The sequence below is a fragment of the Variovorax sp. FG153 genome, from assembly GCF_057809595.1.
On sequence record NZ_JBMDKG010000064.1, the window covers coordinates 1 to 49845 of the forward strand.

A 49845-nucleotide genomic window follows, 5' to 3' on the forward strand; every position below is an offset into this window, starting at 1 on the left:
CTGCGAGGCCGACCCGGCGCAGATCGAGCTGCACATCCTCAAGCGCCGCGGCCCGCCGCTGGCCGCGCCGGTGATGCTGCCGGCGCGCGGCGAGCGCATGGCGGCACTGCTCGCGGCCGCGCGGCTGCGGCGCAAGCTGCGCGCGCAGCAGCAGGGCGCCGTGGCGGTGGAGGCGGTGGAAGCACCGCCGGCCGCCAACGTGGTGCGCATCGACGCATGGAAGGCAGGAGGCGCCAATGCACTGGATCGCCTTGCAGTGGTCGCTTGAGGCGCAGGCCGAGGCCGGTGCCGCCACGGCCGCCGCCGATGCCATGCCCACGCCCGAGGCGCTGGGCTGGTGGGCGCTGCGCTACACGCCGCACGTGTGCTGGCTCGACGAGGCGCTGATGCTCGAGGTCTCGGCCTGCGAGCGCCTGTGGGGCGGGCGTTCCTCGCTGATGCGTCAGTTGCTCAACGAGAACCCCGTGCCTGCCGCCGCCGTGCTGCGCGGCGCGCAGGGCGCCACCAGCCTCGAGGCGCTGGCGCGGCTGCGGCTGTTCGTGCGCGAGGAGAAGCGGCCGCCCGAGATTCCCGCCGGCCTGCCGCTCGACACCCTGAGCGCCGCGCGCGAGCACCTCGATGCGCTCGCGCGGCTGGGCTGCCGCAGCTGGGGCGAGGTGGCGGCGCTGCCGCGCGGCGGGCTCTCGCGGCGCTTCGGTGCCGAGCTGCGCGCCGCGCTCGACATCGCCTGGGGCCTGCGGCCCGAAAGCCATGCCTGGCTCACGCTGCCCGACGTGTTCGAGCAGAAGCTCGAGCTGCCCGCGCTGGCCGAGACCGCGCCCGAGCTGATGTGGTCGGCCAACCGGCTGCTGTCGGCGCTGCAGATCTGGCTGCGTGCGCGCCAGCGCGGCGCGCGCGCGCTCGAACTCGAATGGACGCTCGACCTCAAGCGCTTCAACGGCGTGAACCTGCCGCCGACCCAGCAGGTCGCGGTGCGCACCGCCGAGCCCACGCAGGACCTCGCGCACCTGCGCCGCCTGCTGTCCGAAAAGCTCGCCCTCGCCACGCTCGCCGCGCCCGCGAGCTGGCTCAAGCTGCGCTCGCTCGAGACCGATCCGTGGGCCGGGGCGAGCACCAGTTTTCTGCCGGAGGACAACCGCAAGGGGGACAAGTTGCACGAGATGGTCGAGCGGCTGAGCGTGCGGCTGGGGGCGATGCAGGTGCTGGTGCCGCGGGCGCGGGCGGATCACCAGCCCGAACACACGCAGGTCTGGCGGCCGGCGCTGGGCCGCAGCGGCATCAAGTCCGCGGCACCCAAGGCACGGGCACGCGATGCCGCCGCGGCACCGGCCCAGCAGCCCGATGCCCTCTATCCCGCCTGGCTGCTGCCCGAGCCGCTGCGCCTCGAGATGGACGGCGAGCGGCCTTGCTACAAGGGTCCGTTGAGCAAGCTGATCGGGCCGCAGCGGGTCGAGACCGGATGGTGGGGTGGCGTGGACGAGGGCGGCCAGCCGGCGGTGCGCGACTATTACATCGCGGAGAGTCCCGAGGCCGGCCTGGTGTGGATCTTCAGGGAGCGCTCCGCGGCCTGCTTCGCCTCGGGCGAGGTGCGCTGGTTCCTGCAGGGGCTGTATGCCTGATTCGAGCGCCAAGCAGCGCAAGCCGGCCCCGGTGCAGCCCCTGCCGCGGCGCGAAGCGGTCGGCGTGCCGAGCCTGCCGGGCTATGCCGAGCTGCATTGCCTCACGCACTTCAGCTTCCAGCGCGGCGCTTCCACGCCCGAGGAGCTGGTGCAGCGCGCCTACCACCTCGGCTATGCGGCGCTCGCCATCACCGACGAATGCTCGGTGGCCGGCATCGTGCGCGCGCACGTGGCGTTGCGCGACCTGCCGGGGCAGCTCGACGAGTACGAGCGCGAGCATCCCGAGGAGCCGCCGATCCCGCGCCATCCCGAGTTCCGGCTGCTGTTCGGCAGCGAGTTCCGCTTCGAGCGCTTCAAGCTGGTGGTGATCGCGAACGACACCGAGGGCTGGGGCAACCTCTGCGAGTTCATCACCGCCGCGCGCACCACCGAACTGCCCAAGGGCGATTACCGCGTGACCTGGGACGGCAGCGACGTGGCCTCGCTGCAGCACTGCCAGGTGCTGTTCGTGCCGCGGCGCGTGCCCGGCGCCATGCTCGACGCCGAGGCGCTGCACGGCGACCTGAAGGCGGCGCAGGCCCTCTATGGCGACAACCTCTGGCTGGCCGTCGAGATGCTCAACGAGATCGACGACGACCTCTGGTTCGTGGCGCTGACCGAGGCCGGCGAGCGCGCAGGCGTGCGTCGGGTGGCGGCCGGCGACGTGCACATGCATGCGCGCGCGCGAAAGCCGCTGCAGGACGTGCTCACCGCCGTGCGCGAGGGCAAGACGGTGGCCGAATGCGGCTTCGCGCTGCAGTCGAATGCCGAGCGCCATCTGCGCCAGCGCGTGCGGCTGGCCGAGCTCTACACGCGCGAGATGCTCGCGAACACGCTGGAGGTGGCCGCATGCTGCAGCTTCGATCCGAAGGTGATCCGCGAGAACTACAAGTACCCGCTCGAGACCCTCGGCCACGACGAATCGCCCGCGCAGACGCTGGTGCGCAAGACCTGGGAGGGCGCGAGGAAGCGCTATCCCGACGGCGTGCCCGACAAGGTGTGCGAACAGGTCGAGAAGGAGCTGTCGCTGATTCTCGAGCTCGAATACGAGATGTTCTTTCTCACGGTGGAGGACATCGTGCGCTTCGCGCGCTCGCAGAACATCCTTTGCCAGGGCCGAGGTTCCTCCGCCAACTCGGCCGTCTGCTATTGCCTCGGCATCACCGCGATCGATCCCCACAAGGGCCATCTGCTGTTCGAGCGCTTTCTGAGCCGGCATCGTCATGAGCCGCCCGACATCGACGTCGACTTCGAGCACCAGCGGCGCGAAGACGTCATCCAGTACATCTACGAGAAATACGGCCGCGACCGCGCCGCCATTGCCGCGGTCGTCATCTGCTACCGCGCGCGCAGCGCATTGCGCGACGTGGGCAAGGCCCTGGACATCGACGAGCGCCTGGTCGACGAATTCGCGAAGGACCACTACTGGTTCGACGACACCGTGCTCGGCGAGCAGTTGCGTGCCGCCGCCGCGCGCGTGGGCGTGGAGGAGGATGAACTCAAGCTGGTGCAGTGGATCGAGATGACGCAGCGCCTGCGGGGCTTTCCGCGCCACCTGAGCCAGCATGTCGGCGGCTTCGTGTTGACGCACACCAAGCTCACGCGGCTGGTGCCGGTCGAGAAGGCCTCGATGAAGGACCGGTCGGTGATCCAGTGGGAGAAGGACGATCTCGAGGCCATCGGCATGCTCAAGGTCGATGTGCTGGCGCTCGGCATGCTGAGCGCGATCAAGCGGGGGCTCGACCACATGAACCGCTGGCGGGGCTGGAGCCGGGAAATGCACCAGATCCCGAGCGACGATCCCAAGGTGTTCGACATGATCTGCGACGCCGACACCGTGGGAGTCTTCCAGATCGAGAGCCGTGCCCAGATGTCGATGCTGCCGCGTCTGAAGCCGCGCACTTACGAAGACCTGGTGATCGAGGTCGCGATCGTGCGGCCCGGGCCGATCCAGGGCGGCATGGTGCACCCTTACCTCAAACAGCGTGAACGTGTCGCCAAGGGCCTGCCCATCTTCTACGAGAAGGACGAACTGCGGCCCGCGCTGGAACGTACCTTGGGCATCCCGATCTTCCAGGAACAGGTGATGCAGATCGCGATGATCGCGGCCCGGTTCACGGCCGACGAGGCCGATCAGTTGCGCCGCGCAATGGCGGCATGGAAGCGCAAGGGCGGGCTCGGCAAATTCCACCGTAAGCTGGTCGACGGCATGGTCCACCATGGCTACAAGGAGGAATTCGCCGAAGCCATCTTCAGACAGGTCATGGGCTTCGGCGACTACGGCTTCCCCGAAAGCCACGCCGCCAGCTTCGCGCTGCTGGTCACGGTCAGCAGCTGGCTCAAGTGCCACGAGCCCGCCTGCTTCCTCGCCGCCTTGCTCGATTCGCAGCCGATGGGCTTCTACAGCCCTTCGCAGCTGGTGCAGGACGCGCGCCGGCATGGCGTGGAGGTGCGACCGGTCGACGTGACCTGCAGCGAGATCGACACCACGCTCGAGCCGCGCGCGGCCGATGCGCCGCGCGTGCCGCCGGGCACCGATGCACGCTATGCCGAGCGCCTGGGTCACGACGATCAGCCCGCGGTGCGCCTGGGCCTGAACCGCATCGCGAGCCTCAGCAAGGGCGGCGCGAAGCGCCTGCTCGAGGCCCGCGCGCAGTCGCCCTTCACCAGCACCGAAGACCTCGCGCTGCGCGCCGAGCTCGACGGCAAGGACATGGCGGCGCTGGCCGCGGCCGATGCGCTGATCTCGCTGTCGGGCCATCGGCGCCAGCAGATGTGGGATGCGACGGCGCAGCGGCGCGCGCCGGGGTTGCTCAAGGGCGTGCCGATCCACGAGGAGGCGCTGGCGCTGCCCGCGGCGCCCGAGGGCGAGGAGATCGTCGGCGACTATGCGTCGATGCGCCTCACGCTGCGGCGCCATCCGCTCGCGCTGCTGCGCCCGCGGCTGGCGCGCATGAACCTGCTGAGCGCCGAGCAGCTGCGCGCCATGCCCAGCGGCCGCGTGGTGCGCGCCTGCGGCATCGTCAAGGGTCGGCAGCGGCCGCAGACCGCCAACGGCACCATCTTCGTCACGCTCGAGGACGAGACCGGCAACGTCAACGTGATCGTCTGGAACCACGTGATCGAGGCCTGGCGCGAGCCGCTGCTGAAATCGCACCTGCTCGCGGTGCAGGGCACCTGGCAGCGCGACGACGACAGCGGCGGCAAGGTGCAGCACCTGGTCGCCACCGGCTTCAAGGACCTGACGCCGCTGATGGGCCGGCTCGCGCAGAGCAACAGCAGCCGGGATTTCCACTGACGCGACGGCGGCATCCGCGCGCTCTGTCCGTCTGTGCAACCGATCGCAACCGTTCGTTCGAGTCCTCGCCTCATCCACCGGATTTCGCTAACCTGTTCCTCACCATGTCCGCACTCGCCCTCGATCCCATCGTCGACACGCCCATCGGCCCGCCGCCACCCGCGCCCGACGTGCCCGTGGTGCCGCCACCGCCCGTCATGCCGCCGGGGCCATTGCCCGAGGGCGACCCGCCGCCCGCGATGCCGCCGGTGACCGACCCCGGCTTTCCGCCGCCGGTGGAGGAACCACCGATGCAGACCGCGGTGTCGCTGGCGGCCTCGCTGGCCATCGCATCGGCGTCGGGCGGCGTGCCCTTCGGCAAGCTGCATGCGCGGCGCCTGCGCGAGATGTACCGCTCGGCCGGCTGGCCCTGCTGCGACGCGATCGAGGTCGAGCTGCTCGCGGGCGGATTCCTCGAGCGCGTGCGGTCGGCGCACGGCCACGAGACCCTGCGCGTGACCGATGCCGGCCTCGCGCGCATCGCCACCACGCTCACGATCAACCGAGCGGCGCTGTCGCCGCACGAGGCGCTGGGCGAACGCGTGGCGCGCGAGATGACGCGCGGCGGCCGCATCGCCTGGCGCGGCCTGAGCCTGCGCGCGAAGCTGCCGCCGGCGGAAGAGGGCGGCAAGGCGCGCTGGTGCATGGCCAGGCCCGATGTCTTCTCGATCCGCAACACCAGCGTCGAGGCCTATGCGCATCCGATCGTGCACGAGGTGAAGGTGAGCCGCGCCGACCTGCTGGGCGACCTGCGCAAGCCCGACAAGCGCGCGGCCTACCTCGACCTCGGCGGCGAGTGCTGGTACGTGCTGGGCAACGACGCGCGCGGCCGCTGCATCGCCACGCCCGAGGAGGTGCCGGCCGAATGCGGCGTGATGGTGCTCGAGGGCGAACGCCTCGTGGTCGCGCGTGCCGCGGTGCATCGCAGCTTCGAGCGGATTCCGTTCGCGGTGTGGCTGGCGCTCGCGAAGGCGCAGCCGATGGCGGGGTTCGATGAGGACGTGCAGGACCTGCTGGTGTGAGGCCTGCCGAGCCGGCGCGATGGTTGCCGGTTCAGTGGAGTGAAGCGCTCAGGCGGCGCAGCCCGTGGCGCGCGGAGATCGATGCCAGGTGCTCGTGATGGAACGGTGTCGTGAAGTGCGAGCGGACGACGCGGATTTCGCTCACGGCCCATGGAATGGGTGACATCGCCGGGCAGGCGGCGCGCTCGGAGGCGCGGGCGATCGTGATGTGGGGTTTCCATCCCGAGATATTGGCGAGGTCCATCAGGTCCGCATGTTGGAGAGCCGACCAGATTCTTTCTCGCAGTTCGAACAACTGTCCGTGCGGAGCGGGCTGAATCACGGAGACACCGTTGGACCATGTGCCGGACTGATCGAGCATCAGACCGAATGCCTTCATCCGCACTTGCGACAGTGCCTCGAGCAGTCGTTCCTCGCAGCGCTCTTCGTGCTCGTCGAGATAGCCCAACGTGAGATGCAATCGGCTCAGCGGCGGAAAGTGGCAGCCCTTCGGCCACCACCACTGCTTGCGGTGCAACTCGATGGCCGTTGACACCGCTCCGTTCGGAAACAGTCCGACCAGCAGTCGGGTGTCGCTCGTTGCGTGATCCTGGGTCATGTCGAATGTCATCTGGCACTTTCGAACGATGAGTGATTCAGTCCACCTTCGGCCACCACTGCTGCGCCGTCGTCCGCAACACCCGCGCCGCCTGCGCCTTGATGTCGTGCGGATCGCCCTGCTCGTTGTGCCGCAGCACGCGGAACGGCCAGGTCGAGAGGCGCCCCGTGGCACGCAGACGCGGGGTGGGTCGCGGGGCGGGCTGCGTCTGCGTGGGGCGTGAGAAGAAGAGGATGCGCGCAGCGGCTGCGGGCGGATTGGCGGTGGTCATGCGGTCGCCTCGAAGTTGTTCTTGGAGACGAGGCATTCTAGAGAAATGCTGTATGGACGTACAGTTAAAACTCCTTGCCCGAAGCCGGCGCGGATGGGGAATTCCTATCGCGCGAACGCCCCGCGCCGCGCCACGAAAAAGGGGCTCCGAAGAGCCCCGAAATCCCCACCATGAAACCCTCAGCCCAGCGGCAGGCGCAGGTAGCTTCCCTTCAGCGGCTGCTGCCCCGCGCCCGGCTTGCTCCAGTCGCACACGCCGGCCGGGAAGATGGTCTTGAGCCGCGTCTCCTCGGCACCGCTGAAGGTCACCGTGTAGTCGGCCATCGCGACCTGCTTGAGCTGGCACTTGAGCACGTCGTTCACGAGCGGCGAGCCGGCCACGATGCGCGGCGTGCTGAAGCGCGGATAGACCACGTTGCACTTCGCGGCCGGGTCCTGCGACGCGGCTTCGTCGATGCGCGTGCCGGCCTTGTCCCAGCAGGCGTCGTTGGCGCCCGCGGGCTTGTTGCGCACCACCTTGTCGGTCGAGGCCGCGGCGCTGTCGGCCGCCATGTTGTCGAGCCACTTGTTCATCAGGTCGATCGATGCGGCGATGTAGTTCACGGCCGAGGTCGAGCCCAGCGTCCAGATGATCTGGTTGTCGCTGCGGCCGTTGGCGCGCTGCAGCCGCGCGCGGATGATCAGGTCCTGCAGCGTGTCGTGGATGTCGCCGGTTGCATCGGCATTGGCGCGCTGCGTGATGATCGGGATGTTCGCGAGGCCCGGGCCCGAGAAGCTGTTCTTGAAGCCGCCCGAGTAGGTGGCCTCGAGCGCGCCGGCATCGGCCTGCGCGCGCGCCGCCTGCACGTTGCCGTCGCGATCGTAGCCGCCGACCTTCTCGTTGAGGTCGAGGAACTCCTTCACCGTGATCGTGCCCTTGTTGAGCGCGGCCAGGCCGTACTGCACGCCGACGTTGTCGATCGGGCGCCGCGCCTCCTGCGTGCCGGGGCGCTTGCCCAGCAGGTTGACGTTGGTCTGGAACAGGTCGCAGCGCACGCCGTTCGGATTGGTCGCGCGGTTGAACACGTTGGCCGCGTTGGTCGGCTCGAGGAAGCCGCAGCCCGCAGCGTTGTCGGACTTGATGATGCTCGCGAACGACAGGTCCCAGGCCACGCAGGTATTCGTGTTGAAGCCGTTGACCGCGTCCTGCTTGGCGGTGGTCCAGGTCGCCATGTCGAGCTTGTAGACGTTGTTGAGCAGCCGGCACTCCATCACCTCGGGCATCAGCGTCTCGGGGAACGAGACGATCGGCTGGATGCCGTCGAGCAGCCCCGGGTAGAGCTGCGCGATCAGGTACTGCTGGATCGCGCCGCCCGAGCCGCCGATGCCCGCGGTCCACTTCGGCACCTCGCCGAATTCCTCGATCACGTGCTCCTTGATCATCATCAGCGTCTCGCCCTGCAGGTGCGGGTTCGCGTGCTGGTTGTTCCACAGCTCGGTCGAGTTGACGAAGGCGAAGCCGCGCGACAGGTAGATGTCGCCGACCGCGTCGAGGATCGATTCGATCGGATGCACGCCCTGGTTGTATTGGGCCGAGCCGCAGCAGTCGAAGTAGGGCACCAGCTTCCTGTTCCAGCCCTTGCCGGGCTTCCAGGTGGCGGGCGCGTCCTTCGCCGGGTTGTCGAGCACCGCGAGGCGGTACACGCCGCGGTTGATGGTGCCCGACTCCACGCGCACGATGTAGGGCACGGTGACGCCGTCGTTGGTGGTGGTGTCGGCCAGGTCTGCCGGGCGCGTGCCGGTCGGGTCGGCCAGCGGCTTGAAGCTGCCGGCCTTGCTGCGGTAGTACCAGACCACCTGCGTGGTGGCCGAGCAGTTGGTGTCGAGCGCCACGCCCAGGCCGTTCTGCACCGTGCGGCATTCGTAGGGCGTGATGTGCGGGCCCGAGAGGATCGGGCCAGTGATCGGGTAGTTGACCAGCTTGAGCTCGGTGCGCTGCTCGGGCTTGTCGGCGTTGGTCACGACGATCAGGTTCTCCTTGCCGGTGGCCGAGGCCGGGTCTTCGGCGAGGCCCGTGACCAGGCCGCGCAGCGTGCGCGTGGCGGCATCGCGCGTGCTCAGCTGGGCGCTCACGTCCTTGCCGTTGAGGCTCACGCGCACCTTGTCGGTCGCCACGCCCTCGGGCGCGCGCACCTCGAGCAGCGTGTCGCCGCCGCTCACCATCTCGGGCTTGGACGACAGCGTGCGCACGTCGAAGGCGGCCGGGGCGGGCGGCGGCGCGGGCGGGGGCGGCGCGACCGGCAGGAACACCGCGCCGCTGTCCGAGCTGCCGCCGCAACTGGCGAGCAGCGCGGCCGCGGCAATGGCCAGTGCCGCGACGGAGCCGGCGCGAAGGGCCGGCCACGGAGAAACCCGCTTGCGCGGTGCGTGGGGGATGGCGAACATGAGGTCTCCTGTGTTGGTGTCGATCTCCACAAAGATTAAGGAGCGGCACGCGGCACCACGGTCGTTGCGACGACAGATGAGGCGTGAATTGCTACAGGTAATCCCTGATACCCCGCAGCCCGCGGCCTGCCTCGAGGGCATGGTGCGGCGCTCCCGGTGGGCGGCCGGTCTTTCTTCTTCCGATCTCGAGCGCGTGCTGGGCGGCATGCAGGAGCGCCAGTACGCGCGCGGTGCCTGCATCGCGGGCGCGGGCCAGCTGGTCGAGCACTGGATGGCGCTGATCGACGGCTTCGCCAAGATGTCGGTGGCCTCCGAGGACGGCCGCGTGTCGACGCTCACGGGCGTGTCGGCGGGCGTGTGGTTCGGCGAGGGGTCGCTCTTCAAGCACGAGGCGCGCCGCTACGACGTGTTCGCGCTGCGGCCCACGCGCGTGGCGCTGATGCCGCGCCGCACCTTCGACTGGCTGCGCGAGACCAGCGTGCCCTTCAACCACTACCTGCAGGAACTGCTCAACGCGCGGCTGAGCCTGTTCATCGGCGCGCTCGCGCACGAGCGCCTGCTCGACACCGACGCGCGCGTGGCCAACTGCCTCGCGAGCCTGTTCAATCCCGAGCTCTATCCCGATGCGCCGCGCCACCTGCAGGTGGGGCAGACCGAGATCGGCCTGCTGGCCAACGTCTCGCGCCAGCGCGTGAACGTCGCGCTGCAGCGGTTGCAGGCGCTGGGGCTGATCCGGCTCGAGAAGCGCGGGCTCACCGTGCTCGATCTCACGGGCCTGGGCAACTACCGCGTGTCCTACGACGGCCCCGCGCTGGCCGAGGACGCGGCCTCGGCACGCCGCGCCTGAAGCGCTTCGGGCCGCGCCCGGCGCCTTGGCGGGTGCTGGAAATGAATTCTTTTTGCTACAGTTCGGCGATGAATTTCACGCCAGACGCCGCGGCAGCCTTTTCCGAGAACCTGGGCGAGGTGCTGCGGAAACACGGCGTGCAGGAGGCGCTGCGCCACCTCAACGCGGGCGTGCCGCACCGCTACACCGCGGTCTTCGTGCTCGACGGCGACCTGCTGCGCAACCTCTACATGGTCGACAAGCTCGGCGAGGCGCGCCCCGAGCAGCTCGCCGTGGTGCCGCTGGGCAGCAGCTTCTGCCAGTTCGTGCTGCGCGACGGTCGCCTGTGCACCGAGGATTCGCGCGAGGAGCGGCTGCTCGACGGCAGCCCCTACCAGGGCATGGTGATCGCCTACCACGGCGTGCCGCTGACCCATGGCGACGGCCGGCTGGCCGGCACGCTGTGCCACTTCGACCTGGTGCGCCAGAGCCTCAGCGAGGCGCAGTTCGAGCGGCTGCAGCAGGCCGCGCGCCTGCTGTCGGAGCACGTGCTGCGCGCCGCCTCGCCGCGGCTGCCCGATCAGCCCGGCGCGACCGCGTAGCTCTGGTAGGTGCCCTTCAGCGGCACCTGCCCGACACCCGGCCTGGTCCAGTCGCACACGCCGCTGGAGAACACGGTCCGCAGCCGGGCGAGCTGCGTGGGCGTGAGGGTCTGGGCGTAGTCCGACGCCAGCACCGGTTTCAGCTGGCACTTGTTGATGTCGTTCGTCAGCGGCGCGCCGGCCTGCTGGCGCGGCTCGCCATGCAGCGGGTACATCGTGGCGCAGGTGCCGGTGGCGCCATAGGCAGGCGATTCCTCGTACTTGGTGCCGCTGCCGTCGAAGCAGGCGTCCACCGCGGCCCGGGGCTTGTGCGCCACCACCTTGTCGGTGGTCAGCGGTGCCGGGTCGGCGGCGAGGCCGTCGAGCCACTGCGTCATCACGTCGAGCGACAGCGCGGCCAGCGGATAGCCGGTGCGCGGGCCGACCCAGATGACCTGGTTGTCGACGCGGCCGTTGGCGCGCTGCAGCCGTGCGCGCACCACCAGGTCGCGCTCGTGCGAATGGATGTCGCCCGAGGCGTCGTTGTAGGTGCGCGAATGCAGGATCGGCACGAAGGCCAGGCCGCCGCCGCCCGAGTTGACCAGGCCGCTCGCATAGGCGCGCTCGAGCGCGAGCGCGTCGCCCACGGTGCGCTGCGGCACCGGCTTGCCGTCCTTGTCGTAGCCGCCGACCTTCTCGTTGAGCGTCACGAACTCCTCGGCACTGATCGCGCCCTTGTTGAAGGCCTCGAGCCCGTACTGCACGCCGACGTTGTCGAGCGGGCTGCGCGCGAAGCCGGTGATCGGGTCGCGGCCCATGATGTTGGTGCGCATGTCGGAGGTGGTGCAGCGCGCGCCGGTCGGGTTGTTGATCGGGTCGTAGACCTTCGAGACGTCCTTGAGCGCGCAGCCGGCCGCGTTGGTCGCGACGATGGTGTTGACGAAGCTCAGGTCCCAGGCGCGGCAGGTGCCGTTGGTGAAGCCGTCGACCGCCGTGCGCTTGGCATTGGTCCAGGTCGCGGTGTCGGCCTTGTAGACGTTCTCCAGCAGGCGGCAGTCGGCCACGTGCAGGCTGCCGTCGGGGAAGGTCAGCGAGGGCTGCAGGCCGTCGAGCAGGCCCGGGTAGATCTGCGTGATCACCAGCTGCTGGATCGCGCCGCCCGAACCGCCCGAGCCGGCGGTCCAGCGCGGCACGCCGTAGGTCTCGATGAAGCGCTCCTTCAGCATCATCAGCGTCTCGCCCTGCAGCACCGCGTTGCCGCGCTGGCCGTTCACCAGCTCGGTCGAGATCATGTAGGCGAAGCCGCGCGACAGGTGCAGGTCGCTCAGCGCATCGGTGGCCTGGTTCACGCCCTGGTTGTATTGCGTGCCCGCGCCGCCGCCGAAGCTCACCACCAGCCGGCCGTTCCAGCCCGCGGCGGGCTTGTAGCCAGTGGGCACCACGGTCTCGGCCGTGGGGTCGTCGAGCAGCGCGATGCGGTAGATCGTGCGGCCCACCGTGCCCGAGTCCACGCGCACGATGTAGGGCACCGTCTTGCCCTCGATGGTTGTGGTCTGCGCCAGGTCGGACGGGCGCGCGAGCGGATCGGCCAGCGGTTTGAAGCTGCCGGCAGGCGTGCGATAGAAGTAGTCGTTGCGCCGCGTTGCCGAGCAGTTCGCATCGAGCGGCGTGCCCATGTTCGATTCGACCGTGCGGCATTCGTAGGGCGTGAGCAGCGCACCCGCGAGGATCGGGCCGGTGTCGGGATGGTTGGTGAGCACCAGTTCGGCATTCGAGGACGCGCGGCCCTCGGCGCTGGCCTTCACCGCCAGCGTGTTCGCGCCCATGGCCAGGCCCTTGACCATGCCGCGCAGGTTGCCGTTCGCATCGCGCGCGAACTGGGCCGTCACCGGCTTGCCGTTCAGCGTGAGTTCCAGCCCCGAGGCCGTCGCGCCCGCGGGCGCCTTCACCTCGACCAGCGCATCGCCGCCGCTCACGAACTGCGGCTTGGACGACAGCACCGTGATCGAGGCCTGGTCGAGCGCCGCCGGCGCCGCGGGCGGCGGCGAGGCCGGCACGACGGGGATGAAGCCCCCGCCGCCGCCGCCATCGCCGCCGCAGGCGGCCAGCAGCGCCGCGCAGGCGATACCGAGGGAAAGGATGCGTGCCGGCCGCGCAAGCGGCGGCGCGGTTCGGGTCGAACCGAGCGTTTGTCTCATGGTGTTCTTCTTTCGTGGGACGGATGATGTCGACGCGCACGGCCTGATCGAGCCCTCGCCGCACGGCGTCGGCTTCACTCTATGCAGCGCATGCGATCCCGTGTTCTCCGATCGCGCCAACTTCATTTGCCAATCGCGCCATGCACATGCCTCCTGCAGCGAGATCCGTTTCATTGAACTTCGCGGGCCGGCCCACCTTGCCGATCTCGTACGTCAGGGATTTTCTGGAGGGACTGCCGATCGATGCGCCCACCTTGCACGGCATGCTGCACCTGGCCACGATCTCGCCCACCTTGCTCGCGCAGCGGCACGGCCGCGTCACCGAGGAGCAGTTCGCCGAGCTGTTCCGCAGCGTGGCGCTGCACATGGACGACGAGATGCCCGGCCTCTATGCGCGGCCGCTGCGCTGCGGCACGCTCAAGGTGCTGAGCATCCTGATGCTCGACGCGCCCACCTTGCAGGTCGCCATCAAGCGATGGATGCAGTTCAACCGCGTGCTCGACGACGGCTCGGTGTTCACCCTGCACCGCGACGAACGCGAGGCCGTGATCCGCATCGATGCCTATCCGCGCCAGGCCCGCAGCGCGCGCCTGGTGCAGGAGCTGCACATGAAGCTGGTGCACGGCCTGTGCTCGTGGATCATCGGCGCGCGCATCGAGCTCGAGCGCATCGACTTCGGCTTCGCGCGGCCCGACGATGCCGCCGACTACCTCTTCATGTTCCCCGGCCCCGCGCGCTTCGGGCAGCCCGTCACGGCCATGGTCTTCGACCCGAAGTACCTCGACCGGCCGGTGCGCCGCCGCTCCGGCCTCGAGCTGCGCGACCTGCTGCATCGCGCGCCGCTCGACTGGCTGTTCGTGCCGCCGAGCGCCGACAGCGCCGCGCATCGCGTGCGCGGCTGGCTGCAGGCACGGCTCGGCGAGGACTGCGACATCGCCCATGTGGCGGGTGCCTTCGGCCTGTCGGCGCGCACGCTCGTACGGCACCTGCAGGCCGAGGGCGCGACCTTCCAGGACATCAAGGACGCGCTGCGCCGCGACGTCGCCATCGAGCGGCTCACGCGCGGCTCCGAGCCGCTGATCGCCATCGCCTCGGACCTCGGCTTCTCGAGCGTGGCCGCCTTCCACCGCGCGTTCCGGCGCTGGACCGGCGGTACGCCGGGCGACTACCGCGAAGGCGGCGAAGCGATGGAGCGCAGCTTCGCGCGCGAGGCGAGGCCCGCGAAGCCCGCGGGCGCGTACCGCGAGGGCGCGGCGGCCTGAGCGCGCCGCGTCCCCTTCACGACTTCAGGGCGCGTAGGCCGCCGAGCGGCAGGGCGCGCCGCCGCAGACGTCGACCACCTTGCCGGTGCTGCGCAGGAACTCCGACTTCTGCTGCCGCGCGGCCGGCGTGGCGCGCGGATCCTCGTGCGGATCGCTGCCGGCCGTGGGCGCGAGGTTGTCCTGCGGCGGGGGCGGCAGGCGGCCCGGGCCGCTGTCCCACACCACCATCGCGGAACCGTCGTAGCCGCCGGCGCCCAGGTCCATGCACGAGAGCTGGAAGTAGGGCACCGCGTCGGGATGGCGGCCGCTGGCCGTGGCCGGGCAGTAGAGCCTGGCGCCGATGGTGCGCGCCTCGACCTCGGCCGACCACATCGTGACCTGGTGGTCGCCGAAGGCCACGTGCATCAGCACCTTGTGCGCCGGCGTGCCGGGCAGGGGCTTGTCGGTCATCGCCTGCGCATAGCCGCTGGCCTCGGCGCGGTCCCACAGCGTCTGCCACAGCGAGAAGATGAACTGCTGGTCGAGGCTGTCGGGGTAGGCCGCGTAGACCATGGTCGCGAACTCGGGGAAGTCCGCGCTGCGCTCGAGCAGCAGCGAGTAGTTCATGCCGGGCACGCCGAGCACGCCGCGGTGGATGTCCTGCGCCACGCTCATCAGCATGCCGCCGAGGATGCCGCCCTGGCTGTTGCCGTCGTAGAACAGCTCGCTGGTGTCGAGCACGCTGCGCGGCGTGGTGCCCATCTGGAAGGCCGCGTTGCTGCCGAAACCCTTGGCGCTTTGCATCGCGCGGCCCAGCATCAGCATGTTGAGCACGCCCTGCTGCGTGGTGTCGAAGGGCACGCGCGCGTTCGACAGGTCGAAGAAGCCGAACACCGACGGCACGATCTCGGTCTGCGAGAAGCCGTACCAGTTGGTCGCGCAGAACACGAAGTTGTGCTCGTTGCTCATGTCCTTCACGTTGCTGGCATTGACCTCGGTCGGCTTGCCGAACAGGCCGTGGCCGTACAGCGAGATGCGCGCGGGGTTGATGCTGCCGTCGGGGTTGAGCGCCGCGCGCGGGATGTTGCAGATGAAGGGCACGGTGAGCGTCGAGCGGCCGTCCCACACGGGGGTGTCGTAGACGCCGGGCGAGGCCGAGGCGTAGCGGAAGCTCTCCAGCGGCAGCGGCCGGTCACCCAGCGTGTCGAAGGCCGCCTTGACGGCCGGCACCGACAGCGCGCCGCCGCCGAGGTAGGGCGCCACGGCGGCGATCACCGGCGTGATGTCGGCCGTGCCGGCCGTGGGAGCCGCCACGAAGCTCGGCACCGTGAGCGTGCCCTCGATGTGGCGCGCGATGCGCGCGTCCTGCGCGGGCGTCAGGTCCTGCACCGTCGTCACCTTGAAGCCGGGCGTGCCGTCGGTGAGCGCCGCGAAGCCGGCATCGCGGATCGCGAGCATGCGGCCCGTGATGCTGCGCTGCGAGCCCACGGTGAAGTCCCAGGCCAGGTAGAGCGGCTCGCGCGCCACGCCCGCGCGCTGCAGCGTCGAGAGAATGCTCTCCATGTGCGCTCGGCGATCGTTCACGAAGCCCAGCGCGCTCTCGTGGCGGTCGCGGTAGATGCGGAACGCGGGCCCGGCCTCGATGGTCTTGCCGGCGGCATCCTTCATGTTGCGCATCGCCACGATGTAGCGATGGCCCCACTCGAGGTTCTTCGCCACGCGGATATTGAGGCTCTGGCGGTCGGGCGCGCTGACGTTGTTCTTGTCGAGCTCGACCCAGATCAGCTTGCGCTCGAGCGTGTCGGCATCGATCAGCACCACGGGCGCGTCGACCTTGAGCGAAGCCGAGAGATCGCCGATGCTCGGCGCGCCGGTGCGCGCGAGGTCCACGCCCGGCACGCGCGTCACGATCATCGCGCCCGGCGAGAAGCCGTCGTTGCGGTTCCATTCGGTGGTGTCGATCGGCTTGTTGCGCACCACCTCGCTGCGCGGCATCGAGGCCGTCTGCAGATTCAGCCGGCGGCCGGTGTCGGTGCTGGCGTCGGCCACCGTGTAGTAGTCGTTGGGAAACGGCAGCATGCAGTGCGCGGGATCGAGGAAGTCGCAGCGCTGTGCCGTGTCCGCCGTGCCGGCGGGCAACTGGGCATCGATGCTCGCGAGCATTGGCGGATCGGACGGCGGATTGCCGGTGCCCGGTCCCGAGGCGGGCGGCAGGCCGGCGAAGCCGAGGCCCGATCCGCCGCTGCCGCCGCCGCAGCCGGCGAGCACCGCCGCGGCGGCCAGCAGCGCGGTGCCGGCCAGTGTGCGCCAGCGGGTCGGGTGGGGGAAGGGTGGGCGCGCAGGGGCCTGCGCGCGGTCGGGCATCGGCATGGGTGTTCGTCTCCGTCGTGTTGTTGGGATGCGGCTCGCGCACTCTACGGAGGCGTTGCCGCGCGCGCCATTGGCAAGGTGCCCTGCCGGGCTGTGCATCTGCACAAGGCGGCCGCGGTCAGTGCAGCGACGGATTGGCGCCGCGGCCCAGGCGGCGCTGGCGCAGCGCGAGGTACATCCGCGAGAGCCAGGCCATGTCGTCCAGCCGCGCGCCGAGCAGCGACTCGATGTGCGCGAGCCGGTGCAGCAGCGTGTTGCGGTGGATGCCAAGCGCGGCCGCGGTCGCCTTGTGGTTCTGCCGGTGGTCGAAGTAGCTTTCGAGCGTCTCGAGCAGCGGCGGCTCGGCCGCGAGGGCCGCGATCATCTCGTTGCACAGCGCCGAGACCTCGGAGGACTGGCGCATCAGCGTGTCGAGCGCGAATTCGGAATAGCAGAAGCTGGCGTCGTTGCGGCGCAGGCGCTGCCCCATCTCGATCGCGGCCAGCGCCTGCTCGGCACTGCCGCGCCAGCCCGCGGCGCCCTGCGACGGCAGCCCCAGGCCCGCCGCCTCGATGCTCGGGCGCAGCCGCATCGCCTGCTCGATGCTCGCGAGCAGCCGGCGCTCGCGCGCATCGGCCGCTTCGCCGGCCGGCGCCGGCAGCCAGGCCACCCAGTGGCCGCGATGCAGCGCCAGCGCGACCGGTCCCAGGTCTTCGCGCACCGCCGCGGCCACCGCCTCCAGCACCCGCTCGCCGGCCTCGGGCGTGGTCGGCTCCAGCGGCATCGGCCGCAGCGCCAGCGCCACGTGCGGCTGGTCGGCCTGGATGCCCAGCGCCTGCGCCGCGTCGTCGAAGGCGCCGACCCAGGTCGGATCGAACACCGCCGCCGCCAGCCGGGCCTGCATCTGCGCCTTCCAGCGCATCTCGCGCGTGTGCTCGGCCAGGTAGGCATCGCTCACCGTGCGGCTCAGCAGGTCGCTGTAGTACAGCAGGAAGGGCGAGACGCGGAACAGCACCTCGTCGCACAGCGCGGGATGCGGCCGCACGTGCGCGAGCAGCGCGTCCATGTAGACGCGCGTGCCCGTGCGGTAGGCCTGCAGCAGCGCCGACAGCGAGAGCGCCTGTGCGTGGCGGCGCTGGCTGAAGCGGCCGATCCATTGCAGGTCGTCGTCGTGCGGCTTGTCGCGGATCAGCAGCGCGTCGTACCAGAGTTCCGCGTTGCGCAGGCCGACGCGGTAGACGTCATGCGCGAGCGCCTGGCCGAGCGCGCCGTATTCGGGAATGCTGCCGCGCAGCGTGTCGAGCATGCGCGTCGAGAGGTTCGGGCTGTCGCGGCGCAGTTCGCGGACCAGTCCGCGCAGCCCGAGCGACAGCGGTTCCATCGCGGGCAGGCTCATGCGCTCGGGCGTGGGCGAGTTTTCCATGCGGGATTCGTCTCCATCCATCTCTTCGTGCCGTGCCGCTCGGATGGCGGCTGGCCGCCAGTGTCGGGCGGGGAGGAGAGCGGGCGCAAGAGTGCTTGCCAGAAGCACGACGGGCCGCGTTGCGCGGCCCGGGGTCAGGGGTGTGGAGCGGGTGAAGGGAATCGAACCCTCGTATGAAGCTTGGGAAGCTGCCGTTCTACCATTGAACTACACCCGCATTTCGCAACCCGTTGATTCGCAACGAGTTTTTCGTCTAAGTGCCTGATCTATCGAGGGAATTCCGCCTTTCGACGGGCGCCGGGTTTCCCAAATCAACCCAGCCTCACCCCTATACTCTTAGCTCCTCAGCGTAGGTTTTGGCGTAAGTTTTGGGGAAGAACTACGCCGGGCCTACCCGTCGAGAGCATGCCTGCTCGCCGACGACAGCACGGAGTATAGGTCCATGTTCTTTGACGCTCGCGCCGCCAAGCTGCTCAAGCCTGGCGAGCACCTCGTTGTCGACGGCTGCGACGGCCTGCGGCTCGTGGCCACGGCCTCGAAGCAGACGTGGACCTACCGCTACAAGTCGCCGGCCACCGGGCTGATGAAGCAGACAGCGATCGGCCAGTACCCCAGCATGAAGGCGCCAGAGGCGGCGGCAGCCTGGGATGCGTTGCGCAAGCTGCGGGCTGAGGGGATTGACCCAAAGGATCACCAGCGGCAGAAGCGCAAGCCGGCACCCGAACCTGCGGCAGCCAACGTCTTCACGGTGCGCGACCTGGTTGGGGACTACATCACCGGCCACCTTGAGCAGGAGCGCAAGGAGGAGGGCGCCAAGTCGGCTCGGAGGGCGCTCGAGCGGCTGCTTGAGGAGGAGCCGGCTTTCGCCGAGTCAGCTGCAGCCGCGGTCACCCGCGCGACGTGCTTCGACCTGCTCGAGGCGCGGAAAGCTACGCCGACCGCCGCTCAAAAGCTACGCTCGATGCTCGGCGCCGCCTGGGCTCGCGCGCTGGACTCTGGCCGCCTGGATCAGAACGTGCCGAATTGGTGGCCGGCCGTCCAGAAGGGCAAGCTGAAGAGCAAGGGCAAGATCGTCGGCGGCGAGCACCAGGGGCAGCAGCGCCGGGTGCTGCGGGACGCGGAGCTGGGCACCTTGCTCGTCTGGCTGCCGAACATGCACGAGCTCGGCCGCGACACCATGCAGATGTACCTCTGGACCTGCACCCGCGGCTCAGAGATCCTGTCCATGCGGCCTGAGCACCTGGTGGAGGAAAAGGACGGCTGGTGGTGGACAGTGCCGAAGAAGGCCACGAAGAACGTCCGGATAGCTCAGGCCGTCGACCTTCGCGTGCCGCTGGCCGGCCGTGCGCTGAAGATCGTCATGCGCCGCCTCGATGCAGTCGGGCAGTCGGGCCTCTTGTTCGAAGACGTCCGCGGCGAGCAGTACACGCAGCATGACTTCTCGACCTACATCTATGGGCTGCAGCCGTACTCAAAGAAGGTGGAGCGGCGCGCCGGCGAAGGGTTGGTAGTGCCGGTCGAGGGCTGGACGCCGCACAACCTGCGGCGCACCAGCCGCACGATGCTGGCCGCCCTGGGGTGCCCGACAGACGTCGCCGAAGCGATCCTCGGCCACTTGCCGCCCGTGATCGAGAGCACCTACAACTCTCACACCTACGATGCCGAGCGCCGCCTTTGGCTGACCAAACTGGCGAAGCGCCTCGAGGTGATCGCGCGTCAGGCCGGAGCGCCGGCCCTGCCGTAGCCGCTGTTTTTCGGCGGCAGAAGGTCGGACTCGGGGCGCTCGCGGCCCCAGTTCTCGAGGTCTTCCACCAGCCACGCTGTACGGCCCGCGCTCAGCTTGCGCGGCTTCGGCAGATCCCCGCGGGCTACCAGGTTGTCGAGCGTGCTTTCCGAGATGGCCAGGAACGCAGCAGCGTCGGGGCGGGCGAGGTACAGCGGCCGGATGTGCACGATCGGCGCCGTCGCTGGCTTCTTCGGCCGTTCGAGGTTGTGGACTGCTGCTGTCATCCCTTTTCTCCCTTCTCTTTCCCCTCCCTGATCTGCCGAGCGATGCGCTGCCCTTCGGTGGAGGGGTAGCGGGGTGGCTTGGGTTGGGGCGATGCTGCATAGCCTTTGGCCAAGGTCCAAAGGGCGCACAGCGCGCACGGCGTCCCGGACTTCTCGCCGTTGTGCTCGTCCCAGATTCCGGGCTTCGCGTGGCAGTGCCCGGGCGCCTGGTCGTCGCCATCGTCCAACTGTTCCACGAGGCCGAACAGTAGGCCTCGGATAGGGCCGAATTCCGCATCGAGGCGCAGAGCAACGCGGCGAGCCGTTTCCTCCTTATGCGCGGCCCACGCTGCCTCTTGAGCGCCAGGAGCGTCTCCCTGCCATCCGTAGGTGGAACTCAGGCCATCCTGCGCGATCTGGACGACCTCTCGAGCCAAAGCGATATGTGAATCAGTCATGACTATTCCTTCCGGACTTGGTCGATGTTGTGGATCGTGCGGGCGAGATCGAATGGCTTGCGTTGGAGCTGCCGCATCCAGGGCAGCCAATATCTCCACCGCTCCGCATCCTCCCTGAGCGCCGCAATCTCTGCGTCCCGTGCCTCAAGGGCTGCGAGGATGGTGGTGATGGCCTCGGGGTTTGTGGCGGCGAGGTACATCAAGATGCCGACGCTTGCCTTGATCTCCCCGAAGGCCGGCTTCCAGTCTTCCGGCAGGGCCTTCATTGCGAAGTGGATCGCCTGAATTTCCGGACCGACCGCTTGGGCTCGAGCCGCGTCCCGTGCCTCCCATCCATCGGTGAATCGCCGCAGCTCCTCAGCTACGGCCGGGTCTTGAGCGCTTGCCTTGTACTTCGCTTCGAAGGCGGCGTGGATGTCGTGGGTCATGGCCGCATCTCCTCTGCGAAGCGGCGGGCGAGGGTGACGAGGGCCCGATGTTGAAAGCCGCGCTCCCATACGCGAGTCACTGCGTAGCCGTCATGAATGAGCGACATGCTGGTCACGCGCTCCTCGGAGTGGATCTTCACGAATCCGTGCGGGGTGCGCACTGAACCATAAAACCAGCGTTCGCCGTCCTTGCTCGTGTGCGCCAGAAGGCCATAGCCGTCGGCACGCGATACCTTATTGGTTGTCTCGGTGAAGTCAGTTGCCGGCATCGCCGTTCTCCTTCGTGATCCCCCCGCCGCAGTAGCAGCAGAAGCGGTGGCTGTTCTCTGCGGGGCCGCCGTCGGTGAAGGCGTGGCTCTTGCCGCATGCGGTCTTCCAGTAGCCGTCGGCGTCTGGAGTCCAGGGGCATTCGCGCGCGGTGGGCGAATCGCTCTTGAGCTTCCGAATGGCGGTCTGTGCATCGAATCGAGTCACCTTGTCGCCCTTGAGGCTGAACATGGCGTCGTAGGCTTGCTCCAGCGCCGCATTGGCACGCTGGTCGCCGTAGGCCCGGAGCTGGTCGGCTGTGTAGAGGTCTTCGTACTCGCATTCGGGGCGGTCGTACTTGCGACGACGGCGCTCTGAGTCCGCGTAGGTCCACGGGTAGTGGCCGATCATGCCGGGCTCGCTGCGGAAGCGAGTGCGGAATCCAGCCGGCTCCGGCATCGGCACTTCCTCGAAGGGGGTCATGCGGGGTCCTTTGAGGCAGCGTGCGCGGCATTCGCCTGCGCCAGCTCGCGCGCACAGGACGGGCAGCGCCAGCGCTTCGAGATCTCGAGGAAGGCCCAGGCCTTGGCCTCGGCTTCGGACTGATCGGCAACGGAGCGCTTGCAGCCGTCGCAGCAGCGGATCGGGTCAGCCATCACACCTCCCCCGTCTTCGCTGCCGATGCCTGGAGGGCGGCGGTGTGGGAGAGAGCTCGGCAAGTCCAACCATTGCGTTCGAGCGCCGCGCACTCTTCGGGCGTATCCACGTAGCTGAAGCCGAACCCCGCCACAGGAGCGCGGCACTGCCACGCCACGACCGTGACCGGTTCTCGGCTCGTCTCCCCCGCTTGCGCAGGTGCTGCCGATGCCTGAAGTGCGGCGAGTGCCTCGGCTTCTGTGCGAAATACCTTGCCTTCTTTGAGCCACTGCTCTTGAAACGAACCCGGAATGCCTTCCCAGCGAAACCAGTTATTGAACTCGTAGAACGGGAGCCAGCAAATTGTCCCTACCGGCGGAGCCTCCTGCATGGGCTGCTCCGTGGCGGCCGCAGCAGGTGCTGCCACGGCCGGGGGCGTGAGTGCTGCGCGCTTGCGACCAGCTGCATGACCGGCCTTGAAACCAGCGACGTAGTTCGGGTGCGTCTCGATGAGCCCCAGGACACCGCCGGGCTCCGCCGCCTCCTGCTGCACGGGCGCGGCCTTTGCTGCCATGGGGCCGCCGAGCATCACCATCGAAACGAACGAACCGTCCGGATTCTGGAAGGCCAGTTGACGGCCGCGCTTCAGTTCGATGTGGACCGTCTGGTAGAGGCGTAAGGCCTGCCGCATCAGCGCGGTCTTGCTCAGCTCCTGTTCGGCCGCGAGCGAGGTCAGCACCTCGTCGTGGCGGTCATCGAGGTTCAGGGTCAGCGTGCTCATGCTTGCTCCTTCGGAGGCTGCACGGGCGCGGCCTTTGCGCGATGCTGTTCAAGTGCCTTGCCATCCCAAAAGCCCAACGCCACGAGCTCGTCACCGGCATCGCGGACCGGGTCCTTAGAGTCGCCAACAGCGATGACCTCCAATGCGCGACGCAGGTTGTCGCGCTCCTCGGTCAGCGCCATCCGTTCCTCGTGGGGCTGCACGGGCGCGGGCTGCGCGAGGGCGGCGCCGGCCCGGAAGTAGTGCAGCCCGATTTCATTGTGGTCTGGCGCACGCCCCTTGCACGCGGCCATGTAGGCGGCGGTAAATGCATCCGTCACTCCCCCAGCCGCAGCGGGTGCCGGGGCGGCGTCGCGCGAGGCGGGCGATAGCGGTTGCGCTGCCACTGCGAAGGGAGTGGCTCCGCAATTGCAGGCTCGACCGCCCGAAAGAATGTCGCAGTTTGGCGAGTGGTCGTCCTCTGTTGCGGACGACATGGGCCGAAGTGTGCGCCGCTCATCCTCGCGGCCTGCCGAGTAGGCTTCCCAGTTGAAACCCCGCTGCGCGCAAGCATTGATCTCCTGCTCGCGCGCATCGATAGCGGCCTGCGGCTTCACGGTCTGGAGGGCGGGATCGGTGGTGTCAGCCATTGGCCACCTCGCCTTCGTCGTCGTCCATCTCGACCTCGCCGATGCCTTGGCATTCCGGGCAGTCGCACACGCCGCCGTCCGGGTCGCCAGCCGGATCGAGGCCCGTTCCTTCGCAGAAGGGGCAGGGGATCATTTCGTACTTAGCCATGGTTCTCTCCTTGTGCGGTCAAAATGGGATGTCGTCCGTGAAGCGCGAGAGGCGCCAGCGAAGCGGCTCGGTCAGCGGGTCGATGCCCTGCGGGTGGCGCTCCCAGAGCTCGAAGTAGCGCTCGAGCAGAGCGGGCTTCTCGTCCGACAGGTTGTAGAGAAACCGAGCGAAGAACCGCGCCAGATGGTCGGCCTTGCGGTACTTGGCGCGGGTCCAGCGGAAGCGCTTCACCTCCGCTCTCCCTCGGGTGCGGGTGTCAGGGATGCTGCGGCGCGGCTGGTCATGCAGCCTCCAGCTGAAAATCGGTGATCCGCCGAACGCGATCAACTCCGGTCTGGAAGTAGCTCGCATCCTTCTCCATGCCGAGGAAGCGACGGTCAGTGTTGATGCAGGCCACGGCCGTGGTCGCGCTGCCGAAGCAGTTGTCGAGCACGACGTCGCCCGGGTTGCTGTAAGTGCGCATCAGGTACTCCATCAGCGCGACCGGCTTCTGCGTGGGGTGCAGATTGGACTTCTGCTTGTCGCTGGCGAACTTGAGCACGCTGCGCGGGTAGCGCTCGGTCGAGTCGTAGCCGATGGCGTCGAACTGCTGGCGGCCGTAGGTGGGCGTCGCATCTCGCCGTTTCACTGCGCTTTTGCGCTGGTGGCCACCGGTCTTGATGAAGTTGTATGTTGGCTGCTTGCGGTAAAAGACGAGCACGTTCTCGTGTGCTTTCATGGGTGCCTTCTTCGCATTCAGGTGGCCTGTGGGATGTGTCTTTTCCCAGATCCACTCGTAGCGCAGCATTGGCAGATTCGATGCGCCGAGCACCTTGTCGAAGGGCGTTTGCGCCGTCAGAACAATGGCGCCCTTGCACACGCGCAGGTACTCGGCCCAAAGCGGCTTCAGCGGAATCACGCTGTCCCATTTGTTGCGCGTGGTCCCATAGGGAAGATCGGCCAGCACAAGGTCGATGCTCTGGTCCGGCACGCTTGGCAGGAGGTCGAGACAATCCCCGCGCAGGAGTCGAATGCGGCCGTCCAGCATCTCCCGCTCACCCATGGCGGGCTCCCGTGGCAGAGGCGAGTTCAATCTCATCCGGCGACACGCAGAACGCGCGGTCCGTGATGTGCTCGTGCGAGACCGAGATGCAGTTGAGGTAACCGAAGGACACGCGTCGCACGATCAGCGTTTCGCCCTTCCGAGCGCAGAGCTCGACGCCCATGCCGTCATCGGTGAGGTCGTTCTCGCATTCCACGAGAGTGACGACCTTGTCGCCGACGGCGAACGCCGGGGCTTCTGGGGTGTGCACCTTGCTCATGCCTTCTTCTCCTCGGATGGGGAGGAGGGGAGGGGCTGCCAGTGGGTGATATCCCCGTCCTCGACCGTCTCGCGAGGGCGCGTTCCCGTGTAGGCCACGTAGACGCGACGGCCACGTTGACGGTCGCCGTACTGCCGGCCGTGGGCAATGATGTGTGTGATGTACGGAGGCATCTGCTCCTTCACATCGATCCACCCCTGCCCCTGCGCCACAGCCTTGGGGGCGGCACGCTCTCCATTGACTGGTCGGCGCCGGTTCAGCAGGTCCGCGCAAGCGTGGAAGGTCTTGTCGTCCAGCCGAATGGCGTTGCCGAGAAAGCCCGTCAGGCCGTCGGGGTCTTCGTAGCACTGCGTGCCGTTCTCGTAGGCATCGAACAGGTGCTCCAGAAGGTCGAGTGCGAGATCCTCGTCCGCCCCTGCCTGCGCTTCTGGTGGGGTGGGGCGGGAGAGGGCTTCGACAGCAGATTGAAACTGCGCGTGGCTCGTGAAGAAGATGTTGCCGTCGCTGTGCACGATGCCGCCAGCAGCACGGATGACGTCGGTCAGAGATTGGGATGGGGAGGGCATGGGTGTCACGCCGCTTGCTTCGATTGCACCGACTCGATGTGAGCCACCAGGGCGGCGCAGATGTGCGCGAAGTCGGCCTCGTGGTACAGCACTGCAGCGCGCTCGCGGCCCGCGGGCTCGAAGCCGATCGACCGCAGGAAGTCAGCCGTCAGGTTGAAGCCGAGGCGCGTGCCCAGCTTGCCGAGGCTCAGCGTGGGCGCAGTCGTTGGGGCCACCGCCGGCGCGACGGCAACGCGGACCGGCATCGGGATCACGGCCGGCGCCGTAGCCGCAACCGCAGCAGGAGCGGCGGCGGGCGTTTCGACGACTGCCAGACGCGCCGCTTCTTCGGCCTTGCGCTTCTCTTCCTTCGCCTTGAAGTCGGCGACGCGGAACTGCACCAGGGCCGCGAAGTCGTCCTGCTGCTTGAGGACGATGGCCCCGAGGTCCGGGAACAGGGACGAGTGGTCGGCCGCTTCTGCCTCGATGTGCTTGATGTTCGCGGCGATGCGGTCGGCCGTGGCGCTGGCTTCGATCTTGGCGTTCGCGAGCACCACGCTGACCGCATCGCGCATGCTGTCGATATTCTTCTTGCCCTTGATGGCGCCGCCGAAGTCGGCCGCGATGGCGGGCATGTAGGCCTTGCCGAGGCGCTCGTTCAGGCCGTTGATGTGATTGCGTAGAGCGATGACACCTTCGGCCACGATGTCGCCGCGCCGGCGTTCCTTCTCGGCCGTCACCAGCTTGTCGAGTTCCTTGCGCTTTTCGTCCAGCAGATCGACGATGTAGTCGACCGCGCGGAACACTTCATCGATGCTCTGGGCTTCGGCCTGCGCTGCCAGCTTCGCCTGCTTGAGGTTTGCAGCCCCTTCCTTGAAGGCCTTCACGGTCGCCTCGGCATCGGCGAAGTCCTGATCCGTTTCGAGCTTGGTCTTGACGGCTTCGATGCGCGCGAGGGCGACTTCGCGGTAGGCGTCGAGGTTGCTGCTCAGCACGCGGCCTTCGACGCGAATCACCAGGGCCGGCAAAGCTTCGATGGCCTGGGCAACAGGCGCGGCTGCCTTCTCGGCTGGCACGTAGACGGCGAGGTCGGCGGCGAACTGGGCCCAGCCTGCGGCGATGTCGTCGGCCAGATGCTGATTCGATTCGTACCAGCAGTGACGCTCCTCGATCAGCGTCTCGTCGTCCGCCCATTTCGACGCCATGAACAGGATGCGGGATGCACCCGACACCATGCACTGCTGCTCCATCTGGATCTGGTACTCCATCGGGAGGTCGGTGCCAGTGCAGTCCGGCACCATGGCCGCGCGGAGCGCATCGTTCAGGGTCTTGTGCTCGAAGCCGATCGACTCATCCATCGTCAGGCCGTCGAAGGATGCGGACAGTTCGCCTTCGGTGCCGACGACGGGATACAGGTCTTCGCCGATGATCAGTTCGCCGAGCGGGCGTGCCAGTGCCTCGAAGCGGTGGCCGCTGTCGAAGCGGCGCTGCGTAGCTGCGTCAACGTCGGCCGACAAGCCGGTCTTGAGCTCGTGCATGAGCTGCGTGCGCGACTTGTACTTGGAGAAGCCCATCATGGCCGGCGCATCGCTGGCGTTGAAGTGCGTGGCGCGATGGGCCTTCCACTCGGGCGATCCTTGGGCGAGGTCGAGGGTCTTCATGCTGCTTGCTCCATCTGGACGTTGAACTTGATCGAGCGCAGGGTCTGGACCTGGGCATCGGAGGGCGCGCCCTTCGTGGAGAGGGTCGCGATGATCTGGTCGGCGGTCTTCTTGCCGCTCTCGATGAGGCTGCGCCAGGCGGGCAGGTTCTTGTCGAAGCCCTCCTGCGGGTAGGCGGGCGGGGCCGGCGGAGCAGGTGGGGGCGGCGGCGGGGTGGCTGCGCCGTGTGCACCGTCGTTGTCCGGCAGGATCTCGTCCTTGACAGCTAGACCGGTGATCATCAGCAGCGTGTAGCGCGACAGGTAGGTCGCCGTCGACATCGCCTGCTGGATGTTGTTCTTGTTGCCGCTGGAGTCGAGCGGGCCGTCGAGCTCCACGGATTCGCTGTGGCCCTGCTCGTGCGTCAACGTGCAGGTCACGTGCACGCGGTCGCCCTTGCGTTGCGGGTTCCACGAGTGGCTGATGCCGACCGTCGCGAGGCCTTCGATGATGGCCTCGGCCACATTCCCGAGCGTGGCGTGCCAGTAGTCGGTCGCCGCGCCGCCGTTCTTCGCGTCGAAGTAGACCCGCTTGTCCTTGAGGATCTTGGGCGGGTTCTTCTTGAACTGGGCCATCGCGGCAACGAAGGCCTTCTTGGCTTCGCCGGCCTCGAACTCGCGCTGCAGCGCCAGGATGTCGCGCATCTGGTCGATGGTGCCGCCGGCCTTGAGGAAGGCGAGGGCGTTGCCCATGGGGCCCGTGGTCGGCGCGGCGAGTTCGCGGCTCGACTGCAGTGCGGGGGCGCTGTAGCCATGGCGGTCGGTGTCGACAAGGTCGAGTGACAGTTCAGCGGTTGCGGTGTTCATGGTCTTCGTCTCAGGGATAGATGACAGAGAAGGCGCCGCCAGCAAGGGCGACGAGAAGGGTGATGGCGAAGAGCGCGATAGCGGTGGCGCTGATCCGGCTCTCGGTGTCGGCGGCGTAGTCACCGATGGGGCTGTAGAGGTCGTTCACTGGTCGGCCTCCTCGGCGGCGATCGCATCCACCACCGAAAGCTCGGTCAGGAACTGCGTCTCCGTCTCGCTGTGCTGGTGCTCGAGGTAAGCGCAGAGGAACAGAAGCACGAAGCAGGCGGCGATGCTCAGCGCCCAGGTCACGACGGTGTGCTTGAGCTTGTTCATGCCGGAACCGCCTTGCGGTCTTCGATGCGCTTCTGCAGCACGCCGATTGCCTTGCACAGAGCGTTGAACTCAGCGCTGTAGGGCGTGGTGACACGCGCCATTTCGCGCAGCTTTGCGACTGCTTCTTCGTCGGTGATGTAGGGCGTGCTCACTTGGCACCGCCTTCCTGGCCGGTGGCCTTGGCGATGGCGGCGCGGAGGTTGCAGTGCGCGCAGGCGGGCCCGCCGCCCCAGTGCTTGCCCGGCACGTCATCGGGGCGGTTGTCCCAGCACGGGTTGAGCGCGTCGCACTGACAATACAGCTTGGGCCGCATGGCGCGATCTGCGTTGCGTGCCTCGTGGTAGGTCATCGCGACGACAGCACGGGCCGCCGTCAGAAGGTCCGGTGCGCGGGGAGCGGCAGCAGGACAGCCGCAGCCAGGGAAGGCGCAGTCGCCATCACCCGACCGGCAATCCACCGCGCTGAGAGCCAAGCCGTCGCGGGCGCGGACGCCGGGCCTCCCGTACAGACCCGCCGGCGTGTGCGCGGCGCTCATGCGGACCTCCTCGAAGCACGATCACCAGCTTCTTCCACGAGGGACAGCAGACGAGCACCGATGAAGACGGGATTGCCCGTGCGCACAGCAGCCAGCAGGTCGTCATCGCAGGCGATGTCGCCGAGTTGCGTGGCGGACAGGTCGCGCATGAAAGCGGCGCGCGCATCGGCGGCGCGGTGCTTGTGTTCGCGGTCGCCTGCGTCAGAGGTCTTGTCGATCGAGCGGCCGAAGAAGTTGCGACCGACCTTCCAGCCGCGGCGCTCGTCCACCAGGTCGACCGTCAGCTGCAACTCTTGCTCTGGCATCGGCCGGCGCAAGACTTCTGCGAAGTTGGGAGCGTTCAATCTCATCTCCATGGTTTGCTGCTGGGGCGCAGCGCATGGAGAAAGTTTAGTGAACTAAATTGCCGATAGCAAGTGGACTAAACAATAACCGTATAGTCCACTAAACTAATCGCCCGGCATCATGTGCCGATGGACATAACAAACCTTGCTGGCGACAAGATCGGCCGGCTGCGCCTAGCGCTAGCCCCGACAAGGGCTGGGTGATGGACCGGCCGCCACGCTGGGGCGAGCCTGCGGAAGAGCTCGGCAAGCAACTGGGCATTCGGGTGGGCGAAGTCCCGCCGATCTCGCTTGGTCGCAGCCGGCCGGCAGTGCAGGGCGCGAAAGGTGAAATCGCGAAGGCGCTCAAGGCCGCGGGAGGGCGCTGGGACGCGCGTGACAAAGCGCTGGTGTTCGGCAGTTGGCCAACGCTTGAGGCGGTGCTGCGAGCGCTCCTGGAGCGCGAAGGATGCGGTGACTAATGAACCTGGCGCATCAGCACACTCATAGGCATAGCTCGAGTGAGTGATCCAAGGATTCCAATTTCGTGCATCGCGCGCTCTGCGTCTTTGCGATCATCCACGATGACAAGCGGATGCAGATCCATGCCTGCTGGTCCATTCTGTACGTCGCCGGCTTTCCTTAGCGCTGAGCCCGTACTCGAAGCCTTAGGCGGGATCACGTCGATCAGATCGGTGCCGTGCCGCATGTCGAATTTGTGCAAAGAGCCCGATGCGCCGCTTACCTCTGGATGCCGCAGGAAGTATGCAGCGGGGTTCCTGGCGACGATGAACGGTTCGGCTTCCGCGGCAAGGTCATGAAGAGGCGCGCGCTCGTTCATTTGAGCGCTAGCCCAATTTGAAACCGCAAGCAGGCCGCTAACCGCCTGCGCGAACGCAAACGGCGCCTTTTCAGCAGAGACCATCCTTCGAAAATCTCCGACTTTTGACAGTGTCAGCCCGAAAGAAGAAACAACATCGCGCAGCTTGTTCAGTCGAGCGCCGTGTTCGATATCCACACCCATTGAGATCAGGTGCATCACGGTGTCGCCGTTGTCTGAGATCAAGAGCTGTTGCCCTTCTTCCGCGATGTAAAGAACAATCGCGGAACCGTCAAAAAACGCGAAGGGCGTGGCCACTTCAAGCACGGCTCCGCCATGGAGGCCTCGGACCTCTCGGCAGTCATAGCGCGACAGTGAGTGTGCCCAGCTGCAGCTGATCATGGAAAAGGGATGCCGGAGGGGGCAGTGATGTTGCATCGAAGCAAGAACCACTGGAGCCCAGCGTTCCAGTCATTGCAGTTTATCCAGTTCTCAGTGACTGGGTAGGTCGCATCCCCGACGTGCTCGTGCGGGCCGAAAATCACCTGCGCATCATCGACATGGCTCTTCTTCTGGGCTGGACAGATCTCGAGTTGGTAAAGCCTTGGTTCAAACATCGGTGACTGCCACATCAGCGTGTAGAGCATCAAGCAAGCGTCTGTGATGATTGGCGCCTTCACTTCGAGGCGCACAGTCATCCCGGGCAGCGTGATCTGCTGCTCATCCATCAGCGGACACACCAAAACACGACTGCCGGCATGGTTCGGTCGGGCCTGCCACGAGGTCGTTTGGAGCACCAATTTTCGGGTGCTCATTGCTCCTAGCGCTTGGGTGTACGAGTAGCGTTGGCCCATTGCGTGTGCGGTGACAGGTTGTCGTTTGAAGGCTTAGGCTCTAGGTATCTGGCTCTCGCTGAGGGGCGTCACCGCTCAACCAGATCGACGAACTCTGAAGCAGGGTCGTCGGCAGATTGGCAGGCCGTTCGCAAGACTGCAATGCGGGCCTTCCCAAGCCCTGGCGCCTGAGTCAGTCGCGAGTCTGCCGCTTGAGAGATCGCCGCAGGGGTTGTCAGCCCCGTTTCCCAGAGTGCGGCGATAGCGGTTGAGGGCAGGCCTTTCACCGTCTCAAGGAACGGCGGGAAGAACCGATTGACGATCGCTTGACGGCCGCCGAGCTTGCCGCACGTCCCAGCCCAATGGTCCGTGCGGAGGAAAGCCTTGAGCATGTCGCGGCGGCGCAGGAGACCTTCGCCCCCCTCAACGATCATGCGCACGGCTTTTAGGAAGACGAGGAACTCGCCTCCGTCGGCTGGGACGGGGCCGATCTCTGAGGCCATGTCACCGATCGGAAGTTCGTCAATGTCAATGCCGAGCTCGCGGAAAGTTGCGGTCCGCGGCGACCACACGCCCTCAAAACCGTATCTTGGAGAGTAAGGGACGGGGGCATCCCGATCTACGTAGACCCGGTGGTGTACCAATGCCCTTAAGGGTGTGCGAAGTTGCAGAGTGGCCACGAACTCATAGCCTCGGATCATTTGCCCCTCACGAGAGACATCAGCTCAGCAGTTGGCGCATGTCCAGCAGGAAGTAAGGCCCGCGCGATTCGATTGATCCCGCGAAAGCCACGCGAGCGCGATTGGGCACTATCACCATGAGCTGGTAGGGGCGGCGCGCGGCCTCAAAAACAATCTCTCTGCGAGTTGGAGTGTTGGGGTTGATCGTCTGCCCGATCGCCGTGCGACCAGGCTTTTGCATGTTGATCATTGCCGTGTGCACATCGGCCGGGTCGTAGATTGCTCCAGTGTCGTCAGTCAACCTGAAGATGGGCTGGAAGTGGAGGGGCAACGGCGCACCGGTGGTGTTCGTCATGGTGACGTCTACGATCACGAAGTTGCTGCCACGAGTGGGCTGGTTGAGCCAGTTGGTGAACGAGTCGGCGCTTCGCACGGCCGTAAATTCGAAGACCAGGCCATTGAATGTGACGGGGCTCCCCCAGGTGTACGTAGGGGCTACAGGGGTCGAGGCCGGCCCCTTTGTCGGCTGGGCGCAACCAGCGAAGATTGATGCAAGGCAGGCAAATGCCAGTCGTCTGTTCACGCCGCTCTCACTCCTAGATTTTTTTTCCGTTCCAGCAGAAGACGACCTTCCCGAGCACGCTCACCGGGTTGGAGCCGTCGAGGACGCCCACCGTGCGCACCGCGGGGTTGTCGCTGGTGATTTCGTACTTGCCATCGATCTGCTGCGTCACTCTCTTGATGTAGATCCGGTCGTTTGCCTCAAGGACGTAGACGCCATCGATCTTGGGCTCCTGCACCCCAGCATCGATCAAAAGGATGTCTCCATCGGAAAACGTCGGCTCCATCGAGTCGCCGTACCCGTGAATGAACCTCAGATTCTTCAGGTGGGTGAGGGGACGGATGGTCTTCGCAACCCAGTCGGGCGAGACGGTCAGGCGCCCGACAACGACGTCGTCTGGCAGTTGCTCCGAGCCAGGCCCCATCGAGCCGGTCTGCGAGAGGACAGGCACCGAAAGACCGTCGAATCCAGGCAGGTAGAGCGATGTGCGGCGGTCCACGAGCACGGCTTCTTTGAACTCGTCCGAGTCCATGCGAGCCTCGAGCGCGAGTTCAGAGGCCCCGCCCTTGTCCACCAGCTTCGGGCCCTTGCCATTCGCCAGCCAGCCGGCGCGATATCCGGTTGACGCTTCAAGACTTGCCGCGGTGTCTGCCTTGATGCTCTTGATCGTGCCGTCCAGCCACTGAGAAACCGCCCCAGGGGTCTTGCCTGTGTCGCGCGCGAGCTCGGCCGGCGTCTTGCCAGACGCGTCCATTGCCTCGCGAATTCTGTCGCTTAGTGCCATGGCGGGCATTAAGCCACCTAAATAGTTTAGTTGACTGTATGCAGCGGTCTTTAGTGGACTGACTATGTTTAGTCCACTATATTGTCTTCCCATGAAGACTTCAGTTGCCACCGAGAAGGCCGGAACCGCCGCAGCGCTGGCCCGTTTGCTCGACATCACACCAGGCGCGGTATCCCAGTGGGGCGAGGACGTTCCAGAAACGCGGGTTTGGCAGTTGAAGGTGCTGCGACCCGAATGGTTCGAGGCGGAGCCCAAGTCTAAGCGCGCACTCGCAAAGGCAGAGGAGGGCGCATAGATGCCAGACCTCATCCAGACTTTGCGCGCGGCCTTCGGCTTCAAGCGCGTGCCGACGGATCTCAACGATGGCGGTGCCGCGTTCGCTGGCTTCCTGAACTTCGCCTCCGGTAACTCCGAGGCGGCGCGCAATCTTCAGGCGCAGTGGTTCGCCGAGTCGGGCCGGGTGCGGCGGCTGGACATGGCCGCATCCGTCGAGGACACCGGCGAGTTCATCGACTGGCTGATCGCCAACCAGTGGGGCGAAGACGGCGCGGTCGAAGTCGCTTCCGTCACGGTGCATTGAGCTATGTGCCCCCTCGTCACCGAACTCCCTCCCGGCGTGAAGGCGCTGCTGCTCCTCGGCGTGGTCATCGTGATGGTGATCTTCATCGGCCTTCTCTACGACGACAAGGACCGCAGGGCGCGCAAGGACCGTCTGCAGTCCGGCTACAGCGGCGTCGAACGCGCTGACCCAACCGCGTGCGCTGCCTTGCTGCATCGCGACCGCGGCGCCACCAAGCACCCCAGCGCGTAGCGCGCTCTTGTTCGTCTTCTCTTCCATTCCTGCATTGCATCGCGTTCGCTGCATTGCAACAACCTCCACCGACAAGGAAAACGGATATGGCTCCCCAGGTTCTCTCCGCGATCGTGCTGATCGTGAAGCACTTCCCAGGAGGTCTCGACGCGCTGGCCGAACTGCTCGACAAGCCGCGCGAGACGCTGCGCAAGGAGCTGAGCGATGACCCGAAGTTCAAGCTCGGACTCGCTACAGCGATCCGCATTTCGGAGGAGGCGATCCGCGTGAAGTCGATGCACTGCTATGCGTTCATCAACGCGATCGCCTCCAGCGCCGGCGGCTTCATCCGCTTGCCCGTGGTGGAGATGTCGGGCCCGGTGTGCGTGCAGCGCAGCATGTCGGAGGTGATCAAGGAGATGTCGGATGTCGTGACCAGCACGATCGAGGGCGACGCCGACGGTGTTTTCTCGGACAACGACCGAGACCGGTCCCTGGCTGAGATCGGCCACGCTCGCGAAGCACTGCAGCGTCACGAGCAGAACATCCTGCGCAAGCACGCGGCCGGCAAGCCGGCGCATCTGAGGGCTGCGTGATGGCGCTCATGACCACTGCGCGAGAACGCCTTACCGACTGCGCTCCCTTCGAGTGCCCGGTGTGCGGAAAGAGCTTCGCTGGCTACGACGAAACGCCCTACGAATTCCCCGGCACAGCCGTTTCCGACGCCGACGAAATCCACCACGCAGCGCATTGCTGTCTCTGGAAAACACACGACCACGCCGCGCGCGTGCGCATCGCCGAACGCGTCGAGGCGGGTGCGAACTGGGCAGACGCCATTGATGGAGAGTCCAAATGACCGAGACAGTCGAGTTCGTCAACATCTTCGGCGACAAGGTTGACACGACCAAGCGCGTGAAGCTCGCAAAGCGCGAGTCCAACGCGCCCGAGAAGTATCACAAGGGCTGGCGCGTTGTCGGCGTCTCGCCCGAAGCCGTGGTGGCTGCTCGCCAAGATCGCGAGCGCTCGATCGCCGTCGCGAACAAGCGGAACGCAGACATCGACGCCGGTCTCTCGCGTCTCTCCAAGGTGATGGTCCCGCTGCCTTTCGATGAGGCCGAGTGGATCAAGATCGCACCGCTCAAGCCCGCGAGATCGAAGCCTTTCGAGGTCCCGGAGGCGGCGCAACTGTGCTTCGACATGGCTAAGAAGCAGGGGTGGCACCGCGTCGAACTGCGCGTGCTGTCCAAGGGGGAGTAGTGACCCTCAACGCCACCCTATCCGAAGCAGCGAAGGCCGCGGGCCAGCAGCTGACGCTCGACGTCCACGGCGAGTGGAAGACCCTCGTGCTATCCGAACTGCGCGGCTGGCTTGCCATCCGCAAGGCCTCTGGCGTCACCCACATGACGATGGAGGAGTTCCGCCACGTCGCGATCAATCAGCCTGTCTCGCACCAGTCCTGGGGCGCCATCACCACCGCGGTGAAGAACCTGGGCCTGATCGAGTTCGACGGTTATCAGCGCGCGGCCAGCGTGAAGACGCACGCGCACCCGGTGGTTCGCTGGAGGATCGTCTAGTGGCCGGCGACTGGATCAAGATGCGATCGGACCTGCGCAGACACCCGAAGGTTGTCCGCATGGCGTCCGCATTGAATGCGGACAGATTCCGTATCGTCGGCGGACTGCATGCGGTCTGGAGCCTGTTCGACGAGCAGACAGAAGACGGCCTGCTGGAGGGGTACAGCCCCCAGGCGCTGGACGAGGAGATCTCGTGGCCGGGATTTGCCGCTGCCATGCAGGCCATCGGCTGGCTCGAATACGACCCGGAACTGGGTCTTCTGGCGCCCGAGTTCGACGAGCACAACGGGCAGTCTGCCAAGCGGCGGGCACAAGAGACCAAGCGCAAGCGTAAGGAGCGCGCAGAGGACAAAGAGGCGCAGGACGATGGACATTCGTCCGCATCTGGTGCGGACAAGAAGCGGACAAAAAGCGGTCTAGATAAGAGAGAAGAGTCTTCTTCACTACGTTCAGAAGACACGGCCGAGTTCGAGCTCGCATGGCAGGCATACCCGCGTCGGCCGGGTGCATCGAAGGCTGACTCGTTCAAGGCTTGGCGCGCGCGCCGGAAGGCCGGCGTTGCCGCAGCCGAGCTACTGGCCGGCGTGCAGCGCTACGCGGCCTTCTGTGTGGCCTGCCGGACCGAGGCGCAGTTCATCAAGCAGCCGGCGACGTTCTTCGGGCCCGGTGAGCACTACCTCGCGGACTGGACTCCGCCGCCTCCCGGGGCTGCGGTCCGACAAGCCCACGGCGCCCCCAAGCACGCCGGCGCCGCCGCTGCCATCTTCGACATGGACCGCCAGGAGGTCATCGATGCTTAAGCCCATCGCAGTCAACGCCGAGCAGTTCACCTCGGCCCAGCAGCAGCCCGACGAGTCCGTGGTCAACAACGTGTTCAAGGTGATGCACGGGTACTACGGGAATCTGTTCCTGAACAAGTTCGCGTCGGGGGTGCTCGACAGCCGCGGCCGAGACATGGGCGTGGGAAGCGCGCGCACGGTGTGGGCGTTCAAGCTACGCCGCTTCGCTGAGTCGACGGTCGTCCTGGCCCTTGACCGCTGCGAAGAGCGTCATCCGCAGTTCCCGCCCAGCCTGCCTGAGTTCGTCGCTCTGTGCGCCGCGTGCGAGCCGCGCAAGGCCTACACCTTCGAGAACGCCATTGGCATGAGCGACACGTTGCGCAGCCGGTATTCGGCGCAGGCCCGGGCGATCAACGAGAAGCACGCGGAGCGCGCTCGCCGCCGCACCACCGGGTTCCGGCCGCTTCCGTGCGGACTGGACGGTCTCAAGCAGGCGATTGCGGCTGCCGTGGGCGAGGCGGGCGGCGACGAAGCGGGCGAGCTTCTGCGGCTTGATCGCGTGCTGGGGGCGCACGGATGACCCGCATCGAATTTGAGCGCGCCGAAGCGCATGCCCTGCTGGACCGGGTTCGCCTCGGCGAGCCGGCGCCCATGGCGCAGATCAACCGCGCCCTTCGCATCCTGGGTGACCTGATCGGCCTTCGGCAGTTCACGGACGACGGTGAGCCGATCCAGTCCCTGAGGAAGCGCTCATGACCGAAGGCGCCTACCTCATGGAAAAGATCCGCTCCCGCTGCGTGGAGGAGGGCGACTGCCTCCTCTGGCCGGGCGCGATCAACGACCGCGGGCCGGTCGCAACCGTCGCGCAGAAGCAGCTTTCACTGCGCCGCGTGGTGTGGGAGCACGCCCATGGTCGGGCGTGGCAGTCGGATCGTGTGGCCTCGGTCAGTTGCGAGAACGCGAACTGCCTGAACCATGAGCACATCGTGCCGGTGACGCGATCGCATCTGGTCTCCCGCACGAACAAGCGTCACAACACCATAGCCCGCGCGGCGCGCGTGGCCGCCAGCAAGCGCAAGACGAGCAAGTTGAGCGATGCCGGCGTGCTCGACATCCGCACATCCGAGGAGCGCACCGAGGTGCTCGCCAAGCGATGGGACGTCAGCGAGGCCTACGTCCGCATGCTCAAGCGCAACGAGTTCCGCCGCGACTTCAGCAGCCCGTATCACCAACTGCAGGGAAGGGGCGCCAATGCATGACCCTCGACCAACACTTATCCCATCTTCTCTGGCTGATGGAGGAGAACCCGGAGGCCTGGAAGGCGCACTGCTGGCACCGAGCGCAGGAACTGGCGAAGCGGCCGGAGCTCGCGGACCTGCCGCAGATGCTGACGGACGCCATGCGCGCCAGGGCCATCGATACGACTACCGAGGTGCCGACGTGATCTCGCTGAACTCTGGCCCGGTGGCCCGCGTGGTCTACGTCGATCCGACCTGGGAGTGGTGCTCGCCGCCGATCCTGGTGGATGCGGCCGAGCTCGTGCCGCTGCCCATGCGCTACTTCCACAACCAGGTGCCCGCATGAAAGCCATCCTCGTTCGCACCCCTCAAGGCCTGCGCGGCGCCACGCCCGCAGACCAGGACGCATGGTCCAAGTTCCGCCGCCGGCTCGAGACGATGAAGCCCGGGAAGTGGCTCCGCTTCGAGTTCTCCAGTCCGCGCAACGGCCGACATCACCGCAAGTTGATGGCCCTGCTGCAGCTCGTTGCCGAGAACAGCGAGACCTACAACACGGTCGAGAAGGCGCTGGTGGCTGTGAAGCTGGTCACCGGGCACTTCGACCTGATGGCCGACCCAAAGACCGGCGAGATCGTCCAGGTTCCGAAGTCCGTGAGCTATGAGGCCATGGGCCAGGAGGACTTCGACGTCTTCTACAGCTCAGCAATCGACGGCGTGCTGCAGCACATCTTGCCGACTATGGACGAGGCGACCGCTAACCGGCTCATGGACATGATCGTGGAGGGCTGGGCATGAGTTGGCAAAACCTACCAGTCGACACGTTCCTCGACCTCCTAGGCGATATGCCGGATTTCGAGGCCGTGGAGGAGTTGGACACGAGGTTGCAGCGAGTCAAGGATGACCGCAGAGCCCTCGGCGAAAAGGCTGGCGTCCACGACGTCCGCGAGGCTCTGAATCTCGAGGAAGACACGCTACGGCGCTTTCGCACCAAGGTCGTGAATCGGATCGAGCAGCGCAAGTGGAGCAAGGCCGTTCGCGCTGTCTACGGCGAAGAAGGTCTTGAGCGCTGCCTGGCTTGGATGCGGACTGCACCTGAGAACGAGGTGAAGGCAATTGCAAGTCGCAGGAAGTGGGGCAAGGAATGATCGCCGGAACAATCCTGCTGTGCTGCTTCATGGTGATGGCCGGAAAGAGCGAGATGGCCTTCTTCGTGTTCTTGGCTGGGATCGCCGCCGCGGCACTGGGAGGGGTGCACTGATGCTCTCCGCCAATCCAAAGCCCAATCGCTGCAAGCACTGCAAAGAGCGCATGCCTGCAGAGCTCGCGCGGCACGTGCTGCACGAGGACTGCATCGCTCCCTTCCTGGAGGTGATGGCGCAGAAGAAGGCCGCCGCGAGCGCCAAGAAAGAACGCGCAGAGAAGCGAGTCGAGAAGGCACGCGACCGTCAGCGTCGCGAGGCCTTGAAGACCATTGCCGACCTGATCGCCGAGGCGCAGGTCGAGTTCAACGCTTTCATCAGAGCCCGTGACGCCGGCCAGACCTGCATCTGCTGCGGCAAGCCATTCGAGCCCGAGAAGCCCGGGGGCTCAGTCGATGCCGGTCACTTCCGCAGCCGTGGCAGCGCACCACACCTCCGCTTCAACGAGGACAACTGCTTCGCCCAGCGGAAGAACTGCAACCGGCCGGGCGGGACGACCTACGCGGCCTTCCGCTCTGGCGTGCTCACGCGGATCGGCGAAGAACGCCTGTCCGCTGTCGAGGCAAACCACGAGGTCCACAAGTGGACCCGCGAGGAACTGGTGTCCATCAAGACCACCTATCGCGCGAAGCGCAAGGCCCTTATCAACGCAACGCCCGTAGGGCAAGGAGACCTTTGATGAAAGAACCCATCAAAGCCGGCGACATGGCCGAGGTCATCGACGGACTGAAAGGGAAAGACAGTCCCAATCTCGGATTGGTCGTCAAGGTGCTTCATTGCGTTGGCGAGCACTCGAAGTACGGGCGCATCTGGCGATGCGATGCGGAGTTCGCGGCCCGAGGCCAAGAGGGCAGGGACGTGCCCGGCGGCATGGCGGACTTCGCTCAGTCCTGGCTTCGCAAGATCGAGCCGCCAGCGGGAGCAGCCGAGCCCAAGGAGCTACAGAAGGAGCGGGAACATGGACATGCGTGAGGCTTTCACGGCGGCGTACATGGCGGCATGCAAAGGTCGGGCGGCTGACAAGAATGAAGAGGGCTTCTACTACGCATGGGCGTTGTGGAAGGCCGGCGCCAAGTACGAGCGAGAGCGCATCGCGGCGCAGATCGTCCAGCTGCGTGATTCCCATTGCGCAGACACCGCAAAGGGCAATTCCGAATCGGCTTGCAGACCCGATGGGCTGGGGTGCGATTTCGTGACCGCCTGGAATGATGCCATCGACATCTCGCTGATGCGGTCCCGCGCCAACCTCGAAGACGGCGCTTCGCTATGGCCTGGCCTGCGCCCCATGGGCTTCGAGGAGCCCAAGGCATGAGCCGCGACCAGCACGAAGCCGTGCGCGCCGTCTTCGATCAAGGCTGGGGCCACCCCGCCATCCGCATCGAACTGCAGCCTATGCGGCCGGCGACCGCCTTTGTCGCCAACCAAGACCGAACCACCATCACCGTCGAGCCCATTGCAGTGGTGGATTTCTATGCAGACGAGAAGGAGGACTCTCATGACGATCACTGACCGCTACGCCACCGCTATCCGCTCGTCTTGCCTGACGGTCGACGCTCGCACCACCTACAGCGATACAGACGTGCTCGGCGCCATGGGCCTGGCGCACCGTGACCTGTCCCAGGGCATGACGTGGTCGAAGGGCAAGCAGGTCCCGATCCCGAAAGCCGAGCTTGCGGTGCCGCTCGAGCGCCTGTTCATGGGCGACAACAGCGCGGTGCAGGAAATCGTCGAGATCCTGGTCCAGTGGCTCCGCGGCAAGGCGCCGGCACTGCGTCTGAAGATGACGACCGTCCAGTGCGCCGACATGGCGAAAGCCTGCCTCGCGTGGCACCGGGACAGCGTCTGCAAACACTGTGGCGGCCACGGCCAGGGACTCATCAAGGGCAGCACCACCCTCGGCGGCGCTATCTGCAAGCACTGCAAGGGCACGGGGCAGGTCCCGTTCGAGAAACAGTTCCGTCACGAGCACCGCGACCTCGCGCGCTGGCTGGTGGGCGAGATGGAGCGGGAGCAGGGGCGCGCTGGCCCGGCGGCGATGCGGAAAATTGCCGCTTCTCTGGCGATCTGACACTGGACGAAAACCCCTTTCGCGGCGGAATATTTTCGTGTACAGTGCGCCCACCTGTACATAGCCGACGTGTCGTCGGTAAAGCAATAGAGCAGGCCCGCCCTTGATGGCGGAGCCACCTCCAAAATTCTCAAAGCCGCCCACCGAGGCGGCTTTTTCATTTCCGCGAGTCGCCCGTGGGGGCAGGAGGTCTTCCAAGCCGCCGTTGCGGGGTTCGACTCCCCGGGTTCGCTCCAGGTTTCGGTGACAGCCGGCTGGAAGATGTCGAAGCGCCTGCTTGAGAGCCAGCGCCGGGCCAGGTCTGGCCCACAGGACCAAGCGCCAGCCGCCGCCCGGATCGCCGGGCTTCCGAATTCATCCCTTCGAGTGCTTTCGTCCCGGCAAGCAGCGTTCCCTTCTTGCTGCCTTCCGCTGGGTTGCTCGAGCTCTAGCAGTTGGGTGAGCCATAACCCTCTGCCCCGTGTCCGCCGCCGGCTGACCACTCCTCACTCTCCAGAGGAAGCCGGCGGCGTGTCCGGCCCGCTATCCTCTAGGGAGGAGGTGGGTATGGAGAGCTGGGGAAAGTTTCTGGCGACGGTGATTGCCAGTAGTGCGGGGACGGCCACATTGCTTGCGCTGGCTGTTTGGCTATTCAAGGGCCAAATTGGACACTGGCTCAGCAAAGACTTGGAGTCGACGAAGGCCCGTCATCAGCGCGAACTTGAGGCGTACAAGGTCAGCCTCATATCGGACTCTGAGCGCTCCAGGGCGCAGCAGGAGATCAAAAAGGCGATCGCGCTTCGCATTGCAGAGAAGCAGTTCGCAGCGCTAGATCGTCTACACCGCGCGGTCGCAGGTCATGCGGATCTCGCTTCGGATTTTCTTAGGAAGACGGTGGCTCTTGAAGATCGGCATGCCAAGCCGGTGCAGGCGGCGATGAGCGAAATCATTCAGGCCAACCGGGATGCGGCCATCTTTCTCTTGCCCGAAGAGGGAAATCTGGTCGAGGCACTCGACGATGCTTTCCAGGATACGATCTTGGCGCGTGTCGATATGGAGAAGCCTCCGACGCAATCCGAAATTCGTGTGTTAGAAGCGCCACTTTTCGCGGCGCAAGAGGCCGTGAATGCGATGGTGCGCCGAAAGATTCGGTCGCTGCTGGAGATGAGCGAGTCGCAATAGTCGGCCGGGGTCACAACACGAGCGAGCGGCTCTCTCGCTTGAGTTGGATGGATCTTGGGGGCGCAGAATGCCGAAGAAGAGTCCTCCCGCCTTCCCGGCGCGCCCGTTCCCGCCGCTGAACCTGGACTGCTTCAAGCCTGCACCCGAGGTGCTGGACTGGATCGGCCGGGAAATCCTCGCCGAGGACGGGCGGATCCACAACTCGGACCACGCGCACCTGATCGACGCCGACCTGGAGATCCTCTGGGCTCCCACCGGCTTCGCCAAGCAGATGCGCAAGGTCATCGGCCAAGCCGAAGAGGTCATGATCCGTGCCGGCGGCTGGCAGAAGATGCGCCAGGAAGAGCAGTTCATCGGCTGGTTCGGCCGGGTCCCGACCTTCGTCATCACCTTGGACGCCAGCTACTGCGCCGAGTGCTCGGATGCCGAGTGGTGCGCCCTGGTTGAGCACGAGCTCTACCACCTCGACCACAAGAAGGACGAGTTCGGCGCGCCGGCCTTCACGAAGGAAGGGCGTCCCAAGCTCGGGCTTCGAGGCCACGATGTCGAGGAGTTCGTCGGCGTGGTTCGGCGCTACGGGGTGGGCGACCCGAACGGCGCAATCGCCCAGTTGGCGCGCGCCGCGGGCAGCCGTCCGCAAGTCGGGCAGTCGAACATTGCCGGCGCATGCGGGACTTGCCTGCTACGCGCCGCCTGAGTTTGACGAGCGTTTTAAGGAATCGAGACATGGCAGCACTCACCGCTGACGTGAAGCTGTTCATCGTCCAGGCCCTGGCCTGCTTCGACTCGCCAAAGGTGGTCGCCGAATCGGTAAAACAGCAGTTCGGCATCGTCGTCAGCCCCCAGCAACTGCAGGCCTACAACCCTGCAACGGTGGCCGGCGAGCGTATGAGCGACAAGCTCAAGATCATCTTCGCGGAGACCCGGAAGAAGTTCGTGGAAGATGTCTCCACGATCCCTATTGCCCACCAGGCCTACCGGCTGCGGGTGCTGGAGCGGATGCTTCAGAAGGTCGAGGGGCAGGGCAACGTCGCGATGGTGTCGCAGTTGCTCGAGCAGGCCGCCAAAGAGTCGGGCGGCGCATTCACGAACAAGACGAAGCTCGAGCACAGCGGCGAGATTCGTCACCCCGAGTTGAAGCTGGTGCTGCATGGAACTGCACCTCCACCCGCGGCAAACTGAGGCGTTCCTCTCCACAGCGACGGAAATCCTGTACGGAGGCGCGGCCGGCGGCGGTAAGAGCCACCTGATGCGGACGGCGGCGATTGCGTGGTGCACGGCGATTGCTGGGCTGCAGGTCTACATCTTCCGTCGCATCTCCGACGACCTGGCGAAGAACCACATGGAAGGCCCGACGGGCTTTCCCGCCATGCTGTCGGAGTGGATAGAGCAGGGGCACGCGAAGATCAACTGGTCCAAGAACTCCATCGAGTTCTGGAACGGATCGAAGATCCACCTCTGCCATTGCCAGTACGAGAAGGACCGGTTCAAGTACCAGGGCGCGGAAATCCACGTCCTGATGATCGACGAGCTGACGCACTTCACGGACGTGATCTACCGCTACCTGCGCGGCCGGTGCCGCCTCGGCGGGCTCCGAGTGCCGGCGCAGTACATCGGGCTGTTCCCGCGGATCGTGAATGGCTCCAACCCTGGGGGCGTGGGCCACAACTGGGTCAAGGCGACGTTCGTCGACCAGGCCGCGCCGATGGTCATCACGCAGATGGGCAAGGAGGAAGGCGGCATGCGCCGCCAGTACGTGCCCGCGAAGTTGGCCGACAACCCGACGCTGGCCGAGACGGACCCGGACTACATCGACCGCCTGGAAGGACTTGGAAACGCCGCGCTGGTCAAGGCGATGCGCGATGGCGACTGGAACATCATCGCTGGCGGCATGTTCGATGACCTCTGGGATCAGGACAAGCATGTCCTGCGGCCGTTCGCGATTCCGACGACCTGGCGTATCGACCGCGCTTTCGACTGGGGCAGCAGCAAGCCGTTCTCGGTGGGTTTCTGGGCGGAGTCGGACGGGACCGAGGCCATCATGGCGGACGGTACGAAGCGCGCTTTCCCGCGCGGGACGTTGTTCCGGATCGGGGAGTGGTATGGCTGGAACGGCCGCCCGAATGAGGGTCTGAAGATGAGCGATGCGGGCATCGCCGACGGCATTGTGGTCCGGCAGGTCGACATGGGCCTGCAGGAGCGCATGAGGCCGGGCCCGGCCGACAGCAGCATCTTCGACGAGACGAACGGCGACAGCCCCGCCAAGATCCAGGAGCGCCACAAGGTGCGCTGGGAGAAGGCGGACAAGTCGCCCGGGTCGCGCAAGCGCGGCTGGCAGCTGATGCGCGGCAGGCTACAGGCGGCGCGCGCTGAGCGGATGGAAGAGCCTGGGCTCTTCGTGTTCGACACCTGCAGGCAGTTCATCCGGACGATCCCGGTTCTTCCGCGGAGCGACCGCGATCCCGATGACATCGACACCGAGGCCGAGGACCACATCGGCGATGAGACGCGCTACCGCGTGCTGGCGGTGAAACCCGGAGCAATGACCATGAAGCTGAGCTCCGCAACCAACGCCTGACCGATGACAACTGACGTTTCCTTCAGCCGCATCCCTGCCGACGCCTCCGAGCGCTGGCGGACCGTGCGCGACGTCGTTTCGGGCGACCAGGCGATGCGCGTCGGCGGATACCTGCCGTACCTGAATGCCAGCGACAAGAGCGAGGACAACCGCGCACGAAACAAGGCCTACGTCGAGCGCGCGGTGTTCTACAACGCTACCGGGCGGACGCTGGATGGGCTGCTGGGCCTCGCGTTCCGTCGCGACCCGCGGCACAACCTGCCGACCCAGCTCGAGTACCTGCTGAAGGACGCAGACGGTCGCAAGAACAGCATCTACCAGCAGTCGCAGGCGACGGTTTCGAACGTGCTGGAGGTCGGCCGCCATGGCCTCTACGTCGACTTCGACGAGAGGCTGGCCCGCCCGGTCATCAAGGCCTACACGGCCGAGGCGATCATCAACTGGCGCTTCGACGGGCAGCTCACGCTTGTGGTCCTCAAGGAGTGCATCGAAGAGCCCGAGGGCTTTGGGCTAAATCCGGTTTTCCAGTACCGTGAGCTGGCGATCGAAGATGGGAAGTGCATCTGCCGCATCTGGCGAGACGCTGGCAAGGGGATGACGCTGATCGAGCAGATTGCGCCGCGATCCAGCGCCAAGGCGCTCGACTTCATCCCATTCCAGTTCGTCGGCAGCCGGAACAACGATTCCGACATCGACGACTCGCCGCTCTACGACCTGGCGCGGCTCAACGTGGCGCACTACAGAAACTCGGCCGACTACGAGGACAGCGTCTTCTTCGCCGGCCAGGCGCAGCCCTACATCGGCGGCCTGACCGAGGAATGGCGTGACCACATCGAGAAGGAAGGCAAGGCCTACATCGGGTCGCGAAATCCCTTCCTGCTGCCTGAGGGCGGCACGTTCGGATTCGCGCAGCCCAGCCCGAACACCCTGGTCAAGGAGGCAATGGACCAGAAAGAGGCGCAGATGGTCGCGATGGGCGCCCGGCTGCTCGACCAGACGCGCGCCGCGGTGACGGCCACGCAGAACGAGAACGACAAGGAGGCATCGACCTCGGTTCTTTCGATGTGCGTCTCGAATGTGAACGAGGCCTACCAAACAGCCATCGGCTGGTGCGGCTGGTATCTGAACATCACCGTGGCCGAGGATGCTTCGTACAAGATCAGCCAGGAATACACCAGGGCCAAGATCGACGCGCCGGTGGTCACGTCGCTGGTGGCCGCCTGGCAGTCGGGCGCGATCGCGAAGCCGGACCTGCGGGCGTACCTGCGGGCCGAAGGGGTCATTGCGGCGGAGCGGACAGATGAGGAGATCGAGGAAGATCTTGAGCTTGAGGGGCCGGCACTGGGCGCCATGGGAGGCGAGGGCGGCGGACAATGACGCCGCAGGAAGTTGCCGCGGCGAAGGCGGTTCTTGACCTCACGATTCGGCATGCAGTTGCCCTGCAGCGATATTCGAATGGGCAGGTCCAGCGAATCCTTTCGATCCTGAACCGCGCCGATGCCGACGTCTTTGCGGCCCTTGCGGAGGCGCTGGAGCGCATGCCGGCAACGGGCGGGACGGTGGAGTTCCTAGAAGACCTTCTAGGGAGCGTCCGAGTGCTGAATGGCCGTGCTTACCAAGACGCACAATCCGCTTTGAATGCTGGCGCACGCGACCTCGCGGCTAGTGAGGCGGGGTTCCAATACAACCTCTACCGTTCCCATGTTGGGGCGGGTGTCAGCATCACGGCTGTGACCGCCGAGCAGGCCTGGGCGGCCACCTACAGTCGTCCTTTTGCCGGGAAGCTGCTTCGGGAAGCGATTGCGGAGCTCGGGCCGGAACGGGCCAAGCGCATTCGCGACGCTGTTCGCATGGGCTATCTGGAGGGAAAGCCCACGTCACAGATCGTCCGAGAGTTGCGTGGGACGCGAGCTCGAGGGTACGTCGAAGGCTTCGTCGAAGTGGATCGACGGCGGCTAGAGACGATGGTGCGGTCCGCACTGAGCCACACTGCGGCGAGCACTCGCGACAGGTTCTTTGAGGAGAACTCAGACGCTCTTGAGAGCCAGATGTGGATCAGTACGCTCGATGGCAAAACAAGTCCGCCGTGCATTGCTCGGTCCGGCAAGCGCTACACGATAGGTGAGCATCCCAAGCCGATCGGGCATCTGGTGCCCTGGTGCACTCAGCATGGTTGTGGCCCGGGCAAGATTCACTACAACTGCCGAAGCACAGGCATTGCTCTCCTGCCAGGCCAGACGCGCCTATTCGGGACACGCTCGAGCGCAGATGGCCCAGTAGATGCCAACATGACCTACGGGGAGTGGTTGAAGACCCAGCCCGCGTCCGTGCAAGATGAGGTTTTGGGTGCCAAGCGCGGGAAGCTTTTTCGAGACGGCGGGCTCACGATCGACAAGTTCCAGAACGATCGGGGCGATTGGCTGTCCCTCGATCAACTGGAAGCGCTGAACAAAAAGGCATTTGAAAAGGCGGGGCTCTAGAATCTTGGCGTGACCCGCCTCAAGCTCGTTCCGCCCGCCGAACCGTCTCCCTTCGAGAAGGTGCGTCAGCGTGTCAAGGCGATGCCGAAGCCAGGGTTCCTGCTCCAGTGTCCGCGCTGCGGCGGTCGTGAACTGATCGAGACGAAAACCGGAGTGCTTTGGGAAAACGGAAAGGCCAAGGGCGGCACGAAGCAGTATCTCTGCGCCAACTGCCACATGCGTGGCGAAAGAGTGGTTGTGGGATGAGTGCCGTCCAGTTGCAATCCGCGATGGCAATGGTCTACAGCCTGGGTGGCGTGACGATTCGTCGCTATGCCGATACAGGCGATCTCTACAAAGTGATTCTGACTTGCTTCGACCCCGACTTGGTAGTCGGCATCCTCAGTCCCGGCTCCCCATTCGACATAGTTGAGCCCGGAAAGGAGACGCGCTTCTTTTCGGTAGCGGCGGTGCCGACTCGCTGGAGAGATGGTGAATTGCTGCTTGTGCTCCGCCCGTAACTGTCCGGTAGACATATCGAACCCGCTGCACGTAAGTCCAGCGGGTTTTCTTTTTCCTCAAGCCCGGTGATGCCGGGCTTTTTTCATCCCGGCCGAAGGCCATCACCAACCCAGCATCCCAAGGGGATCAACACATGCCACTCTGGAAACAACGCCTCTTCGCCCGTCTTCAATCTCCCGATCCCGATGGGGGTGGTGGTGGCGGCGGACCCGAAATCACCCCCGAGATCCAGGCCATCATCGACACCAAGATCAGCGAAGCTGTGACTGGCCTCAAGTCGAAAAATGGCGAGCTGATCGCCGCGAACAAGGAGATCAAGACCAAGTTCGAGGCGCTGAACTCGCAGTTCGAAGGCTTTGACCTGGAGGCCGTCAAGGGTCTCCTGACGAAGGCTCAGACGGACGAGGAGACCAAGCTCCTGGCCGAGGGGAAGATCGACGAGGTGTTCAATCGGCGCACGGAGCGCTACCAGAGCGAGACGGCGAAGCAGCTCAAGGCCAAGGATGACGAAATCGCACGTCGCGATGCCGCCAACCAGAAGCTCGCCGGCCGCGCGCTGTCCGATGCCATCATGAAGGCCGCCACCAAGGCCGGCGCGCTGCCTGAGGCTCTCGAGGACATCGTTCTTCGTGCCAAGAGCAGCGGCTGGTCCGTCAACTCCGACGGCGACGTGGTCGCGGTCAACGGTGAGGACGTCGTCCTCGGCAAGGATGGCAAGACCCCCTTGACGCCCATCGAGTGGGCGGAATCGCTGCGTGAAAGCGCAGCACACCTGTGGCCCAAGGCCCAGGGAACTGGAGCGCCTGGCTCCGGCGCCTCGGGCGCATCCGGCAAGAAGTCCATCACCCGCGCTCAGTTCTCGTCTCTACCTCCTGCGGACCAAGCAAAGGCCGCGCGGGAGATGACGATCACCGACTAACCCGCGGTTTCACCCTGCACGGCCCGCCATGAGCGGGCTTTCTCTTTTCTGAAAGGCCAATCATGGCAAACACCCTCACCGGCATCATCCCGACCCTCTACGAGGCCCTCAACGTCGTCTCGCGCGAGATGGTCGGCTTCATCCCCGCGGTGCGCCGCGACTCCAACGCTGAACGCGCTGCCGTCGGCCAGACCGTGCGCGTCCCGCTCGGCGAGGCCGGCGCTCTGGAGGACATCACCCCCGGCGTGAACCCGGCCAACAGCGGCGACACCACGGTCGGCTATGTCGACGTGGCGATCACCAAGTCGAAGGCGGCCCCGGTCCGCTGGAACGGTGAAGAGCAGCGCGCCGTCGGCACCACCGGCGTCTACAACCAGGTCCTCGCCGACCAGTTCACGGACGCCATGCGCAAGCTTGTGAACGCCGTGGAAGTCGACCTGGCCATCACCGCCAAGCTCGGCGCCTCGCGGGCCTACGGCACGCCCGGCACGACCCCGTTCGGCACGGCCGGCGACCTGTCGGACTTCGCCGGCGTGCTGAAGATCCTCGAAGACAACGGGGCGCCGAAGACCGACCTGCAACTGGTGCTGGGCTCCGCTGCCATGATGAACCTGCGCGGCAAGCAGAGCGTGCTGTTCAAGGTCAACGAGGCCGGCTCGAACGACATGCTGCGCGACGGCATGACCGACCGCGTGCAGAGCTTCGCGCTGCGCAACTCGGCAGGCATCGCGCTGCACACCAAGGGCACCGGCGCAAGCTACGTTACCAGCGGCGCCACCGCGGCCGGTGTGCGCGACATCGCCCTGGTGACCGGCACCGGCACGGTCCTGGCGGGCGACGTCGTGACCTTCGCGGCCGACACGGCGAACAAGTTCGTGGTCGGCACCGGCATCGCTGCTCCCGGCACCATCTCGCTGAACCGGCCGGGTGCGCTTATCCAGATCCCGACCGCCAACGCGCTCACCGTGGGCAACTCGTACACGCCGAACGCTGCCTTCGCACGGAACGCGATCGTGCTGGCTGCCCGGGCTCCGGCCGTGCCGGAGGGTGGCGACTCGGCGGATGACGCCATCACCATCACCGACCCGGTGACGGGCATGACCTTCGAGGTGCGGGTGTACCGCCAGTACCGCCAGGTCAAGTACGAGGTCTGCCTGGCCTGGGGCACGGCCGCGGTCAAGTCCGAGCACATCGCCACCCTGATGGGCTGATGCATCGCCGGGGGCTTCGGCTCTCGGCCTTCCCCAAACCAACGGAGATAGATCATGTCCGATATCGAACTGATTCCGGTGTCCAAAGGGCCCGACTACATCGAGGTGCATCCTTCCACGCTGGCGGGTCACAAGGCGGCCGGGTGGGTCGAATGCGAGAAGCGTGAATTGCTGGACGGCGCGCCGGGCGAGGGCGGGCAGAAGGCCATGACGGCGGCCGAGATCAAGGAGGCGCTGACCGCCAAGGGCATCGAGTTCAAGGGCAACGCCAGTAAGGCGGACCTGCAGGCCCTGCTGGACGGTGCGCCGGGCGAGGGCGCCTAAGCCATGGCCGACGTCACCACCGGCTACGTTCCGGGGCCGGGAGGCTTCTATAAGGCGGACGATCGATCGGGGCCCTATGCCATCGACTCGTCCGGGACGCCGGTACTGATCGGTGCGGGCGGCGGTGCTGGCGGCTCGGTCACCGTCACGAATTTCCCGGCGACGCAGCCCGTTTCGGCCGCTGCACTGCCGCTGCCCACGGGCGCGGCCACCAGTGCCGCCCAGACCACGGGCAACAACTCGCTGTCCAGCATCGACACGAAGCTCCCGTCCCAATCCACCGGTGCGGTTCCCGTGGAGACGATCAAGCAGGCGCTGGTGGCGCGACAGCTTGCGGCAGCTGCCTCGAGTGGCTCCAGCGCCAACACAGCGCTGACCACGACCTGCCGGCGCATCAGCATCTACGCCCGCGGTGCCGATATCAGGTACGCGATCGGGTCGAGCTCGCAGACAGCCAGCGCCACCACGCACTTCATCGCGGCCGGCGAGCGCCTGGACCTCGCAGTGCCGGCCACACCGAACATCGCGGTGCTCGGCGCCACCCTGACCACTGGCACGCTGGAAGTCACGGAGCTCT

General features: G+C 66.3%; 71 protein-coding genes, 1 tRNA gene and 1 pseudogene. 41 read left to right on the forward strand and 32 right to left on the reverse strand.

The genetic code is table 11. From position 1 onward, the window contains the following. From ACODT0_RS38445 to ACODT0_RS38460, 4 genes and pseudogenes are all read left to right on the forward strand, one after another. Positions 1-268 (forward strand): annotated as a pseudogene (locus ACODT0_RS38445) (translesion DNA synthesis-associated protein ImuA); the annotation flags it as partial. After that, complete coding sequence (locus tag ACODT0_RS38450; protein WP_413763132.1) at positions 237-1619, forward strand: Y-family DNA polymerase; 1383 nt, start codon at positions 237-239, stop codon at positions 1617-1619. The pseudogene ACODT0_RS38445 and the gene ACODT0_RS38450, both read left to right, overlap by 32 nt. Beyond that, complete coding sequence (locus ACODT0_RS38455; protein WP_489043700.1) at positions 1612-4956, forward strand: error-prone DNA polymerase; 3345 nt, start codon at positions 1612-1614, stop codon at positions 4954-4956. The genes ACODT0_RS38450 and ACODT0_RS38455 overlap by 8 nt, the downstream gene beginning before the upstream one ends. Before the next feature lie 104 nt (positions 4957-5060). Next, positions 5061-6017 carry a hypothetical protein gene (locus ACODT0_RS38460; protein WP_489043701.1) on the forward strand — a complete coding sequence of 319 codons (957 nt, stop codon included), beginning with the start codon at positions 5061-5063 and terminating at the stop codon, positions 6015-6017. Positions 6018-6048: 31 nt separating this feature from the next. Here the strand turns inward: ACODT0_RS38460 and ACODT0_RS38465 are convergent, their stop codons facing one another. From ACODT0_RS38465 to ACODT0_RS38475, 3 genes are all read right to left on the reverse strand, one after another. After that, entirely contained in the window at positions 6049-6615 is a 567-nt protein-coding gene (locus ACODT0_RS38465; protein ID WP_489043702.1) for a 2'-5' RNA ligase family protein, read from the reverse strand. A 37-nt stretch (positions 6616-6652) separates the two neighbouring features. Beyond that, positions 6653-6886, reverse strand: a complete 234-nt coding sequence (locus ACODT0_RS38470; RefSeq protein ID WP_057598357.1) for a hypothetical protein — start codon at positions 6884-6886, stop codon at positions 6653-6655. A gap of 179 nt (positions 6887-7065) precedes the next feature. After that, on the reverse strand, positions 7066-9309 hold the full coding sequence (locus ACODT0_RS38475; RefSeq protein WP_489043703.1) for a DUF6351 family protein: 2244 nt from the start codon (positions 9307-9309) through the stop codon (positions 7066-7068). 88 nt (positions 9310-9397) lie between these two features. Here ACODT0_RS38475 and ACODT0_RS38480 point away from each other — a divergent pair, with 88 nt between their 5' ends. Together ACODT0_RS38480 and ACODT0_RS38485 are read left to right on the forward strand one after the other, a co-directional pair. Beyond that, the gene (locus ACODT0_RS38480; protein WP_413763137.1) at positions 9398-10156 is read left to right on the forward strand and encodes a Crp/Fnr family transcriptional regulator; all 759 of its coding nucleotides are present in this window, start codon (positions 9398-9400) and stop codon (positions 10154-10156) included. A 68-nt stretch (positions 10157-10224) separates the two neighbouring features. Continuing rightward, positions 10225-10737: a guanylate cyclase gene (locus tag ACODT0_RS38485; protein ID WP_479670133.1), complete on the forward strand. Its 513-nt coding sequence runs from the start codon at positions 10225-10227 to the stop codon at positions 10735-10737. Here ACODT0_RS38485 and ACODT0_RS38490 read toward each other — a convergent pair. Next, complete coding sequence (locus ACODT0_RS38490; RefSeq protein ID WP_489043704.1) at positions 10716-12914, reverse strand: DUF6351 family protein; 2199 nt, start codon at positions 12912-12914, stop codon at positions 10716-10718. The two genes, ACODT0_RS38485 and ACODT0_RS38490, sit on opposite strands and share 22 nt — an antisense overlap. A 140-nt stretch (positions 12915-13054) precedes the next feature. Between ACODT0_RS38490 and ACODT0_RS38495 the strand changes: the two genes are divergently transcribed. Continuing rightward, positions 13055-14176 (forward strand): AraC family transcriptional regulator, encoded by a 1122-nt coding sequence (locus tag ACODT0_RS38495; RefSeq protein ID WP_082322006.1) that lies wholly within the window; start codon positions 13055-13057, stop codon positions 14174-14176. Positions 14177-14200: 24 nt separating this feature from the next. Here the strand turns inward: ACODT0_RS38495 and ACODT0_RS38500 are convergent, their stop codons facing one another. The 3 genes from ACODT0_RS38500 to ACODT0_RS38510 form a co-directional block, all read right to left on the reverse strand. After that, complete coding sequence (locus tag ACODT0_RS38500) at positions 14201-16525, reverse strand: hypothetical protein (protein WP_489043705.1); 2325 nt, start codon at positions 16523-16525, stop codon at positions 14201-14203. 118 nt (positions 16526-16643) lie between these two features. Next, positions 16644-17927 (reverse strand): PucR family transcriptional regulator, encoded by a 1284-nt coding sequence (locus ACODT0_RS38505; protein ID WP_057595721.1) that lies wholly within the window; start codon positions 17925-17927, stop codon positions 16644-16646. 143 nt (positions 17928-18070) lie between these two features. Then, positions 18071-18144: transfer RNA gene (locus ACODT0_RS38510), tRNA-Gly, on the reverse strand. A gap of 225 nt (positions 18145-18369) precedes the next feature. Here ACODT0_RS38510 and ACODT0_RS38515 point away from each other — a divergent pair. Further along, positions 18370-19671 (forward strand): tyrosine-type recombinase/integrase, encoded by a 1302-nt coding sequence (locus tag ACODT0_RS38515; protein WP_489043706.1) that lies wholly within the window; start codon positions 18370-18372, stop codon positions 19669-19671. Here the strand turns inward: ACODT0_RS38515 and ACODT0_RS38520 are convergent. Genes ACODT0_RS38520 through ACODT0_RS38615 form a run of 20 tightly spaced genes read right to left on the reverse strand, consistent with a single transcriptional unit; the run spans position 19644 to position 28788 of the window. Continuing rightward, entirely contained in the window at positions 19644-19937 is a 294-nt protein-coding gene (locus tag ACODT0_RS38520; RefSeq protein WP_489043707.1) for a helix-turn-helix transcriptional regulator, read from the reverse strand. The genes ACODT0_RS38515 and ACODT0_RS38520 overlap by 28 nt on opposite strands. After that, positions 19934-20374 (reverse strand): hypothetical protein, encoded by a 441-nt coding sequence (locus tag ACODT0_RS38525; protein WP_489043708.1) that lies wholly within the window; start codon positions 20372-20374, stop codon positions 19934-19936. Before ACODT0_RS38525 ends, ACODT0_RS38520 begins: the two co-directional genes overlap by 4 nt. Positions 20375-20376: 2 nt before the next feature. Next, complete coding sequence (locus ACODT0_RS38530; protein WP_489043710.1) at positions 20377-20802, reverse strand: hypothetical protein; 426 nt, start codon at positions 20800-20802, stop codon at positions 20377-20379. Beyond that, positions 20799-21071, reverse strand: a complete 273-nt coding sequence (locus ACODT0_RS38535) for a hypothetical protein (RefSeq protein WP_489043711.1) — start codon at positions 21069-21071, stop codon at positions 20799-20801. The genes ACODT0_RS38530 and ACODT0_RS38535 overlap by 4 nt, the downstream gene beginning before the upstream one ends. Further along, the gene (locus tag ACODT0_RS38540; RefSeq protein ID WP_489043712.1) at positions 21058-21531 is read right to left on the reverse strand and encodes a hypothetical protein; all 474 of its coding nucleotides are present in this window, start codon (positions 21529-21531) and stop codon (positions 21058-21060) included. Before ACODT0_RS38540 ends, ACODT0_RS38535 begins: the two co-directional genes overlap by 14 nt. Then, on the reverse strand, positions 21528-21704 hold the full coding sequence (locus ACODT0_RS38545; protein ID WP_489043713.1) for a hypothetical protein: 177 nt from the start codon (positions 21702-21704) through the stop codon (positions 21528-21530). Before ACODT0_RS38545 ends, ACODT0_RS38540 begins: the two co-directional genes overlap by 4 nt. Beyond that, the gene (locus tag ACODT0_RS38550; protein ID WP_489043714.1) at positions 21704-22465 is read right to left on the reverse strand and encodes a hypothetical protein; all 762 of its coding nucleotides are present in this window, start codon (positions 22463-22465) and stop codon (positions 21704-21706) included. Before ACODT0_RS38550 ends, ACODT0_RS38545 begins: the two co-directional genes overlap by 1 nt. Next, positions 22462-23094 carry a hypothetical protein gene (locus ACODT0_RS38555; protein WP_489043715.1) on the reverse strand — a complete coding sequence of 211 codons (633 nt, stop codon included), beginning with the start codon at positions 23092-23094 and terminating at the stop codon, positions 22462-22464. The genes ACODT0_RS38550 and ACODT0_RS38555 overlap by 4 nt, the downstream gene beginning before the upstream one ends. Beyond that, positions 23087-23242 (reverse strand): hypothetical protein, encoded by a 156-nt coding sequence (locus ACODT0_RS38560; RefSeq protein WP_489043716.1) that lies wholly within the window; start codon positions 23240-23242, stop codon positions 23087-23089. Before ACODT0_RS38560 ends, ACODT0_RS38555 begins: the two co-directional genes overlap by 8 nt. Before the next feature lie 18 nt (positions 23243-23260). Beyond that, complete coding sequence (locus ACODT0_RS38565) at positions 23261-23473, reverse strand: hypothetical protein (protein ID WP_489043717.1); 213 nt, start codon at positions 23471-23473, stop codon at positions 23261-23263. Between the two features lie 49 nt (positions 23474-23522). Beyond that, positions 23523-24284 (reverse strand): DNA-methyltransferase, encoded by a 762-nt coding sequence (locus tag ACODT0_RS38570; protein ID WP_489043718.1) that lies wholly within the window; start codon positions 24282-24284, stop codon positions 23523-23525. After that, a complete protein-coding gene (locus ACODT0_RS38575; RefSeq protein ID WP_489040693.1) occupies positions 24277-24543 on the reverse strand; it encodes a hypothetical protein in 267 nt (88 codons plus the stop codon). Before ACODT0_RS38575 ends, ACODT0_RS38570 begins: the two co-directional genes overlap by 8 nt. Then, entirely contained in the window at positions 24540-25109 is a 570-nt protein-coding gene (locus ACODT0_RS38580) for a DUF551 domain-containing protein (RefSeq protein ID WP_489043719.1), read from the reverse strand. The genes ACODT0_RS38575 and ACODT0_RS38580 overlap by 4 nt, the downstream gene beginning before the upstream one ends. A gap of 5 nt (positions 25110-25114) precedes the next feature. Then, positions 25115-26749, reverse strand: a complete 1635-nt coding sequence (locus ACODT0_RS38585; RefSeq protein WP_489043720.1) for a YqaJ viral recombinase family protein — start codon at positions 26747-26749, stop codon at positions 25115-25117. After that, positions 26746-27594, reverse strand: a complete 849-nt coding sequence (locus tag ACODT0_RS38590; RefSeq protein ID WP_489043721.1) for an ERF family protein — start codon at positions 27592-27594, stop codon at positions 26746-26748. Before ACODT0_RS38590 ends, ACODT0_RS38585 begins: the two co-directional genes overlap by 4 nt. Before the next feature lie 10 nt (positions 27595-27604). Then, on the reverse strand, positions 27605-27742 hold the full coding sequence (locus tag ACODT0_RS38595; protein WP_489043722.1) for a hypothetical protein: 138 nt from the start codon (positions 27740-27742) through the stop codon (positions 27605-27607). Further along, positions 27739-27909, reverse strand: coding sequence for a hypothetical protein (locus ACODT0_RS38600; RefSeq protein WP_489043723.1), 171 nt, complete (start codon positions 27907-27909; stop codon positions 27739-27741). The genes ACODT0_RS38595 and ACODT0_RS38600 overlap by 4 nt, the downstream gene beginning before the upstream one ends. Next, complete coding sequence (locus ACODT0_RS38605; protein ID WP_489043724.1) at positions 27906-28061, reverse strand: hypothetical protein; 156 nt, start codon at positions 28059-28061, stop codon at positions 27906-27908. The genes ACODT0_RS38600 and ACODT0_RS38605 overlap by 4 nt, the downstream gene beginning before the upstream one ends. Beyond that, positions 28058-28444, reverse strand: a complete 387-nt coding sequence (locus ACODT0_RS38610; RefSeq protein WP_489043725.1) for a hypothetical protein — start codon at positions 28442-28444, stop codon at positions 28058-28060. Before ACODT0_RS38610 ends, ACODT0_RS38605 begins: the two co-directional genes overlap by 4 nt. Continuing rightward, positions 28441-28788: a hypothetical protein gene (locus ACODT0_RS38615; RefSeq protein ID WP_489043726.1), complete on the reverse strand. Its 348-nt coding sequence runs from the start codon at positions 28786-28788 to the stop codon at positions 28441-28443. The genes ACODT0_RS38610 and ACODT0_RS38615 overlap by 4 nt, the downstream gene beginning before the upstream one ends. Positions 28789-28991: 203 nt before the next feature. Here ACODT0_RS38615 and ACODT0_RS38620 point away from each other — a divergent pair, with 203 nt between their 5' ends. Further along, complete coding sequence (locus tag ACODT0_RS38620; RefSeq protein WP_489043727.1) at positions 28992-29249, forward strand: hypothetical protein; 258 nt, start codon at positions 28992-28994, stop codon at positions 29247-29249. Here ACODT0_RS38620 and ACODT0_RS38625 read toward each other — a convergent pair. The 5 genes from ACODT0_RS38625 to ACODT0_RS38645 all read right to left on the reverse strand — a co-directional run bounded on the left by ACODT0_RS38625 (position 29246) and on the right by ACODT0_RS38645 (position 32446). Then, entirely contained in the window at positions 29246-29914 is a 669-nt protein-coding gene (locus ACODT0_RS38625; protein ID WP_489043728.1) for a DUF1828 domain-containing protein, read from the reverse strand. The genes ACODT0_RS38620 and ACODT0_RS38625 overlap by 4 nt on opposite strands. Before the next feature lie 71 nt (positions 29915-29985). Continuing rightward, on the reverse strand, positions 29986-30402 hold the full coding sequence (locus ACODT0_RS38630; protein ID WP_489043729.1) for a hypothetical protein: 417 nt from the start codon (positions 30400-30402) through the stop codon (positions 29986-29988). A 107-nt stretch (positions 30403-30509) separates the two neighbouring features. Further along, a complete protein-coding gene (locus ACODT0_RS38635; RefSeq protein WP_489043730.1) occupies positions 30510-30923 on the reverse strand; it encodes a helix-hairpin-helix domain-containing protein in 414 nt (137 codons plus the stop codon). A 217-nt stretch (positions 30924-31140) separates the two neighbouring features. Continuing rightward, the gene (locus tag ACODT0_RS38640) at positions 31141-31683 is read right to left on the reverse strand and encodes a DUF4352 domain-containing protein (protein WP_489043731.1); all 543 of its coding nucleotides are present in this window, start codon (positions 31681-31683) and stop codon (positions 31141-31143) included. Positions 31684-31696: 13 nt separating this feature from the next. Then, on the reverse strand, positions 31697-32446 hold the full coding sequence (locus ACODT0_RS38645) for a LexA family transcriptional regulator (RefSeq protein WP_489043732.1): 750 nt from the start codon (positions 32444-32446) through the stop codon (positions 31697-31699). Between the two features lie 91 nt (positions 32447-32537). Here ACODT0_RS38645 and ACODT0_RS38650 point away from each other — a divergent pair, with 91 nt between their 5' ends. The 32 genes from ACODT0_RS38650 to ACODT0_RS38805 all read left to right on the forward strand — a co-directional run. Continuing rightward, entirely contained in the window at positions 32538-32741 is a 204-nt protein-coding gene (locus ACODT0_RS38650) for a Cro/CI family transcriptional regulator (RefSeq protein WP_489043733.1), read from the forward strand. Beyond that, positions 32742-33026: a hypothetical protein gene (locus ACODT0_RS38655; protein WP_489043734.1), complete on the forward strand. Its 285-nt coding sequence runs from the start codon at positions 32742-32744 to the stop codon at positions 33024-33026. Positions 33027-33062: 36 nt separating this feature from the next. Beyond that, positions 33063-33257, forward strand: coding sequence for a hypothetical protein (locus ACODT0_RS38660; protein ID WP_489043735.1), 195 nt, complete (start codon positions 33063-33065; stop codon positions 33255-33257). An 86-nt stretch (positions 33258-33343) separates the two neighbouring features. Beyond that, positions 33344-33832, forward strand: a complete 489-nt coding sequence (locus tag ACODT0_RS38665) for a phage regulatory CII family protein (protein WP_489043736.1) — start codon at positions 33344-33346, stop codon at positions 33830-33832. Next, positions 33832-34092, forward strand: coding sequence for a hypothetical protein (locus tag ACODT0_RS38670; RefSeq protein WP_489043737.1), 261 nt, complete (start codon positions 33832-33834; stop codon positions 34090-34092). Before ACODT0_RS38665 ends, ACODT0_RS38670 begins: the two co-directional genes overlap by 1 nt. Further along, on the forward strand, positions 34089-34493 hold the full coding sequence (locus tag ACODT0_RS38675) for a hypothetical protein (protein ID WP_489043738.1): 405 nt from the start codon (positions 34089-34091) through the stop codon (positions 34491-34493). The genes ACODT0_RS38670 and ACODT0_RS38675 overlap by 4 nt, the downstream gene beginning before the upstream one ends. Further along, positions 34493-34810 (forward strand): hypothetical protein, encoded by a 318-nt coding sequence (locus tag ACODT0_RS38680; protein WP_489043739.1) that lies wholly within the window; start codon positions 34493-34495, stop codon positions 34808-34810. The genes ACODT0_RS38675 and ACODT0_RS38680 overlap by 1 nt, the downstream gene beginning before the upstream one ends. Beyond that, on the forward strand, positions 34810-35610 hold the full coding sequence (locus ACODT0_RS38685) for a hypothetical protein (protein ID WP_489043740.1): 801 nt from the start codon (positions 34810-34812) through the stop codon (positions 35608-35610). Before ACODT0_RS38680 ends, ACODT0_RS38685 begins: the two co-directional genes overlap by 1 nt. Next, positions 35603-36169, forward strand: a complete 567-nt coding sequence (locus ACODT0_RS38690; protein WP_489043741.1) for a hypothetical protein — start codon at positions 35603-35605, stop codon at positions 36167-36169. Before ACODT0_RS38685 ends, ACODT0_RS38690 begins: the two co-directional genes overlap by 8 nt. Further along, positions 36166-36345, forward strand: coding sequence for a hypothetical protein (locus ACODT0_RS38695; RefSeq protein ID WP_489043743.1), 180 nt, complete (start codon positions 36166-36168; stop codon positions 36343-36345). Before ACODT0_RS38690 ends, ACODT0_RS38695 begins: the two co-directional genes overlap by 4 nt. Beyond that, positions 36342-36848, forward strand: a complete 507-nt coding sequence (locus ACODT0_RS38700) for a hypothetical protein (protein WP_489043744.1) — start codon at positions 36342-36344, stop codon at positions 36846-36848. The genes ACODT0_RS38695 and ACODT0_RS38700 overlap by 4 nt, the downstream gene beginning before the upstream one ends. Next, positions 36845-37033 carry a hypothetical protein gene (locus ACODT0_RS38705; RefSeq protein ID WP_489043745.1) on the forward strand — a complete coding sequence of 63 codons (189 nt, stop codon included), beginning with the start codon at positions 36845-36847 and terminating at the stop codon, positions 37031-37033. Before ACODT0_RS38700 ends, ACODT0_RS38705 begins: the two co-directional genes overlap by 4 nt. Beyond that, positions 37030-37173 carry a hypothetical protein gene (locus ACODT0_RS38710; protein WP_489043746.1) on the forward strand — a complete coding sequence of 48 codons (144 nt, stop codon included), beginning with the start codon at positions 37030-37032 and terminating at the stop codon, positions 37171-37173. Before ACODT0_RS38705 ends, ACODT0_RS38710 begins: the two co-directional genes overlap by 4 nt. After that, complete coding sequence (locus tag ACODT0_RS38715; protein WP_489043747.1) at positions 37170-37622, forward strand: hypothetical protein; 453 nt, start codon at positions 37170-37172, stop codon at positions 37620-37622. Before ACODT0_RS38710 ends, ACODT0_RS38715 begins: the two co-directional genes overlap by 4 nt. Further along, positions 37619-37972, forward strand: coding sequence for a hypothetical protein (locus ACODT0_RS38720; RefSeq protein WP_489043748.1), 354 nt, complete (start codon positions 37619-37621; stop codon positions 37970-37972). Before ACODT0_RS38715 ends, ACODT0_RS38720 begins: the two co-directional genes overlap by 4 nt. 112 nt (positions 37973-38084) lie before the next feature. Then, positions 38085-38705 carry a recombination protein NinG gene (locus ACODT0_RS38725; RefSeq protein WP_489043749.1) on the forward strand — a complete coding sequence of 207 codons (621 nt, stop codon included), beginning with the start codon at positions 38085-38087 and terminating at the stop codon, positions 38703-38705. After that, positions 38705-38998, forward strand: coding sequence for a hypothetical protein (locus ACODT0_RS38730; protein ID WP_489043750.1), 294 nt, complete (start codon positions 38705-38707; stop codon positions 38996-38998). The genes ACODT0_RS38725 and ACODT0_RS38730 overlap by 1 nt, the downstream gene beginning before the upstream one ends. After that, a complete protein-coding gene (locus ACODT0_RS38735) occupies positions 38985-39338 on the forward strand; it encodes a hypothetical protein (protein ID WP_489043751.1) in 354 nt (117 codons plus the stop codon). Before ACODT0_RS38730 ends, ACODT0_RS38735 begins: the two co-directional genes overlap by 14 nt. Next, entirely contained in the window at positions 39335-39535 is a 201-nt protein-coding gene (locus tag ACODT0_RS38740) for a hypothetical protein (protein WP_489043752.1), read from the forward strand. Before ACODT0_RS38735 ends, ACODT0_RS38740 begins: the two co-directional genes overlap by 4 nt. Then, on the forward strand, positions 39522-40094 hold the full coding sequence (locus tag ACODT0_RS38745) for a hypothetical protein (protein ID WP_489043753.1): 573 nt from the start codon (positions 39522-39524) through the stop codon (positions 40092-40094). The genes ACODT0_RS38740 and ACODT0_RS38745 overlap by 14 nt, the downstream gene beginning before the upstream one ends. 546 nt (positions 40095-40640) lie before the next feature. Then, a complete protein-coding gene (locus ACODT0_RS38750) occupies positions 40641-41255 on the forward strand; it encodes a hypothetical protein (RefSeq protein ID WP_489043754.1) in 615 nt (204 codons plus the stop codon). A 67-nt stretch (positions 41256-41322) separates the two neighbouring features. Then, positions 41323-41952, forward strand: a complete 630-nt coding sequence (locus ACODT0_RS38755) for a putative metallopeptidase (RefSeq protein WP_489043755.1) — start codon at positions 41323-41325, stop codon at positions 41950-41952. Positions 41953-41981: 29 nt separating this feature from the next. Continuing rightward, the gene (locus tag ACODT0_RS38760) at positions 41982-42437 is read left to right on the forward strand and encodes a DUF2280 domain-containing protein (protein WP_489043756.1); all 456 of its coding nucleotides are present in this window, start codon (positions 41982-41984) and stop codon (positions 42435-42437) included. Further along, a complete protein-coding gene (locus ACODT0_RS38765) occupies positions 42406-43833 on the forward strand; it encodes a terminase large subunit domain-containing protein (RefSeq protein ID WP_489043757.1) in 1428 nt (475 codons plus the stop codon). The genes ACODT0_RS38760 and ACODT0_RS38765 overlap by 32 nt, the downstream gene beginning before the upstream one ends. A 3-nt stretch (positions 43834-43836) precedes the next feature. After that, positions 43837-45210 (forward strand): DUF4055 domain-containing protein, encoded by a 1374-nt coding sequence (locus ACODT0_RS38770; RefSeq protein ID WP_489043758.1) that lies wholly within the window; start codon positions 43837-43839, stop codon positions 45208-45210. Continuing rightward, positions 45207-46313 (forward strand): phage minor head protein, encoded by a 1107-nt coding sequence (locus ACODT0_RS38775; RefSeq protein WP_489043759.1) that lies wholly within the window; start codon positions 45207-45209, stop codon positions 46311-46313. Before ACODT0_RS38770 ends, ACODT0_RS38775 begins: the two co-directional genes overlap by 4 nt. Positions 46314-46322: 9 nt before the next feature. Further along, entirely contained in the window at positions 46323-46559 is a 237-nt protein-coding gene (locus ACODT0_RS38780; RefSeq protein WP_489043760.1) for a hypothetical protein, read from the forward strand. Beyond that, positions 46556-46813, forward strand: a complete 258-nt coding sequence (locus ACODT0_RS38785; RefSeq protein ID WP_489043761.1) for a hypothetical protein — start codon at positions 46556-46558, stop codon at positions 46811-46813. The genes ACODT0_RS38780 and ACODT0_RS38785 overlap by 4 nt, the downstream gene beginning before the upstream one ends. A gap of 134 nt (positions 46814-46947) precedes the next feature. Beyond that, positions 46948-47733 (forward strand): hypothetical protein, encoded by a 786-nt coding sequence (locus ACODT0_RS38790; protein WP_489043762.1) that lies wholly within the window; start codon positions 46948-46950, stop codon positions 47731-47733. Between the two features lie 62 nt (positions 47734-47795). Continuing rightward, positions 47796-48944 carry a major capsid protein gene (locus ACODT0_RS38795; protein WP_489043763.1) on the forward strand — a complete coding sequence of 383 codons (1149 nt, stop codon included), beginning with the start codon at positions 47796-47798 and terminating at the stop codon, positions 48942-48944. 54 nt (positions 48945-48998) lie between these two features. Continuing rightward, a complete protein-coding gene (locus tag ACODT0_RS38800) occupies positions 48999-49268 on the forward strand; it encodes a HeH/LEM domain-containing protein (protein WP_489043764.1) in 270 nt (89 codons plus the stop codon). Positions 49269-49271: 3 nt separating this feature from the next. After that, the coding region (locus ACODT0_RS38805; protein ID WP_489043765.1) for a hypothetical protein at positions 49272-49845 on the forward strand (574 nt) is incomplete at its 3' end.

What these genes read in the sequence shown, in the direction of transcription:
- ACODT0_RS38760 (WP_489043756.1), top strand. Translation starts at nt 41,982, where the DNA reads ATGGCAGCACTCACCGCTGACGTGAAGCTGTTCATCGTCCAGGCCCTG.
- ACODT0_RS38535 (WP_489043711.1), bottom strand. Translation starts at nt 21,071, where the DNA reads ATGCCGGCAACTGACTTCACCGAGACAACCAATAAGGTATCGCGTGCC.
- ACODT0_RS38475 (WP_489043703.1), bottom strand. Translation starts at nt 9,309, where the DNA reads ATGTTCGCCATCCCCCACGCACCGCGCAAGCGGGTTTCTCCGTGGCCG.
- ACODT0_RS38655 (WP_489043734.1), top strand. Translation starts at nt 32,742, where the DNA reads ATGCCAGACCTCATCCAGACTTTGCGCGCGGCCTTCGGCTTCAAGCGC.
- ACODT0_RS38555 (WP_489043715.1), bottom strand. Translation starts at nt 23,094, where the DNA reads ATGGCTGACACCACCGATCCCGCCCTCCAGACCGTGAAGCCGCAGGCC.
- ACODT0_RS38745 (WP_489043753.1), top strand. Translation starts at nt 39,522, where the DNA reads ATGACGATCACTGACCGCTACGCCACCGCTATCCGCTCGTCTTGCCTG.
- ACODT0_RS38610 (WP_489043725.1), bottom strand. Translation starts at nt 28,444, where the DNA reads ATGAGCGCCGCGCACACGCCGGCGGGTCTGTACGGGAGGCCCGGCGTC.
- ACODT0_RS38505 (WP_057595721.1), bottom strand. Translation starts at nt 17,927, where the DNA reads ATGGAAAACTCGCCCACGCCCGAGCGCATGAGCCTGCCCGCGATGGAA.
- ACODT0_RS38775 (WP_489043759.1), top strand. Translation starts at nt 45,207, where the DNA reads ATGACGCCGCAGGAAGTTGCCGCGGCGAAGGCGGTTCTTGACCTCACG.
- ACODT0_RS38620 (WP_489043727.1), top strand. Translation starts at nt 28,992, where the DNA reads ATGGACCGGCCGCCACGCTGGGGCGAGCCTGCGGAAGAGCTCGGCAAG.
- ACODT0_RS38460 (WP_489043701.1), top strand. Translation starts at nt 5,061, where the DNA reads ATGTCCGCACTCGCCCTCGATCCCATCGTCGACACGCCCATCGGCCCG.
- ACODT0_RS38585 (WP_489043720.1), bottom strand. Translation starts at nt 26,749, where the DNA reads ATGAAGACCCTCGACCTCGCCCAAGGATCGCCCGAGTGGAAGGCCCAT.
- ACODT0_RS38500 (WP_489043705.1), bottom strand. Translation starts at nt 16,525, where the DNA reads ATGCCGATGCCCGACCGCGCGCAGGCCCCTGCGCGCCCACCCTTCCCC.
- ACODT0_RS38645 (WP_489043732.1), bottom strand. Translation starts at nt 32,446, where the DNA reads ATGGCACTAAGCGACAGAATTCGCGAGGCAATGGACGCGTCTGGCAAG.
- ACODT0_RS38675 (WP_489043738.1), top strand. Translation starts at nt 34,089, where the DNA reads ATGACCGAGACAGTCGAGTTCGTCAACATCTTCGGCGACAAGGTTGAC.
- ACODT0_RS38750 (WP_489043754.1), top strand. Translation starts at nt 40,641, where the DNA reads ATGGAGAGCTGGGGAAAGTTTCTGGCGACGGTGATTGCCAGTAGTGCG.
- ACODT0_RS38735 (WP_489043751.1), top strand. Translation starts at nt 38,985, where the DNA reads ATGGACATGCGTGAGGCTTTCACGGCGGCGTACATGGCGGCATGCAAA.
- ACODT0_RS38570 (WP_489043718.1), bottom strand. Translation starts at nt 24,284, where the DNA reads ATGGGTGAGCGGGAGATGCTGGACGGCCGCATTCGACTCCTGCGCGGG.
- ACODT0_RS38650 (WP_489043733.1), top strand. Translation starts at nt 32,538, where the DNA reads ATGAAGACTTCAGTTGCCACCGAGAAGGCCGGAACCGCCGCAGCGCTG.
- ACODT0_RS38550 (WP_489043714.1), bottom strand. Translation starts at nt 22,465, where the DNA reads ATGAGCACGCTGACCCTGAACCTCGATGACCGCCACGACGAGGTGCTG.
- ACODT0_RS38495 (WP_082322006.1), top strand. Translation starts at nt 13,055, where the DNA reads ATGCACATGCCTCCTGCAGCGAGATCCGTTTCATTGAACTTCGCGGGC.
- ACODT0_RS38790 (WP_489043762.1), top strand. Translation starts at nt 46,948, where the DNA reads ATGCCACTCTGGAAACAACGCCTCTTCGCCCGTCTTCAATCTCCCGAT.
- ACODT0_RS38540 (WP_489043712.1), bottom strand. Translation starts at nt 21,531, where the DNA reads ATGACCCCCTTCGAGGAAGTGCCGATGCCGGAGCCGGCTGGATTCCGC.
- ACODT0_RS38690 (WP_489043741.1), top strand. Translation starts at nt 35,603, where the DNA reads ATGCTTAAGCCCATCGCAGTCAACGCCGAGCAGTTCACCTCGGCCCAG.
- ACODT0_RS38800 (WP_489043764.1), top strand. Translation starts at nt 48,999, where the DNA reads ATGTCCGATATCGAACTGATTCCGGTGTCCAAAGGGCCCGACTACATC.
- ACODT0_RS38600 (WP_489043723.1), bottom strand. Translation starts at nt 27,909, where the DNA reads ATGAACAAGCTCAAGCACACCGTCGTGACCTGGGCGCTGAGCATCGCC.
- ACODT0_RS38580 (WP_489043719.1), bottom strand. Translation starts at nt 25,109, where the DNA reads ATGCCCTCCCCATCCCAATCTCTGACCGACGTCATCCGTGCTGCTGGC.
- ACODT0_RS38530 (WP_489043710.1), bottom strand. Translation starts at nt 20,802, where the DNA reads ATGACCCACGACATCCACGCCGCCTTCGAAGCGAAGTACAAGGCAAGC.
- ACODT0_RS38785 (WP_489043761.1), top strand. Translation starts at nt 46,556, where the DNA reads ATGAGTGCCGTCCAGTTGCAATCCGCGATGGCAATGGTCTACAGCCTG.
- ACODT0_RS38520 (WP_489043707.1), bottom strand. Translation starts at nt 19,937, where the DNA reads ATGACAGCAGCAGTCCACAACCTCGAACGGCCGAAGAAGCCAGCGACG.
- ACODT0_RS38755 (WP_489043755.1), top strand. Translation starts at nt 41,323, where the DNA reads ATGCCGAAGAAGAGTCCTCCCGCCTTCCCGGCGCGCCCGTTCCCGCCG.
- ACODT0_RS38525 (WP_489043708.1), bottom strand. Translation starts at nt 20,374, where the DNA reads ATGACTGATTCACATATCGCTTTGGCTCGAGAGGTCGTCCAGATCGCG.
- ACODT0_RS38515 (WP_489043706.1), top strand. Translation starts at nt 18,370, where the DNA reads ATGTTCTTTGACGCTCGCGCCGCCAAGCTGCTCAAGCCTGGCGAGCAC.
- ACODT0_RS38665 (WP_489043736.1), top strand. Translation starts at nt 33,344, where the DNA reads ATGGCTCCCCAGGTTCTCTCCGCGATCGTGCTGATCGTGAAGCACTTC.
- ACODT0_RS38545 (WP_489043713.1), bottom strand. Translation starts at nt 21,704, where the DNA reads ATGGCTGACCCGATCCGCTGCTGCGACGGCTGCAAGCGCTCCGTTGCC.
- ACODT0_RS38575 (WP_489040693.1), bottom strand. Translation starts at nt 24,543, where the DNA reads ATGAGCAAGGTGCACACCCCAGAAGCCCCGGCGTTCGCCGTCGGCGAC.
- ACODT0_RS38490 (WP_489043704.1), bottom strand. Translation starts at nt 12,914, where the DNA reads ATGAGACAAACGCTCGGTTCGACCCGAACCGCGCCGCCGCTTGCGCGG.
- ACODT0_RS38795 (WP_489043763.1), top strand. Translation starts at nt 47,796, where the DNA reads ATGGCAAACACCCTCACCGGCATCATCCCGACCCTCTACGAGGCCCTC.
- ACODT0_RS38725 (WP_489043749.1), top strand. Translation starts at nt 38,085, where the DNA reads ATGCTCTCCGCCAATCCAAAGCCCAATCGCTGCAAGCACTGCAAAGAG.
- ACODT0_RS38740 (WP_489043752.1), top strand. Translation starts at nt 39,335, where the DNA reads ATGAGCCGCGACCAGCACGAAGCCGTGCGCGCCGTCTTCGATCAAGGC.
- ACODT0_RS38560 (WP_489043716.1), bottom strand. Translation starts at nt 23,242, where the DNA reads ATGGCTAAGTACGAAATGATCCCCTGCCCCTTCTGCGAAGGAACGGGC.
- ACODT0_RS38705 (WP_489043745.1), top strand. Translation starts at nt 36,845, where the DNA reads ATGACCCTCGACCAACACTTATCCCATCTTCTCTGGCTGATGGAGGAG.
- ACODT0_RS38630 (WP_489043729.1), bottom strand. Translation starts at nt 30,402, where the DNA reads ATGAGCACCCGAAAATTGGTGCTCCAAACGACCTCGTGGCAGGCCCGA.
- ACODT0_RS38470 (WP_057598357.1), bottom strand. Translation starts at nt 6,886, where the DNA reads ATGACCACCGCCAATCCGCCCGCAGCCGCTGCGCGCATCCTCTTCTTC.
- ACODT0_RS38720 (WP_489043748.1), top strand. Translation starts at nt 37,619, where the DNA reads ATGAGTTGGCAAAACCTACCAGTCGACACGTTCCTCGACCTCCTAGGC.
- ACODT0_RS38670 (WP_489043737.1), top strand. Translation starts at nt 33,832, where the DNA reads ATGGCGCTCATGACCACTGCGCGAGAACGCCTTACCGACTGCGCTCCC.
- ACODT0_RS38765 (WP_489043757.1), top strand. Translation starts at nt 42,406, where the DNA reads ATGGAACTGCACCTCCACCCGCGGCAAACTGAGGCGTTCCTCTCCACA.
- ACODT0_RS38465 (WP_489043702.1), bottom strand. Translation starts at nt 6,615, where the DNA reads ATGACCCAGGATCACGCAACGAGCGACACCCGACTGCTGGTCGGACTG.
- ACODT0_RS38455 (WP_489043700.1), top strand. Translation starts at nt 1,612, where the DNA reads ATGCCTGATTCGAGCGCCAAGCAGCGCAAGCCGGCCCCGGTGCAGCCC.
- ACODT0_RS38770 (WP_489043758.1), top strand. Translation starts at nt 43,837, where the DNA reads ATGACAACTGACGTTTCCTTCAGCCGCATCCCTGCCGACGCCTCCGAG.
- ACODT0_RS38695 (WP_489043743.1), top strand. Translation starts at nt 36,166, where the DNA reads ATGACCCGCATCGAATTTGAGCGCGCCGAAGCGCATGCCCTGCTGGAC.
- ACODT0_RS38730 (WP_489043750.1), top strand. Translation starts at nt 38,705, where the DNA reads ATGAAAGAACCCATCAAAGCCGGCGACATGGCCGAGGTCATCGACGGA.
- ACODT0_RS38635 (WP_489043730.1), bottom strand. Translation starts at nt 30,923, where the DNA reads ATGGCCTCAGAGATCGGCCCCGTCCCAGCCGACGGAGGCGAGTTCCTC.
- ACODT0_RS38700 (WP_489043744.1), top strand. Translation starts at nt 36,342, where the DNA reads ATGACCGAAGGCGCCTACCTCATGGAAAAGATCCGCTCCCGCTGCGTG.
- ACODT0_RS38715 (WP_489043747.1), top strand. Translation starts at nt 37,170, where the DNA reads ATGAAAGCCATCCTCGTTCGCACCCCTCAAGGCCTGCGCGGCGCCACG.
- ACODT0_RS38590 (WP_489043721.1), bottom strand. Translation starts at nt 27,594, where the DNA reads ATGAACACCGCAACCGCTGAACTGTCACTCGACCTTGTCGACACCGAC.
- ACODT0_RS38450 (WP_413763132.1), top strand. Translation starts at nt 237, where the DNA reads ATGCACTGGATCGCCTTGCAGTGGTCGCTTGAGGCGCAGGCCGAGGCC.
- ACODT0_RS38485 (WP_479670133.1), top strand. Translation starts at nt 10,225, where the DNA reads ATGAATTTCACGCCAGACGCCGCGGCAGCCTTTTCCGAGAACCTGGGC.